The following is a 57,159-nucleotide window of genomic DNA, read 5'->3' on the forward strand; positions in this document are numbered from 1 at the left end:
CCGGCTCTCCGGGCGCACCCCGGCGCCGTGGCGGCGGGCCTCCCACCTGGGGGGAATACTTTAATAAAATTAATATATCCAGCCTGCGGAAATATGAAGGTCCGCGCCAGTATTGGAGTTTGGCATTCGGCCTGTTGGGACGTATTAAAAAAATTCAAGTATTGGGTGGCGCATTCCCGCTCGCTGCCGCCGCGCTTTGCCCCGCCGTTTGCGCCGAATCCGTGTTCGCGGGGGCGGTGCCCGATTGGCGAATATGGCGCTCCGCCTTTCCGCCCCGCTCGCGCCGCTGCCAAAGCAAACGGGGCGGGGCCACATGATGCACATGTGGCCCCGCCCCGTCGGCAGCGCCGGTGGGCGCTGCGGCGTCAGGAGACGTCGATCAGGCGAAGTTCTGCGCGGCGAAGTCCCAGTTGGCCAGGGAAGCCAGGAAGGTTTCCACGAACTTGGGACGGGCGTTGCGGTAGTCGATGTAGTAGGCGTGTTCCCACACGTCGATGGTCAGCAGGGGCTTACCCTCGCCGGTCTTGAGCGGGTTGCCGGCGGCGCCGGTGTTGGCGATGTCCACGGAACCGTCGTCCTTCTTCACCAGCCAGGTCCAGCCGGAGCCGAAGTTGCCCACGGCGGAGGCGGTGAAGGCCTTCTTGAACTCGTCGAAGGAACCCCACTTCTTGTTGATGGCGTCGGCCAGGGCGCCGGTGGGAGCGCCGCCGCCGGCGGGCTTCATGGAGTTCCAGAAGAAGGTGTGGTTCCACACCTGGGCGGCGTTGTTGTAGATGCCGCCGGCCGGGGCCTTCTTGAAGATTTCTTCCAGACCCAGGTTCTCGTACTCGGTGCCCTTGATCAGGTTGTTCAGGTTGGTCACGTAGGCCTGGTGGTGCTTGCCGTAGTGGTACTCGAAGGTTTCTTCGGAGATGTGCGGAGCCAGGGCGTTCTTGGCGTAGGGCAGGGGGGGCAGTTGATGTTCCATATTGTTCTCCGTTGCAGTGGGGGATGTTGGAGCGCCATACCAAGCCAGCAGACCAGCGAACCAGCCGGGAAGCGGCGCTCTGAACCTTTGGATTCTATGCGGGGGGCGTGGCGAGCACAACTTCGCGGTCAGCCGCGCTTGGGCGCGGCGGCCGGCACCAGGCTGGTGGATTCGACCCGGACCGCCGCCGATCCTTCGTGCAGGCGCAGGGACAGGCCGTCCCCCGGGCGCAGCGCCGCCGCCTGGCGGACGATACGGCCCTCGGCGTCGAAGGCCAGGGCGTAGCCCCGGGCCAGGACGCCTTCCGGCGACAGATGGGCGAGCGCCGCGCCCAGATGGGCGAGGCGCTGCCGGGTACTTTCCAGGCGCTGGCGCGCCGTGCCGTGCAGGCGTTGCTCCAGGGCCGCCAGCCGCGCCTGCTGGGGCGCCACGCTGGGGCGGCGGGCGCGCAGCCGGCCGTCCAGGCGGGAGAGGGCGGTGTGCTGCTCGGCCAGCCGGCGGCGGCCGGCCTGGGCCAGACGCTGGGCCAGGGCTTGCAGGGTTTCCCGGTGCCGGGCGATGCGCTGGGCCGGGTGGATCAGGCGCCGCGCCAGGTAGTCGAGGCGCTGGCCGTGGTCGTCGATCAGCCGGCCGGCGCGGCGCGCCAGGCGGCGGTGCAGCTCGTCGAGCCGGTCGAGCAGGGCCTCCCGGTCCGGGCTGGCCAGTTCGGCGGCGCCGGTGGGGGTGGGGGCGCGCAGGTCGGCAGCGAAGTCGGCGAGGGTGAAATCGGTCTCGTGGCCGATACCGCTCACCACCGGCAGGGGGGCGGCGGCCACGGCGCGCACCACCCGCTCGTCGTTGAAGGCCCACAGATCCTCGATGCTGCCGCCGCCGCGCACCACCAGCAGCACGTCCACCTCGGCCCGGGCGTAGGCGGCCTCCAGGGCGGCGACGATGCGCGGCGGTGCCTCGTCGCCCTGGACCGGGGTGGGGTAGAGAATCACCGGAATGTGCGGTGCGCGCCGTGCCAGGGTGGTGAGCACGTCGCGCAGGGCGGCGGCCTGGGGGCTGGTGACGATGCCGATGCGGCGCGGGTAGGCCGGGATCGGCAGGCGGTTTTCTGCGGCGAACAGCCCCTCGGCGTCGAGGCGGGCCTTGAGCCGCACGAACTGCTCGTAGAGATTGCCCAGGCCGGCGGGGCGCAGGGCTTCGACGTTGAGCTGGAAGTCGCCCCGGGGCTCGTAAAGGGACACCAGCACCCGGGCCTCGACCTTCTGGCCGTTCTCGGGGCGGAAGCCCAGGGTCTGCACCCGGCTGCGGAACATCACGCAGCGGGCCTGGGCCTGGTCGTCCTTCAAGGAGAAATAGGCGTGGCCGGAGGCGGCCAGGGTCAGGTTGGAGATTTCGCCGCTGACCCAGCACAGGGGGAAGTTGCCCTCCAGAATCTGGCGCACCCGGCGGTTGAGCGCCGAGATGGGCAAGGGCTTTTCTTCGCGCAGGGGCGGGGCGGACGAGGGGGAGGAATCCCCTGGAAACGATGAAAATTCGGGTGGAAATTCAGCCATGCCGGCATTGTAGCGGAGGCCGCCGCGGCCTGATTGATCCACAGGCCGGCGAACTGTCAAGGTGGGAGAGTGCTTGCTCACCCGCTATGCCGCTTGTCACCGTGAATAAAATTCAACGTGTTGATTTTTAACGATAAATATTCTTGCGTAAAAAATGTGCAAGGTAAGCCGTATTTCGCTGCCACGGCCCTTTGCGGCGTTCCTCGACAACCTATTCACAGAGTTATCCACAGACTTTGTGGATAAATCCGTACGGCATGGCGCCCTTGCCCGGGGACGGGGCGCCGGATAAAGTTCCGACTTTCGCGCCGTGACGTGCGTCACGGCGTTGCCCCGACCCCGGCGCCCCATCCCGGCGCCTTTTTTGGGGATCGCCGCCGGCGGTCCCGCCAGAATTCCGGAGAGTTCCGTGTTCGCCATCATTCAAGCCGCCGGCTGGCCCATCTGGTTCCTGCTGCTCGCCTCGATCATCGCCCTGGCCCTCATCATCGAGCGGCTCCAGGCCCTGCGCAGCACCAAGGTCGTGCCCGCCGGGCTGCTCCAGCAGGTGGTGCAGCAGTACCGCCAGGGCGGGGTCAACGAACAACTGGTGGCCGGGCTCGAAGCCGGCTCCCCCCTGGGCCGGGTACTGGCCGCCGGCCTGCGCAACGTGCGCGCCTCCCGGGAGGTGATGAAGGAATCCATCGAGGAAGCCGGCCGCGCCGTTACCCACGAACTGGAACGCTACCTGACCACCCTTGGCACCATCGCCTCGATCTCCCCCCTGATGGGCCTGTTCGGCACCATCGTCGGCATGATCGAAATCTTCGGCTCCCAAGGCCCCTCCGGCGGCAACCCGCAGCAACTCGCCCACGGCATCTCCATCGCCCTCTACAACACCGGCTTCGGCCTGATCATCGCCATTCCCAGCATGATCTTCTGGCGCCACTTCCGCGCCAAGGTCGATGCCCTGGTGATCGACATGGAGCAGCAGGCGGTGCGGCTGGTGGAAGTCGTCCACGGCGACCGCACGTAAGGAGCCGGCCATGGACTTTCGTCGCGGCCGCGGCCGGGAAGAGCCGGAGATCAACCTGATCCCGATGATCGACGTGCTGCTCGTCATCATCATCTTCCTCATGCTCACCACCACCTATTCCCGCTTCTCCGGGCTGGAGATCAACCTGCCCCAGGCCGATGCCGAGCAGAAGCAGGAAAAACCCAACGAGATCAACGTGGCGGTCACCGCCGCCGGCCAGGTGGTGGTGGACAAGCAGACCCTGGCCAACGGCGAGGTCGGCACCATCGCCGAGGGCCTGAAACGGGCCGCCGGCGACCGCCCCGACCCGCTGATCGTCATCAGCGCCGACGCCAAGGCCACCCACCAGTCGGTGGTGGACGTGATGCAGGCGGCCCAGGCGGCCGGCTACCCCCACATCTCCTTCGCCACCCAGCAGACCGGACACTGATGGATGCGGGGCGGCCGCCGCCGTCCCGCTCCATGCTCCGGGGCCTGGCGGCCGAGCTTTCGGCACACTGCCTGTAGGCCTGCCGCCGATTCTTCCCGACCGTTCCCCACGTGACCCTTCCCTCCGCCCCGGCGCCCCGCGACGGCCTGGCCGCGGCCCTGGCCCGGGCCTGGTTCCGTCCCCGCCTGGCCGCCGGCCTGTGGCCCCTGGCGCCCCTATCCGGCCTATTCGCCGCCGTCAGCGGCCTGCGCCGCCTGGCCTACGCCCGGGGCTGGGCGCGGACCGAGCGGCTGCCGGTGCCGGTGGTGGTGGTGGGCAACCTCACCGTGGGCGGCGCCGGCAAAACGCCCCTGACCCAGGCCCTGGCCCGGGAACTGGCGGCCCGGGGCAAGCGCCCGGGCATCGTCAGCCGGGGTTACGGCGGCAGCGGCGGTGCGGCGGGCGACGCCCCCCGGCCGGTGGCCCCGGGCGACGATCCGGCGGTGGTGGGGGACGAGCCCCTGCTGCTGGCCGCCACCGGCGTGCCGGTGTGGGTCGGCCGGGATCGGGCCGCCGCCGCCCGCACCCTGCTGGCCGCCCATCCGGATACCGACCTGATCCTGTGCGACGACGGCTTGCAGCACCTGCGCCTGGGCCGGGACTTGGAAATCGCGGTGTTCGACCGGCGCGGCCCCGGCAACGGCTGGCGCCTGCCCACTGGCCCCCTGCGCGATCCGCTCCCCCGCCTGGGCCGGCTGGCCGGGGGGGGCGCGGTGGTGGTCAATGGCGGCCGGACCGCCCTGGCCGGCCGGCTCGACGCCCACCTGGGGGCGGTGCCGGTGTTCGACATGACCCTGGCGCCGGAGGACTTCGTCGCCCTCGACGACCCCGGCCGCCGCATCGCCCCGGCCGAACTGGCGGCCCGGCTGGCCGCCGGCGGCCGGCGGGCGGTGGCCATCGCCGGCATCGGCGACCCGTCCCGTTTCTTCGCCACCTTGGGCGATCTCGGCCTGTCCTGCGAAAACCGGGCCTTTCCCGACCACCACGCCTACGGCCCGGAAGATTTCGCCGGGCTGGAGGATGCCGTGGTCCTGATGACCGAGAAGGATGGGGTAAAATGCCGCTCCCTGCCGCTGGCCGGCCGGGCGCAGGAGGCCTGGGTGCTGCCCGTGGCGGCCCGCCTCGCCCCGGACCTGGCGGCTTACGTTCTGGAGAAAATCGATGGATGCTCGCCTGCTCGACATCCTGGTCTGCCCGGTGTGCAAGGGCAACCTGGAATACCAAAAGACTAAGCAGGAACTGGTCTGCAAACCCTGCAAGCTGGCCTACCCGATCCGCGACGACATCCCGGTGATGCTCGAACAGGAAGCCCGCCCCCTGAGCGCCGACGAGGCCTGACCCGCCAGGGTTCAGCGCTTCCGGATTCCTTCCCGGCCGGGCTGCCGCGCCCCGCGCCGGATCATCCGCTCCCGGGCCTGTCGCCGGGACACCTTCCGCCTTCCTCGCCATGACCGTTCCCTTCCACGTCGTCATTCCGGCCCGCTTCGCCTCCACCCGCCTGCCGGGCAAGCCGCTCCTCGATCTGGCCGGCAAGCCCATGGTGGTGCGCGTCGCCGAGGCCGCCGCCCGTGCCGGCGCCCAGTCCGTGCTGGTGGCTACCGACCATGACGGCGTGGCCGCCGCGGTGCGCGAGCACGGCTTCGCCGCGGCCCTGACCCGACCCGACCACCCGAGCGGCACCGACCGTCTCGCCGAGGTGGCCGAACAGCAGGGCTGGGGCGGCGATACCCTGGTGGTGAACGTCCAGGGCGACGAGCCCCTGATCGATCCGGCCCTGGTGGCGCTGACCGCCGCGCGGCTGGCCGAGAGCGGCGCCGACATCGCCACGGTGGCCCACCCGATCGTCGCCGCCGAGGACTTCTTCAACCCCAACGTGGTCAAGGTGGTGTGCCGGGCCGACGGCGACGCCCTGTACTTCTCCCGAGCGCCGATCCCCTACGCCCGGGACGCCTTCGCCGCCAGCCGCGAAGCGCTGCCAGCCGGGCTGCCGGCCCTGCGCCACGTCGGGCTGTACGCCTACCGGGCGTCCTTCCTGCACGCCTACGCCGGGCTGGCCGCCTCGCCCCTGGAGCAGTTCGAGGCCCTGGAACAACTGCGCGCCCTGTGGCACGGCTACCGCATCACCGTGGCCACGGTGGACCATCCCCCCGCCGCCGGAGTGGATACGCCGGAAGACGCCGAGCGGGTGCGGGCCGCATTCGTGACATCGGCCGAACGCGCTGAATCCAAGGCCCCTGGCGGCCGGGCGGTTTGACCAACCCGGCCCATTGCGGGTAAGGTTCGCGCCGCCGGCGATCCCGCATAAAAACAGATGCCCGGAACCACCGGGCCGCGTTTTGAACAGCCCCAAAACCGACGTTTCCAGACGTTTTCAAGAAACCGTTTCGTCGATATCCACATTTCCGAGGACCACACCATGCGACTGATTCTTCTGGGCGCCCCGGGCGCCGGCAAAGGCACTCAAGCCCAATTCATCCGCGAGAAGTTCGGCATTCCCCAGATTTCCACCGGCGACATGCTGCGCGCCCACGTCAAGGCCGGCACCGCCCTGGGCCTGGAAGCCAAGAAGTTCATGGACGCCGGCGGTCTGGTGCCCGATGAGGTGATCATCGGCATGGTGAAAGAGCGCCTGACCCAGGACGACTGCAAGAACGGCTACCTGTTCGACGGCTTCCCCCGCACCATTCCCCAGGCCGAGGCCATGAAGGAGGCCGGCGTGGCCATCGACTTCGTTCTCGAAATCGACGTGCCCGACGCCGACATCATCGAGCGCATGGCCGGCCGCCGCGCCCACCTGCCCTCGGGCCGCACCTACCACGTCAAGTACAACCCGCCCAAGGTCGAAGGCAAGGACGACGTGACCGGCGAGGACCTGGTGCAGCGCGACGACGACAAGGAAGAGACCGTCAAGAAGCGCCTCGACGTCTACCACGCCCAGACCGAGCCCCTGGTGGCCTACTACTCCGAGTGGGCCGCCACCGGCGACGCCAAGGCTCCCAAGGTGCGCAAGATCGCCGGCGTGGGTGGCGTGGACGAGATCACCGCCCGCGCTTTCGCCGCCCTCAAGTAAGCCTCAGCACGTCCTTTCCTCCGGACCTGCCCGTTGATCGCTGCACGCTCCAGGAACGCGCTGTACTTCCAGTCCGGCGGCGTGACGGCGGTCATCAACGCCACGGCGGGGGGCGTCATCGACGCCGCCCGCAGCCTGGCCAAGGCCGGGGCGCCGATCGGCACCGTGCTGGCGGCGCGCAACGGCTTCTCCGGGGTGCTCAAGGAAGAGCTGATCGACACGGCCTCGTTATCCGACGAGGCCGTGCTGCGTTTACGCCAGCTGCCGGGCGGTGCTTTCGGCGCCAGCCGGCGGCTGCTGCCGCCCTACGACGAACGTCCCGACCAGTGGGACCGGGTGGCGGCGGTGCTGCGCGCCCACGACATCGGCCACGTGCTGGTCAACGGCGGCAACGGCTCCATGGAGACCGCCCGCCTGTTCGTCGAACTGGGCCGGCGCTATGGCCTGGACATCACCGCCGTCGGCCTGCCCAAGACGGTGGACAACGACCTGCTCGACACCGACGTCTCCCCCGGCTTCGGCTCGGCGGCCAAGTACCTGGCCACCTCGATGCGCGAAGCCAGCCTGGACCTGGCGGCCATGAGCGGCGGCGCCCGGGCCACCAAGGTGTTCATTCTCGAAGTGATGGGCCGCCACGCCGGCTGGATGGCCCTGTCCACCGCCCTGGCCCAGGACGCCCCCGGTGCGGCGCCCCACCTGATCCTGCTGCCCGAGGTGCCCTTCGACGAGGCCCGGGTGGCGGCGGCGGTGGAAGCCACCATCGCCCGGGGCGGCTACTGCGCCATCACCGTCGCCGAGGGGCTGTCCGGCCCCGACGGCAAGCCCCTGGCGGTGGAGCGGGACTCCACCACCTACGGCCACGAGCAACTGGGCGGTGTCGGCCCCTGGCTGGCGGACCGGCTCCAGGCCCGGCTCGGCGTCAAGTGCCACTGTGCCGTGGCCGACTACCTGCAACGCTCGGCGCGCCATCTGGCCTCCCGGGTCGATCTGGAGCAGGCCTGGGCCGTGGGGGCGGCGGGCCTGGAATGGAGCCTGTCGGGCACTACCGGGGTGATGGTGGCGATTCGCCGCCTGGCCGACGCGCCCTACCGCTGGGACCTGGTGCCGGCCGCCCTGGAGGGCCTGGCCGACCGGGAGCGCAAGGTGCCGGCCGATTTCCTCACCGCCGACGGCCTCCACGCCAGCCCCGCCGGGCGCCGCTACCTGGCGCCCCTGATCGCCGGCGAAGCCTATCCGCCCTTTAGCCACGACGGCCTGCCCGATTACCGTTGGGATTGCCCCCCGGTGCGGGCACCGCGCCTGCCGCCCTTCGCCCTGTAGCGGCGCCCTGCGCCGCTGGCCGCTGACCAACGGAGCTTCCCCTGCCCTCAGGCGGGGAAACGGGCCGCCAGGGCCTGGGATACGTCCGCGAGCACCCCATCCCAGTCCCCGAAGGACGACTGGTTGAAGATACGCAGGGAGGGATACCAGGGGCTATCGGCGCGGCGATGCAGCCAGCGCCACTCGCCGTCGAAGCGGTTGAGCATCCAGACGGGCCGGTTGAGGGCGCCGGCCAGGTGAACCACGGCGGAATCGATGGTGATCACCAGGTCCAGGTTGGCCGCCAGGGCGGCGCTGTCGGCAAAGTCGTTCAGCTCGTCCGTCCAGTCCAGCCAATCCACCCCGTCCGGAATGGCCGGACGCTCGTCTTCGGGGGCCCATTTCTGCAAGCTGACCCAGGTCACGTTCCGGTTTTCCAGCAGGGGCCGCAACCGCTCGAATTTCAGGCTGCGGCGGGCGTCGGCCTGGTGGGCCTTGCGTCCGGCCCAGGCGATGCCGATGCGCGGGCGCCCGGGGGCCGCCCGTTCCAGCCGTTCGCGCCAGTAATCCTGGGACGGTGGGAGAACGCGGAGGTACGGCACCGTCCGCGGCACCGTATCCGGCCGGGTGCCGAAGGCCCGGGGCAGCGAAAGCAGCGGGTATTGCCAATCCCAGGCGTCGTTGTCCGCCGGCAGGCGGGTGAAGAACGCGACGCGGTCGCCGAAGGACCATTCCAGAAGGCGCTGGAGCGGCGGGGCGCAGGCGAAGCCCACCTTGGCGAAGCGTTCGGTGGCCAGGGGCAGGTAGCGGGAAAATTGCATCACGTCGCCAAAGCCCTGCTCGGAGATCAGCAGCAGCCGCTTGCCGGCGGTTTCGCCCTGGCCCGTCCACTGGGGCAGGGGGCTGTTCGGGCAGTTCAGGGTGCTGTTCGCGGCCTCCGCCGAGCCCGTCCAGCGGGCCTCGTAGTTTTCCCAGCCGGCCGCCCAGTCCCCCCGCTTCAATTGCAGCATGCCCAGGTTCAGGCGCGGCATGGCCATGTCGGGGTCCAGGTTGACGGCCTGGGCAAAGCACGCCTGGGCTTCGTCCAGGAATCCCAGGTCCTGGAGCAGGAAACCCTTGCTGTTGAGCACGGCTGGTTGTTCCGCCTGGATCGCCAGGGCCCGCTCATAGCATTCCATGGCCGCCGCGAAACGGCCGGCCCGGTAGTGTTCGATGCCCTGCTGGTGGTATTCCCCGTTGGCTGCGGCGAGGGCCTGGTGTGCCGCGCCGGACTGCTTCTTTTCCAGGTAGAGGACGCCGAGGTTGTTGCGGGCGATGGCATGGCGCGGATCGAGGGCCGCGGCTTTTTCATAGGCGGCCAGGGCGGCGTCCTGGTCTCCCAGGCGTTCCAGGGTGGCGCCCAGGTTGTTCCAGGAGAGGGCGTGGTCCGGGGCGATCTCCAGGGCCTTGCGGTAGCTGGCGGCGGCCTGTTCGTGCGCCCCGGCGTCGCTGTAGGCCAGGCCCAGGTTGTAGTGGGCATCCCGCTGCCCGGGGGCCAGCCGCGTGGCCTCCAGGCCGGCTGCCACGGCCCGTTTCGGCTGGCCCTGGCGCCGGTACAGTTCGCCCAGGTTGCTGTGGTAAAGAGCCACCTGGCCATCGCCGGCAATGGCCGACTCCAGGCAGTTCACGGCCTCCGGCAGGTTGCCGGCCCTGAAGAGGAGCAGGCCCAGGGCATGCCAGGCGGGATGGAAGTGGGGCGCCTCGGCGACGATTTGGCGGCAGCACGTCTCGGCCTCCGCAAACCGGCCCTGGGATTCCAGGGCGGCGGCAGTGGCAAAGCGTTCCCGCAGGGCAGGAGAAATCATGGGATGGAAAAAAGCCGCGGAGAGTCCAGATCCGCGGCTTTGAGTCGGTGAGGTTGCAGGGAGGCCGGTCAGAAATTCCAGCGGAGTTTGACTGAAGCCGTCTGGTTGTTGAAGCCCTCGCGCAGTTCCAGGTCGTAGCGGGCGGTGACTTCCGGCCCGTTCTTGAGCGACTTGGAGATACCGAGGCCGGCCCGGGCCAGCCAGGGCTTGGGCGAGACGCCGTAGGTGACGAACGACTGGCCGGGTTCGCCGGCGAAGGCCGAAGTCATGGCGGCGCGCTTGCTCAGGGCGTCGTAGCCGACCCCCAGGTTGCCCATCACCGCCAGGCCGTCGGCCAGCTGATGGCTGACCTTGCCGTCGGCGGCCAGCAGCAGCTGGTCCGTGGTGCGGCCATCGACCTTGAGGTTGAGCGCGTCGGCGCCGTGCTCGGTATATCCCGCATCCCGGATCCAGGTGTAGTCGGCGCGGACCGACGGCAGCCAGCGGGTCTGCTCCCCCAGGGCGTAGGACCAGCCCAGGCCCACGCCGGCGTGGGCGGTGAGGCTGTTGTAGGTGGACCGGGCCGTCTCGCCCAGGAAGCGGATCTGCCGGCTTCCCTCGTTGCGGTTGTTGCCCACATCGACCTGCCAGTTGATTTCCCGGGTCGCATCCAGGCTGTAGCTGCCGTAGCTGATCAACTGGTACAGATCCACCTTGGCGCTGTTGGGCGCCACGTCCGACTGCCCGGTCACGCTGGCGTTGGCATAGGCCAGGGCAAAGCCGACCCGGGTGCGGGCGGTGACGGAGCGGTCGATGCCGAGGGCCAGGCCGGCGGTGGTGGCCTTGTAGCCGGCCACGCCGCCCGAATTGTCCTGGCGGGCCCAGGAGCCGAAGGGCTTGGCCCACACGTTGCCGTCGTTGAAGAACTCCTCGCCGGACGACAGGCCCCGGTTGGCCTCGATGCGGGCCTGGATCACCCGGTTGACGCCGGACAAGGCCGAGTTGGCGGCGGCGATGCTGCTGCCGGTGAGCAGGGGCAAGGTCTGGCTGACTGCCTGGGAAACCTGCTGGGTCGTGCTCAACTGGCCCAGGGCGGTGCGCACGCGGGCCCAGGCCGGGTCGTTGCCGACGACCACCTGGTCCAGCACCCGGGCGGCGCCGAGGCCGGGGGTGTTGTTGTGCTCCTGGGCGCTGCCCAACACGGTGGGGCCGCCGTTGTCGCCCGCCGCGACGATCTTCAGGCCGAAGTCGTTGGCGGCGTAGACTCCCTTGAAATCGTACAAGGCCGAATTGTCGCCGACACCGGCGAATTGGCCGCTGACCCCCCCGGTGGCGTGGATCACGCCGGTGAGGGTGGAGCCCACCGTGAGGGTGGGGGTGCCGATCACGTTGACGTACGCGACGCCGCCCAGAGTGGCGGAGCCGGACACGTTGATCTTGCCGTAGTTGGTCATGCTCGCCACTGCCGGGCTGAAGGTGCCGGTATTGACGAGGTTGCCGGTGATGGCGGCGGTGCTGCCCTCGCCGATCTTGAGGGTGCCGTTGTTGGTGAAGCTGGAGACGGTGAACTGGTTGCCGTTCTGCAGCGTGTAGACCGCCCCGGAATCGACGAAGGTGGGGGTGTTCGGTGCCACCACGTCGCCGACGAACAGGGCCGTGTCGTTGCCTCGGATGTGGATGCTGTCGAGGGAGGACGTGCCATCCACGTTGATGGCGTAATTGCCGCCGCTGATGGTGCCGCTGTTGGTCAGGCCGCCCGTGATGGCGCCGTTGTCCACGACGGCGATGCCCGTGTCGCTGCCGGCAATGGTGCCCGTGTTGGTGATGCCACCCGCCAGCAAGCTGGTGGGAAAGCCCGATGCGGAACCCACCTTGATGGCAACGTTGGCGCTTTCAATGCGGCCGTTGTTGACGAGCCCCCCGGTCAGCATGCTTCCCCAGTCCAGCCGGATCGCCCTGCTGTCGCCGTAGATATAACCATTGTTGACGATGCCGCCGTTTACCGCCGCGCCATTGCCCAGGCCGATACCGTAGTAGCCGCCGGTGATGGTGCCATAGTTGGTGATGCCCTGGCCGATCTCGCTGGCAGCATGTGCGCCGTCGTCAAAATAGCCGACGACGATACCCCCCTTGAGGTCCGTCCCCTGTCCGCGAATGAGCTGATAGTTAGCGATGCTGCCCGTAAGGGTGGCCCCTTCGATAAGGATGCCGGCTCCAGAGCTTGTGTTGTCGCCGGCAATCGTACCGCCGTTGATGATGTCACCATGGACCACGGTATTGCTGGTCAGCGCGATACCGCTGATTCCACCATTGAGAGGGCCAAAGTTCGTGATGTTGCCTCCCAGAGAGGCGTTTTCGAGGCGGATGCCTGTTCCGTCATCGAGGGTGCTGATGCGGCCGAAATTAATGATGCCGGCGACGGAACTGTTAAAGACACCGATGCCAAAGCCGCCATGGCCGACGTCGATGGTGCCGGTTTCGGCGTTGAGGATTTCGTCATGCACGAAGGCGCCGTTCCGAATGCTGATGCCACCGCTGAGGGAGGTGCCGCCATCGTTGATGACGCCATAATTTGCAACACCGCCACCACCGCTACCAATGGTGGCGCTATCGATTGCAATGCCCGTGCTGTTGTATCCGCCAAGCTGGATGGTGCCGTAGTTGTTGACGCCGTAGTTTACGGTGCTGCCGTCCTTGACATAGATGCCCACCATGCTGCCCATCGTGCCGTCGCTATCCGGCGCGGCAACGATGGTGCCATTGTTGGCGATACTGCCCTGGACGGTGCTCGTCCAATCGACGACGATACCGCCGCCATTGTCCCCCGTCATGGTGATCCGGCCGGTTGAGCTATTCTGGATGTTGCCAGAAACCGTGTTGTCCATCCGGATAAAAATACCGGTATTGGCAGTGATTTCGCCATTGTTGACGATATTCCCCTGCACGGAGGAGCCTTGCTCGATGCGAATGCCGGCGCTGTAAACGTCGTTGCCGGTGATGGTGCCCGAATTGGTGATGTCGCCGATGATGGTGGATTGGGCGCTGATATGAATCCCATCCCCATCCTGGCCGGAGATGGTTCCACCTGCCTCGTTGGTGATACCGCCGTTAATCACGGCCTGGAAAATGTCGATGCCGTTGTTCCAGGCAGAGATTTGGCCACCGGCCTGGTTGGTAATGCTGCCGAAGAGGCTTGGGGCGAACTGGCCGTAGGGGGTGCCGCCATGGATGCCGATGCCTGCTTGAGTGCCGCTCAGCGTCCCGCTGTTGGTGATGCCGCCAAAAATCTGGCCCTGGCTTTCCACCCGGATGCCGTATTTGCCGCCGCTGATTTCGCCGCTGTTGGTCACGCCATTGTTGATCGTGCCCCCTGCCTGGACTTGGATGCCTGCACCGTGGTCGCTGATGATGACGCTCGTAGCCGAGTTGACCACGCTGCCCACGGTGCCGGCATTGACCATGATGCCGTTGGTGCCAAGGGAAGACCCATCGAGAAACATGTGGGAAACAATCAGCCCGTTGTTTTGCAGGGTGCCGGTGAGGGCGTGCCCAGGTCCGATGTTTATACCGTTACCATTGAGGCCGCTGGTTTCGATGGCGCCTCCGTTGGTGATGTCGCTACCCGAGATCACCTCGACGCCGGGGCCATTGTTCGTACTGGGCGCAACCGTGCCGGAGATTTCGAGGCAATGGCCGTTATCCAGCACCTGGGTGGAGCTCGAGTAGCCCGTTGCATCACAAGCTGCCAGGGCCTCGCCCCCTGCCAGGGCCAACACTGCAGCCGCTACTGCTGCCGTCATGGTGCGGATGCTGGAGGGCCTCCCGCCGGTGGCGGCCTTTTCGTGGGCGACGACGTAAGCCCGGCGTGCCTGGCTCCAGACGGTACTGTGGATTTTATTCATGACGGCCTCCCCGCAGATGTGACGATTCAAGCGGGGGAGGGTAGCGGGATTTGCTTTTCTGAAACTGAGCAAATCTGAGCAAATCCGAGTGGAATATTGCGCTCGCAGCAATGCGCGCTGCGGCGGCCCAGGGCGGGCCGTTCGTCAGGGTGGCCGGAGCGTCGCGGCTCCGGTGTGGGGGGCGGGAATCGCGGGAGTTGCGGCCGGCAGGCGGCCCCGTCGGGGGGGATGGGCCGCGTCAATGCTCAGGCCGTTTTCGCCACCTATGGGTGGCGAAGGCAGCGCTCGCCTTTGGTTGGTAAGGGGGATGGCATGCTCCGGCGCATCGCAGCCTTCCAGGTCAGGGAAGGCACGATGCGCGCGGCGGGATTACAGCGCCACCGCTGGATTCAAGGTATAGCGCACGGTGAGGCTGGCCTGGGCCAGGACGTGGCCGGCCATGGCGTCCCGGGCCTGCTGGCCGGTGAAGCGGCCGCTCACCGCCAGGCTTGGCACGTCCAGGGCGAACAGGGTGAACACATAGCGGTGCGGCAGTTCGTCGTTCCACGGCGGGCAGGGGCCGTCGTAACCGAAGTAGTCGCCGCTCATGTCGGCGTCGCCGGCGAACCAGCCGGTGTAGTCGTTGAGGCCGTGCCGGGCGCCGTGCAGGGTGGCCGGGCCGGCCTTGCCCCGGGGGGTGACCGCGTGGCTGAACTCGCCCTCGCCGATCTGGGTCAGTCCCGCCGGCAGGTCCACCAGCACCCAGTGGAAGAAATCCACCCGGGGCAGGCTGGCGGGCACGGTGCGGCCGGGCTGGTTCACGTCGTCGCCCTGGGAGGGCACGTCCGGGTCGTGGCAGATCAGGGCCAGGGAACGGGTGCCGGCGGGCACGTCGCGCCAGGCCAGCTGGGGGTTGCGGTTGCGGCCCAGGCAGACGTGGTGCGCCGGGTCCGGCAGGCAGAAGGCGAAATCGCCCGGGATGGGGGCGCCATCCACGAGGCTGGTGCTGGTCAGTTCCATGGGCGGAATCCTCCGAATGGTGAACCGTGGGCCGGGGCCGGCGGGGGCGGGCCGTGGCTTAAGCCTCGCCCCTCACTCCGCGCCGCGGCGGCGGAAGTCCCTCATTCTAAAGCCCAGGGCGAACAAGGTGGCAAAGTAGGCCAGGACGCCGCCGCACACCAGCAGCACCAGGCGCACCAGGCGCTCGGTGACGCCCATGGTCAGCCAGGCGGCTTCCGGGCCGCTGCCGACCCACAGGGCGGCGGCGAGCACCGCCAGGGCGACGGCCAGCTTGGCGGTGAACGGGCGCCAGCCGGCCTGGGGGGTGAAGATGTCGTGGCGGCGCAGGCCGCGGTAGAGCAAGAAGGCGTTGAAGCAGGCGGCCAGGCCGATGGACAGGGCCAGGCCGGCATGTTTGAGGTGCCAGATGAAGGCCAGGTTCATCAACTGGGTGGCGGTCAGGGACACCAGGGCGATCTTCACCGGGGTCTTGACGTTCTGCCGGGCGTAGAAGCCCGGGGCCAGCACCTTGACCAGGATCAGGCCGGTCAGGCCGACGCTGTAGGCCACCAGGGCGGAGCGGGTGGCCAGCACGTCGTGGGCGCCGAAGGCGCCGTGCTGGAACAGGGTCGAGACGAGGGGCACGCCCAGCACCGCCAGGCCCACGGCGGCGGGCAGGGTGAGCAAGAGGCACAGGCGCAGGCCCCAGTCGAGCAGGCGGCTGTATTCGTCGTGGTTGCCGTCGGCGTGGTAGCGGGACAGGGAGGGCAGCAGGATGGTGCCCAGGGCCACGCCGAGCATGCCGGAGGGAAACTCCATCAGCCGGTCGGCGTAGTACAGCCAGGACACCGAGCCGTTCTCCAGGAACGAAGCGAAGATGGTGTTGATGAGCAGGCTGACCTGGGACACCGACACCCCCACCACCGCCGGGGCCATCAGCTTGAGCAGGCGGCGCACGCCCTCGTCGCGGAAGCACACCAGGGGGTTGATCCACAGCCGGGGCAGCAGGTCCAGTTTCTTCAGGGCCGGCACCTGGATCGCCAGTTGCAAAAAGCCGCCGATGAACACCGCCCAGGCCAGGGCCAGCACCGGCGGATCGAAGTGGGGTGCGGCGAACAGGGCCATGACGATGAACGAGACGTTCAGCATCACCGGGGTGAAGGCCGGCAGGGCGAAGCGGCTCCAGGTGTTGAGGATGCCGGCGGCCAGGGCCGTCAGGGACATGAAGAAGATGTAGGGGAAGGCGATCCGGGTCAGGGTCACCGTCAGTTGCATCTTCTGCGCGTCGTCGGCGAAGCCCGGGGCGGACACCCAGACCACGTAGAAGGAGCCGGCCATGCCGATCAGGGTGACCAGCAGCACCACCAGGGCCAGGGCGCTGGCGACCCGGTCCACCAGGAGCTTGGTGGCCTCGTGGCCGCGCCGGTTGCGGTATTCGCCCAGGAGCGGGACGAAGGCCTGGGAGAAGGCGCCCTCGGCGAACAGGCGGCGCAGCAGGTTGGGCAGCTTGAAGGCGACGAAGAAGGCGTCGGTGGCCAGCCCGGCGCCGAAGGCCCGGGCGATGGCGAAGTCCCGGGCGAAGCCGAGGACGCGGGAAAGCAGGGTCATGCCGCTGACCGTGGCCAGCGCTCGCAAAAGGTTCATGGGAAGCGGGGGGCGTTTTATGGGCGCCCGGGCCGGAGCGGCAGGGGTGCGGGGGGCCGGGCGCCGGCCCCGCTCCGGAGCGGGCAGCGCATCTTAGCAGCCCGCCGCCGTTCCCGCTGCCCGGCCGCCTGCCACTGCAGCGGCCGGGGCGCTCAGTCCGTCAGCCCCTGGCGGCCCACGTAATCCCGGGCGAACTGGTAGGCCACCCGGCCGCTGCGGGCGCCCCGCTCGGCGCTCCAGGCCAGGGCCTCGCGCCGGGCGGCGGCGGCCTTGGCGCCCTTGGGGCGGCTGCCCAGGTGTTCGATCCAGTGCAGGGCGATGGCCAGGTATTCGTCCTCGGAGAGGGGGTAGAACACCAGGCGCAGGCCGAAGCGCTCGGCCAGGGATATTTTTTCTTCCACCGCGTCGCCGGGGTGCAACTCGCCGCTGCCGTTGTCGGCGCTGTGGTAGCCCAGGTTGTCGCTGGCGTTCTCGGCCACCAGGTGGCGGCGGTTGGAGGTGGCGTAGATCAGCACGTTGTCGCCGGGGGCGCCCAGGGAACCGTCCAGGGCCACCTTGAGAGACTTGTAGCCGGTGTCGCCGGCGTCGAAGGACAGGTCGTCGAGAAAGAGGATGAAGCGCTCCGGCCGGTCGCGCAGCAGCTCGATCACGTCCGGCAGGTCGTCCAGATGCTGGCGGTCGATTTCCACCAGGCGCAGCCCCTGGCGGCGGTGGCGGGCGACCATGGCCTTGACCAGGGACGACTTGCCGGTGCCCCGGGCCCCGGCCAGCAGCACGTGGTTGGCCGGCAGCCCGGCGACGAACTGGGCGGTGTTGCGTTCCACCAGTTGCTGCTCCCGGGTCAGGCCCACCAGCTCCGGCGCGGCATCCAGGGCGTCGTCGCGCAGGGCCTCCAGGCTGCCCAGGCTGCGCCGCCGGCGCCAGGCGAAGGCGCAGGAGGCGCTCCAGTTCGGGGGCTGGGGGCGGCCGGTGAGGAAGGTTTCCGCCAGGTCCAGGATGCGGTCCAGGCGCAGCAGGGTGTCGTTTGCCATGCGCTCCACGTTGTGCTCCGTCGTTGCGTGGGAAGAAGAAAAAACCCCCGCCGGAGCGGGGGAAGGGGGGGTAGTTTAAGGGAACCGTCAGCCGCCGCCGCCGGGCAGGGTCGCCGGTCCCATGACGAGGTCGGGGAACCAGGTGGCGATGCCGGGGAAGAGGCAGAGCAGGGCGACGGCGACGAACATCAGGCCGACGAAGGGCATGACGCCCCAGATGACGTCCTTCAAGGGAATGTCCGGCGCCACGTTCTTGATGACGAAGATGTTGAGGCCCACCGGCGGGTGGATCAGGCCCATCTCCATGACCACGGTCATCACCACGCCGAACCAGATCAGGTCGAAGCCGGCGGCCTTGAGCGGCGGCAGGATGATCGGGGCGGTCATCAGGATGATCGACACCGGCGGCAGGAAGAAGCCCAGGCCGATCACCATGGTGAGGATGGTGGCGAGCAGCACCCACTTGGAGAGTTGCAATCCGACGATCCACTCCGCCGCCGACTGGCTGATGTGCAGGTAGCTCATCACGTAGGAGTAGAGGAGGGACATGCCGATGATGAACATCAGCATGGTCGATTCCTTGAGGGTGCTCGACAGGATCGGGGTCAGCTGGCGCGGGCGCCACAGGCCATAGACCAGGGCGATCAGGCCCAGGGCCAGCACCCCGCCCAGGCCGGCGGTCTCGGACGGCGTGGCGTAGCCGCCGTAGAGGGCCACCATCACGCCGATCAAGAGCACCACGAAGGGCAGCACCCGGGGCAGCATGCGGGTCTTGTCGGCCAGGGTCATGTTCAGCTCGTCCAGGTAGGCCGACTTCGGCCCCCCTGCCCGGTAGACGTCCAGGGCCTGGTTGTATTCCTTCTTGTAGCGCCAGGCCGCGTAGCCGGCGAACAGGCCCACCAGCAGCAGGCCCGGACCCACCCCGGCGAGGAACAGGCGCCCCAGGGACTGCTCGGCGGCCACCGCGAACAGGATCATGGTGATCGACGGCGGCAGCAGGATGCCCAGGGTGCCGCCGGCGGCGATGATCCCGGCGGCGAAGCCCGGCGAATAGCCCCGGGCGCGCATCTCGGGGATGCCGGCGCTGCCGATGGCCGAACAGGTGGCCGGGCTGGAGCCGGCCATGGCGGCGAACAGGGCGCAGGCGAACACGTTGGCGATGCCCAGGCCGCCGGGGATCTTGTGCATCCAGGCGTGGATCGCCGAGTACAGGTCGGCGCCGGCGCGGGACTTGCCGATGGCGGCCCCTTTGAGGATGAACAGGGGGATCGACAGCAGGGTGATGCTGGCCATTTCCTCATAGACGTTCTGGGTGACCGTATCCAGGGCGGAGCCGGGCATGAAGAAGAACATGAAGACGACGGCGATCAGCCCCAGGGCGAAGGCGATGGGCATGCCCGAGAACATCAGCAGCAAGGTGCCCAGGCCGTAGAGGGTTCCGACGAGGCTCTCGCTCATGCGACCTCCTTGGATGCGGCGACGTGGGAGAAATAGGACAGGGTCTGCACCAGCAGCTGGAGGGCCAACAGCGTCATGCCCGTGGCCATCAGGCCGTAGGGAATCCACAGGGGCGGCGCCCAGGCCGACGAGGTGGTCTGGCCCTCGACGAAGGCCTCGTGGAAGAGGGTCCAGGACTTCCAGGCGAAGAAGGTGCAGAAGAGGCAGGAGGCGGCATCGCAGAACAGGCGGCGCAGCCGGTCGGCCCAGGGGGGCAGCAGGCTGGCCAGGGACTCGATGCCGACGTGGCTGCGTTGTTCCTGCACGTAGGCGCCGCACAGGAAGGTGGCACCGACCAGGAGGAAGACGGCGGCCTCGTCCTGCCAGTCGGTGGGCACGTGCAGGTAGTAGCGCAGGAAGACGCTGCCGGTGAGGACGAGGGCGGCGGCCAGCAGGGCCAGCATGGAGACGGCCAGGATGGCCCGGTTGAGCCCGGCCAGCCCCCGGGCCGCCAGCCCGGTCAGGCCCCCGGCCGGCGGGGGCGTCGCCGGCTTGAGGCCTTCCAGTTCGAAACCGTGGCTCATCCGGTCACCTTTTCGGCCAGTTGCAGGAAGCGGGCGCAATTGGGCGATTTGGCGGCGTAGTCCTTCCAGGCGCTGTCCCGGGCGATGGCGCGCCACTTGTCGACGGTGGCGGCGTCCAGGTCGTAGGTCTTGGCACCGGCCTTCTGGTACACCGTGGCCACGTTGCGGTCGTCGGTCTTCACCGCGTCCAGGCCGTACTTCTCGATTTCGGCGCCGACCTGGAGGATCAGGGTCTGCTGGTCCTTGGGCAGCTTCTCGAACACGGCCCGGGACATCAGCAGCGGCACGGCCATGAACCAGAACGACTTGCTGCGGCCGGTGGTGAGGTGCTTGGAGACTTCTTCCAGACGGAACGACAGCAGGCTGGTGGAAGAGGTGATGACCGAATCCACGGCGCCGGTCTGCATGGCGGCGTACAGCTCGTTGGAAGGCAGGGTGACCACGGCGGAGCCGGCGGCCTTGAGCATCAGGTCCACTTCCCGGCTGCCGCCGCGGATCTTCATGCCCTTGACGTCGTCCGGGGTGATCACCGGCTTGGTCTTGCTGGCGATGCTGCCCGCTTCCCACACCCAGGTGATGGGTACGGCGCCCTTGTCGAACAGCAGGTCGTTGAGGGCCTTGCCGATCTCGCCGTTCTTCCAGGCGAAGCCTTGCTCGTAGGAGGTGACCAGGCCCGGCATCAGGGCGATGTTCAGCTCGGGCACCTCGCCGCCGGCGTAGGAAACGGGGAAGAAGCTCATGTCCAGGGCGCCGCGCCGCAGGGCGCTGAACTGGGCGTTGGTCTTCATCAGGGACGAGCCCGGATAGACGTTGAACTTGAGCGCCCCGCCGGAGCGCTTTTCCACCTCGGCGGCGAAGATGCGGCAGATGCGGTCGCGGAAGTCGCCGTCGTTGCCGGTGGAGCCGGGGAACTGGTGGGAGATCTTGAGGGCCGTGGAATTCTGGGCGAAGGCATTGCCGGAGAGCCCGGACAGGCCCACCAGGGGCAGGCTGGCCAGGGTGCCGCAGACCAGGCGGCGGGTGGGGTTGAAGGCTTGAGTCATGGTCTCCTCCATTGGGATGGATGTGATGGATCGGTTGGGGTTGGGGTGGGGTGGCCGGCTGTTAGGCAGCCGTGCCGGTTTTTCCGTAGGTGTCGCGCAGCACGTTCTTGAGCACTTTGCCCATGGCGTTGCGCGGCAGTTCGGTGACGAAGTGGACGTGCTTGGGCACCTTGTAATTGGCCAGCTGGCCTTTGAGGGGCGTGATGATGCCATCGCTGGCGAGGCTTTCGTCCTTGCGCACCACCACGGCGGTGACGGCCTCGCCGAAGTCCCGGTCGGGCACACCGATCACGGCGGATTCGACCACGCCGGGCAGGGCGTCGATGGCCATTTCCACTTCCTTGGGATAGACGTTGTAGCCGCCGGAGATCACCAGATCCTTGGCCCGGCCGACGATGGTCAGGTAGCCGTCGGCGCTCAGGGTGCCCAGGTCGCCGGTGCGGAACCAGCCGTCGGCGGTGAACTCCTCGGCGGTCTTCTCCGGCTTGCGCCAGTAGCCCTTCATCACGCCGCTGCCGCGGATCTGGATGCCGCCCACCTGGTCGGCGGCCAGGGGCCGGTCGTCGCTGTCGGCGATGCGCACCTCGACCCCGTCGATGGCCAGGCCCACCGAGCCGATGCGCCGTTCGCCGGCGAAGGGGTTGGAGGCGATGATGGCCGACTCGGTCATGCCGTAGCGTTCCAGCACGATCTGGCCGGTGCGCTGCTCGAATTCCCGGTTGGTTTCCGCCAGCAGGGGGGCCGAGCCGGAGATGAAAACGCGCATGTTGGCGGCGCTGGCGGCGGTGAAGCCGGGCTGGTCGAGCAGCCGGGTGTAGAAGGTGGGCACCCCCACCATCACCGTGGCCCGGGGCAGCAGGGCCAGCACCTGCTCGGCGTTGAACTTCTTGAGGAACAGGATGCGGCTCTTCGACAGCAGGGCGCAGTGGCTGGAGATGAACAGGCCGTGGGCGTGGAACAGGGGCAGGGCGTGGAGCAGCACGTCCTTCTCGGTGAAGCCCCACAGCTTGGTCAGGGCGCGGCCGTTGCTGAGCAGGTTGGCGTGGGTGAGCATGGCCCCCTTGGGCCGGCCGGTGGTGCCCGAGGTGTAGATGATGATGGCCACGTCGTCGGGCTGGGCGGTGGCGGTGGCGAAGACGTCCGATTCGCCGGCGGCCAGGGCGGTCAGGCTGCCGCTGCCGTCGTCGGCCAGGGTCAGGCAGTGGGCCACGCCGTGGCGGGCGGCCAGCTCGCTCTTCACGGCGTGGTCGGCCGGGGCGCAGACGAAGACGCGGGGTTCGGCGTCTTCCAGGAAGTATTGCAGCTCGCCCAGCTGGTAGGCGGTGTTGAGGGGCAGGTAAATGGCACCCAGGCGCAGGGTGGCCAGGTAGAGGCAGAAGTTCTGTGCCGACTTGTCCACCTGGACCGCCACCCGGTCGCCGGGCTGGACACCCAGGCGGGTCAGGGTGTTGGCGTAGCGGGCGGTCAGGCCGAGCATGTCGGCGTAGCTGATGACCTGGCCGTCGTCGGTTTCGAGGAAGGGCGCCTGGCCGGCGTCCCGGGCGATGGCTTCGAAAGTGGCGAAGATATTGGCGTTCATGGCGTTGGGGTTGGGTATGCGGGCGTTGCGGAGCTGGCCCTTGTTATGAAAATCAGGCCAGTGCGCTGACGGTGTCGGCCACGCCGAATTCGGCGTAGTGGGCGAAGTCGGCGCTGGCGTTGGTGCTGGCGGCATCCGGACGGGTGAGGATGCTGTCGAGGGAGGTCTGGGGCAGGGTGCGCACGCTGCCGCCGGGGGCGATGTCCACCGACGAGGCGGCGCCGGCGGCGGCGATGTAGATGCCGCCGGAAATCTCGCCGGCGATGCGCAGGCGCACTTCCTGCCCGTTGCGCACCCGGCGGCGCAGGGTGCGGGCGAGGTGGACCAGGTATTGGGTGAGGATCAGGGCCTCGTCGCCCAGGCGCACGCTGTGGCCGGCGCAATCGAGCAGCAGTTCCAGGGGGGCGGCGGCACTTTCGGCCAGGGTGGCGAGCTTGAGCACGTCGGCGGCGCCGACGAAGGCCCGGCCCCGGCAGGCCAGGGGGCCCGGCACCGCATCGAAGCCGGTGAGGGCGGCCGGCGGCGGCGCCGCTTCGTTCAGCCCATGGCCGAGGCGCTGGGCCAGGCGGCGGCGCTCGTCGTCCAGACCGTCGGGCGCTTGCCCCGAAGCGGGCAGAGCCGCCACCCACTCGCGCAGGGCGGCGGCGTAGGCCGGCAGGGTGTCGTCGAGCAGGCGTTCGGCGCCGCCGTGGCGGCTGCGCGAACGGCCGTCGATGGCGGCCAGTACCGTGGTCCGGTCGCCGCCGCCGGCGCTTTCCAGCACCCGGGGGCCGGACATGGCGAGCAGGGTGCCCGGGGCGTAGCAGCGCTGCCCGGCGGCGAAGGCCAGCATGCTGGCGCCACCGAAGACGTTGCGCCCGAGCAGGGAAATCATCGGCAGGCCGTCGAGCCCGGCGTCGAGCAGCTCGGTCATCAGTCCGCGCAGGGCGCCCTGGATGGGCAAGCCATCGTCGAGCCGGGCGCCGGCGGAATCGATCAGCAGCACCAGGGGCTGCCGGTTTTCCCGGGCGCGGCGGACGGCGCGGCGCAGGTCGGCGCATTCGGCAATGCCGAGCACGCCCTTGTCCCGGGCCGGATCGGTGGCGGCGGCCAGCACCGGGCGGCCCGCGACGCTGCCGTGGGCCAGGCGCAGGCCGGAGGTGGAGGGGAGGGGGGATTCGGTGCCGGCGTCGAACAGGGCGGTAAGCCGCGCTGCGACGCTGGCGCCGGTGAATCCGGAATGAGGCAAGACAGTTCCTCCTTGAGGTCGGGGTTGCGTGGCGTTGCCGCCGGGCACCGTTTGGTGCTTCTTATGGTTGTTCTGGTATGCCAGAATGGCGCCGTCAGTTGCCATTGCGCGATGCGCTCTTTCTCAATCGGCCCGGAATCGAGGCTGTAAGGCACGGTGATCATGCCGTTCGCGGCCTTCTTTCCGATAAGGGCTGCCAGATGATTCTGAGGGCGACGCTGCACCGGTTTGGGGCATTGTTGGGTTCAATATATACCAATAATTTTTTTTGGTATACCAAAAAATGTTTTTAGTTTTTCTTGTGGCGTCATGGCTGTGCCAGCAGGAAAAAACTGTATGATTTGCAGGTCATTTATCGGGGTTTGATGCAATGCCACAACAAGAAGGGGGCTCCCAGGCCGAGCGGATCAGTCGGGCCATCGAGGCCGACATCCTCAACGCCACCTATCCACCTGGGGAGCGGCTGGACGAGCGGCAGCTGGCCGCCCGCTTCGGCGTATCGCGCACGCCGGTGCGGGAAGCGCTCAACCGGCTGGTGTCCGACGGGCTGGCCGAACACCGGGCCCGCCAGGGAGTGTTCGTTTCGCGCATTTCCCTGGCCAGCGTGTTCGAGCTGTTCGAAATGCTGGCGGTGATGGAATCGGCCTCGGCGCGCCTCGCGGCGCGGCGCATGAAGCCGGCGGACGTGGCCAAGCTGCTGGCGGCGGCCCAGGAGACGCTCCAGGCGGCGGCCGACGACGAGGCGGCGGTCTATACCAGCGCCAACACCCGCTTCCATGAATTGATCTATGCCGGCAGCTGCAACCGCCTGCTGGAAGAATCGGTGAAACAGTTGCGCCGCCGCGCCGAGCCCTACCGGGGGCACATCCACCGGGTGGCCGGACGGCGCACCGCCACCGCCCAGGAGCACATGGCCATCGCCGAGGCCATCCGCGACGGCAAGGGCGAGCTGGCGGCGGATCTGATGTTCCAGCACCTGGACATCCACCGTCCCGAGTTTTCCGATTACGTCTTCATTCTTTCCCGCTCGGTGGAGGGCGCCCTGTCGTGAGGGGTGCCGCGGCACCGCTGCGAAAAGACGCTTGATCCATCGAGGAAAAGCCGGTATATTCCGGCCTCTTTAGCAAAACCACCCTATCTTTTTTAGGAACGAATTCCATGGCCAATAGCGCACAAGCTCGCAAACGCGCGCGTCAAGCCGAAAAGCAACGCGCCCACAACGCCAGCCTGCGCTCGACGCTGCGTACTGCGATCAAAAAGGTGCGCAAGGCGATCGACGCGGGTGACAAGGCAGCTGCTCAAGCGGTGTTTCAAGAGTCTGTGTCGGTGATCGACAGCATCGCCGACAAGCGGATTGTTCACAAGAACAAGGTCTCCCGCCACAAGAGCCGCCTGTCCGCCCAGATCAAGGCGATGGCTGCCGCTGCCTAACCGGCTCCGACAGCACGCTGCGCCAAGGCGCAGCCAAGAAAAACGGCACCCCAGGGTGCCGTTTTTTTATGCGCGTTTTTCCGGGAGGGTGGGCGCTGGCCGGGGCCCGCCGTGCTTCAGTTGGCCGGGCGCTCGCAGCCTTCCACCAGTTGCAGCTCGTTGTCGGCGGCGAAGTTGCGCAGGAAGCGGTAGGCTAGGGGTTCGATGTCGTAGAGCTGGCCGTCGACGAAGACGGCCTTTTCGCCGGAGCTGGAGCAGGGGCCGACGTAGGGGGAATACTTCATGCGCTTTTCGGCGCCGAAGGCGGACATGACGCCGCAGAGCCGCTCTGCCCAGTCGCTGGGGCGGAACCGCCGGCCTTCGTGGGTCAGGCCGACGATGATGAAGTTGCGTGCGGTGGTGTCCGCGTTGTGATCCGTCATGGTGCTCACTTGGTGGCGCGCGTGGGGCTGTCTCCGAAGCCCTGTCCTTCCGTGCCGATCCTGCGCGCCGGGAGGAGGTGTGGGCGCTTTTTTCGATGCGGATTCTAGCAGAGTCACGCCCCTCCGGGGAGGCGCCGTTTCATCTGCCGCGAACGGCTTTTGCCCAGCAAAATGCGTTGCGCATTTCGTGACGGCTGCCTATACTCGCCTATCGCCCTGAACCGGTTAAGGTTTTTCCGTGCAACCTCTGCTCGTGACCAAATACGGCTTTCGCATTCGCACCCGGCATGGCGGGGTAGTGGACAATCTGCTCATCTACGGCCGCGACGAGCAGGAGGCGGTGACCAAGCTGCGCCAGATCTACCACGATTGCGAGGTGCTGGAGACGCGCCGCCAGGTCGGCGGCGGCCGTCACGCCGCGGCCTGCCTGGATGCCCTGGCGGAAGCCGGCTGATCGTTTAAGCACCGAATTTGATGGAGTGCCGACCCCTCTGGGCCGGCAACGTTGGATGCAGGGCCGGGACATGTTCTCGGCCTTTGTCGTTTACCGGCCTGGCCCCATGCCGGCGGCGAGCGGGTAACGGTGGAAATCATGGTGTTTTGCACCATTTTGGTGCATTTTCGCGATTAAGGCGCCATCCTTGGCGCTTTCCCCACGCGCCATGCCGGGAAGATTGCGTCCGGAGCGGCACAAATGCCCGCGTCGGGCGCCTCCGGTTTGTGCCGGGGCGGTGATTTCGCTTAAACTCTGAGGTCTTACAAGCTGAGCGGCGGGATTCAGACCGGCCAGGGCGGCCAGCCCCGGAAGGTTCGACGGCCCCGCCGCTTATCCTTTTTTCCGCCCCGCCGGATGCGCTCGACGCGACACCGTTTCCGAGCCGCCGGGCAGGCCGGCGGCCGGCAGCGGGATTGCTCATGTCTCACCTGATGAATACCTACGCCCGGCTTCCCGTGGCGTTCTCCCACGGCGAAGGTTCCTGGCTCGTCGATACCGACGGCAAGCGCTATCTGGATGCCCTTTCCGGCATCGCCGTCTCCACCCTGGGCCACAACCATCCCGACCTGGTGGCCAGCATCGCCGCCCAGGCCGCTCGGGTGCTGCACACGTCCAACCTGTACCGCATTCCCCTTCAGGAACAGCTCTCCGATCGCCTGGCCGCCGTGTCCGGCATGGACGAGGTGTTCTTCTGCAACTCCGGCTGCGAGGCCAACGAGGCCGCCATCAAGCTGGCCCGCTTCTACGGCCACCAGCAGGGCGTGGACAATCCGGCCATCATCGTCATGGAAAAGGCCTTTCACGGCCGCACCCTGGCGACCCTGTCGGCCACCGGCAACCGCAAGGCCCAGGCCGGCTTCGAGCCCCTGGTGTCGGGCTTCGTGCGCGTTCCCTACAACGACCTGGAAGCGATCCGCAGCGTTGCCGGCCACAACCAGAACGTGGTGGCGGTGATGCTGGAGATGGTCCAGGGCGAGGGCGGCATCCACATCGCCGACCTGGAATTCCAGCGCCAACTGCGTGCCCTGTGCGACGAAAAGGGCTGGCTGCTGATCTGCGACGAGGTGCAGTGCGGCATCGGCCGGACCGGTACCTGGTTCGGCTACCAGCAGTCCGGCGTGCTGCCGGACGTGGCCACCCTGGCCAAGGGCCTGGGCTCCGGCGTGCCGATTGGTGCTTGCCTGGTCTCTGGCAAGGCGGCCGGCCTGTTCGGCCCGGGCAACCACGGTTCCACCTTCGGCGGCAATCCGCTGGCCTGCGCCGCAGCGCTGACCACCCTGGACTGCATCGACCGCGATGGCCTGCGCGACAACGCCATCAAGGTCGGCGAGCTGATCCGTACCGGCCTGGCCGAGGCCCTGGCCGGCGTGCCCGGCGTGGTCGAGATCCGCGGCCGCGGCCTGATGATCGGCGTCGAGCTCGACCGCCCCTGCGGCGAGTTGGTGACCCGGGGCCTGGAGGCCGGCCTGCTGATCAACGTCACCGCCGAGAAGGTAGTGCGCCTGCTGCCGGCCCTGGTCTTCACCGAGGACGAGGCCCGGGAACTGGTGGCCCGCCTCGCGCCCCTGATCCGGACCTTCCTCGGCGCCTGATCCGGACGCCGTCCATAACGATAAGGAGGGAGACCCATGTCGTCACTCAAGCATTATCTCCAGTTCAAGGATTTCACCCGGGACGAGTACGCCTACATCTTCGAGCGCGCCGCCTGGATCAAGCGCAAGTTCAAGGGGTACGAGCGCTACTGGCCCCTGGCCGACCGCACCCTGGTGATGATTTTCGAGAAGGCCTCCACCCGCACCCGCCTGTCCTTCGAGGCCGGCATGCACCAGCTGGGCGGCGCCGCCATCTACCTGAACACCCGGGATTCCCAGCTGGGCCGGGGCGAGCCGGTGGAAGACGCGGCCCAGGTGATCTCGCGCATGAGCGACCTGGTGATGATCCGCACCTTTGAGCAGGACATTGTCGAGCGCTTCGCCGCCAATTCCCGGGTGCCGGTGATCAACGGCCTGACCAACGAATACCACCCCTGCCAGATCCTGGCCGACATCTTCACCTGGATCGAGCACCGGGGGGACATCACGGGCAAGACCGTGGCCTGGATCGGCGACTCCAACAACGTTTGCAACACCTGGCTGCAAGCTGCCGAAATCTTCGACTTCAAGGTCAATGTGTCCACTCCGGAAGGCTATGAAGTCGAGCCGGAGCGGGCCGGCGTGGCCGGCACCCACTTCGAGGCCTTCGCCGACCCGATGGACGCCGCCCGCGGCGCCCACCTGGTGACCACCGACGTGTGGACCTCCATGGGCTTCGAGGCCGAGAACGAGGAGCGCCTCAAGGACTTCGCCGACTTCCAGGTCGACGGCGACATGATGCGGGTGGCCGATCCCTCCGCCGTGTTCATGCACTGCCTGCCGGCACACCGCGGCGAGGAAGTCTCCGCCGAGGTCATCGACGGACCCCAGTCGGTGGTCTGGGACGAGGCGGAAAACCGCCTGCACGCCCAGAAGGCCCTGATGGAATACCTGCTGCTCGGCCGGGTCGAGGCCAACTGACCCGGCCGGCCCAACCCCCATTCGTTTTCAATTTCCTGTTGTAAGGCACACATCATGAGCGACGTGAAAAAAGCGGTCCTCGCCTACTCCGGCGGCCTGGACACCTCGGTCATCCTGAAATGGCTGCAAGACACCTACCAGTGCGAAGTGGTGACCTTCACCGCCGACCTGGGCCAGGGCGAAGAGTTGGAGCCGGCCCGCCAGAAGGCGCTCAAGTTCGGCATCAAGCCCGAGAACATCTTCATCGACGACCTGCGCGAAGAGTTCGTGCGCGACTTCGTCTTCCCCATGTTCCGCGCCAACGCCCTGTACGAGGGCGAGTACCTGCTCGGCACCTCCATCGCCCGCCCGCTGATCGCCAAGCGCCAGATCGAGATCGCCCGCCAGACCGGCGCCGATGCCGTCTCCCACGGCGCCACCGGCAAGGGTAACGACCAGGTGCGTTTCGAGCTCGGCTACTACGCCCTGATGCCCAACGTGAAGGTGATAGCCCCGTGGCGCGAGTGGGATCTGCTCTCCCGCGAGAAGCTGCTCGCCTACGCCGAGAAGGCCGGCATCCCCATCGAGATGAAACACAAGCAGGGCGGCTCGCCGTACTCCATGGACGCCAACCTGCTGCACATCTCCTTCGAAGGCCGTCACCTGGAAAACCCGGCCGCCGAGGCCGAGGAAGACATGTGGCGTTGGACCGTGTCCCCTGAGAAGGCGCCGGATGCCGCCGAGTACGTGGATCTGGAATTCGAGAAGGGTGACCTGGTGGCCATCAACGGCACCCGCATGAAGGCCCACGAACTGCTGGCCAAGCTCAACGAGCTGGGCGGCAAGCACGGCATCGGACGCCTCGACCTGGTGGAAAACCGCTACGTCGGCATGAAGTCCCGCGGCTGCTACGAAACCCCGGGGGGCACCATCCTGCTCAAGGCCCACCGCGCCATCGAATCCATCACCCTGGACCGGGAAGTCGCCCACCTCAAGGACGACCTGATGCCCCGCTACGCCAGCCTGGTGTACACCGGCTACTGGTGGAGCCCGGAGCGCCGCGCCCTGCAAGCCTTGATCGACACCACCCAGGAAACGGTGAACGGCTGGGTGCGGGTCAAGCTGTACAAGGGCAACGTGATCGTCGTCAGCCGGGATTCCAAGACCGATTCCCTGTTCGACCCGACCATCGCCACCTTCGAGGACGACGCCGGCGCCTACGACCAGAAGGACGCCCACGGCTTCATCCGCCTCAACGCCCTGCGTCTGCGCATCGCCGCCAACGCCCGGGCCAAGCGCGGCTAACGGCGGAGAAGAGGTAGCCCGGTGGAAGGAACCCTGTTCGGCTTCACGGAAGAGCAGATTTCGGATTTCGGTTCGACCTTCGGGATCGGGCTGTTCATCCTCTTCATGCTGTTCATCATCGCCGAGATCGCCTGGAAGTCGAAGGCCGGCAAGACGGGCACCTTCGTGCTCTTCTTCGTCCTGGCCTTCGGCATGCTCGGCTTCATCGCCAAAACCATCATTCAGAAAATCTGGGGAATCTGACCCATGTCCCAAGCGACCCAATTCGACAACGTTTCCGTCGTCAAGCAGGCCAACGTCTACTTCGACGGCAAGTGCATCTCCCACACCGTGCTGTTCGCCGACGGCTCGAAGAAGACCGTGGGCGTGATCCTGCCCGCCTCCCTGACCTTCAACACCGGTGCCCCGGAAGTCATGGAAACCGTGGCCGGCTCCTGCCGCTATCGCCTCAAGGGCGAGACCGAATGGAAGACCTCCGGCCCGGGCCAGGCCTTCAACGTGCCGGGCGATTCCAGCTTCGACATCGAAGTGGTCGAGCCCTACCACTACGTCTGCTACTTCGGCTGAGCGGAGGGTCGAATGCCGTCTTTCGACTTTTCCTCCGAAGTGGACATGGTGGCGCTCAAGAACGCCATCGACGCCACCGGCAAGAAGATCGTCGGCCGCCACGACTTCAAGGGCACCAGCGCCAAGGTCGAGATGAACGAGAAGGACAAGATCGTCACGGTCTATGCCGACTCGGACTTTCAGCTCGACCAGGTCAAGGTCATCCTCTTCCCCGAAATGGAGAAGAAGGAGCCCGACTGCACCAAGCGCCTGGACGCCCAGGCGGTGCAGAAGGTGTCCGGCGACAAGGTGAAGCAGGAGCTCAAGATCAAGATCGGTATCGAGAGCGAGCTGGCCAAGAAGATCGTCAAGCTGATCAAGGACTCCAAGCTCAAGGTCCAGGCCGCCATCCAGGGCGACGCGGTGCGCGTCACTGGCGCCAAGCGCGACGTCTTGCAGGAAACCATTGCCCTGGTGAAGAAGTCGATCACCGACTTCCCCATCAAGTACGGCAACTTCCGCGACTGAGCCACGGCCTGGGTCTCGGCTGGCCGCGGCAACAAAAAAGCCCGTCATTGCGACGGGCTTTTTTGTTGCCCCCGGCTGGAAATCCAGGCGGGGCGCCGATCTCCGGGGCGTCTGCCTGGAAAGCCGCGCCAGGCGCAGCGATCCGAGGGGTAGGTCCGGAGAGGCCGATGGAATCAGGCGTCCCGGGGGGCGGTTTCCTGGAACGAGGGGCGCTGTTCCAGCTTCTCGTAGAGCCGGGCCAGGTTGGGATGGGCTTCGCGCCAGGCGATATCCGGGAAGCGGAAGTCCAGGTAGCCCAGGGCGCTGCCCACGGCGATGTCGGCCAGGCCGAAGTGGGTGCCCATGCAATAGGCCAGGTCGCCCAGTTCGTCGGCCATGAAGGTCAGGGTGCGGGTGATCGCCTGGTTGTGCAGGGCGATCCACTCGACGTTCTGTTCCTTGGCCTTGCGCAGGGATTCGTTGCGGATCGCCACGGCCGAATCGAGCAGGCCGTCGGCCAGGGCTTCCCAGCGCTTCACTTCCATTCGTTCCCGGTTGGGCTGGGGCATCAGCTTGTTGTTGGGGGTGACGTTGTCCAGGTATTCGACGATCACCGGCGAATCGAACACCGGGGTGCCGTCGTCCAGCACCAGCACGGGAATGCGACCCAAGGGGTTGTGCACGGGCACAGCGCTGTCGGGAGAGCGGGGGACGTCGATCACCAGGTCGTAATCGATCTTCTTTTCGGCCAGGACGATACGCACCTTGCGGGCGTAGGGGCTGGTATGGGTGCCGAACAGCTTCATGGTTCTCTTCTTGTCGGTTTCTCGGGCGAGAGGTCGAGCCGGATGAACAACAGGGGCAAAGTATAGCATTCGCCCCGTGCCGCACCGGCCGGACCCGCCTAGCTAACGGGATGTGCACAAAGGGTGCGTGATAAAATACAAAGCTTTGATGACCGGAGCGCGCACCAAAATGGTGCCAGCTTACCTGACTTGAAGCTGAATTTCTTCGCTTGTCTCTCCGATTGTCGCCACGATCCTTCCGTTTTCTTGGATGTTCCCTATGCCCGCCAGTTTCCTCACGGCCCTCTCGCCCCTCGATGGTCGCTATGCCGCCAAGGTTGACGCCCTGCGCTCCGCCTTCTCCGAATACGGCCTGATCCGCCACCGTCTCAAGGTCGAGATCGAGTGGCTCAAGGCCCTGGCGGCCGAACCCCACTTTGCCGAGATTCCGGCCTTCTCCGCTGCCACCGTGGCCGAGCTGGACGCCCTGGTGAACAACTTCTCCGAAGCCGACGCCCAGGCGGTGAAGGACATCGAGGCCACCACCAACCACGACGTGAAGGCCCTGGAGTACTGGATCAAGGACAAGACCAAGGCCAATGCCGAGGTCACCAAGGTCAGCGAGTTCATCCACTTCGCTTGCACCTCGGAGGACATCAACAACCTGTCCCACGCCCTGATGCTCAAACTGGCCCGGGAAGAGGCCCTGCTGCCGTCCCTGGACAAGGTCATCGCCCGCCTGCGCGAATTGGCCCACCAGCTGGCCGACGTGCCGATGATGAGCCGCACCCACGGCCAGCCCGCCACGCCGTCCACCATGGGCAAGGAACTGGCCAACACGGTGTACCGCCTGACCCGCGCCCGCAGCCGCATCGAGCAAGTCGGCCTGCTCGGCAAGATCAACGGTGCCGTGGGCAACTACAACGCCCACCTGGCCGCCTATCCCGGCTACGACTGGGAAGGCTTTGCCAAGCGCTTCGTCGAGGGCCTGGGGCTGGAATTCAACCCCTACACCATCCAGATCGAGCCCCATGACGCCATGGCCGAGCTGTTCGACGCCTTCGCCCGGGCCAACACCATCCTGATCGACCTGGACCGGGACGTGTGGGGCTACATCTCCCTGGGCTTCTTCAAGCAGAAGGTCAAGGCCGGCGAAGTGGGTTCTTCCACCATGCCGCACAAGGTCAACCCGATCGACTTCGAGAACTCCGAGGGCAACCTGGGCCTGGCCAACGCCGTGCTCAAGCACCTTTCCGAGAAGTTGCCGATCTCCCGCTGGCAACGCGACCTGACCGACTCCACCGTGCTGCGCAACATGGGCGTCGGTCTCGGCTACGCCCTGCTCGGCTACGATTCCCTGCTGCGTGGCCTGAACAAGCTGGAAGCCAACGCCCAGGCCATGCACGACGACCTCGACGCCAACTGGGAACTGCTTGCCGAGCCGATCCAGACCGTGATGCGCCGCTATGGCATCGCCAACCCCTACGAGAAGCTCAAGGAGCTGACCCGGGGCACCCGCGTTTCCCGCGAAGGCATGCAAGCCTTCGTCGCCACCCTGGAAATCCCGGAGGCCGCCAAGGCCGAGCTGCTCAAGCTCACCCCTTGGGACTACACCGGCAAGGCTGCCGAGCTGGCCAAGCGCATCTGACGCAACGTCCGCCAATCCCGCCATGCGCTGCCCCAAATGCGGTAACGACGTACCCGCCGACGCCCTCTACTGCCCCCACTGCGCGGGCAGCGAGGCGCCGGAGGAACGCTTGCGCCGCCTGCGGGCGGCGGGGCTGCGCGGTGCCCTGATCGGCGCCGCCGCCGGTGCTTTGGGCGGTGCCCTGGTGTGGTGGCTGATGGGCCACCAGCGCGGCGTGCCCGGTATCGCCCTGTCGCTGGTGTTTACCGGCGTGGCCACCGGCCTCGTCCTCGGGCTGGCCCGGCGGCGTTGACGCCGTCCGGCCCTGGCGCCGGCCTGTTCCCGTATCCCCGGACGGGGCCGTTCCGGCCCCGTCGTTTCTTCTTCGACTTTTTTCAACTTTTCTTGCCGCGAAACGATGTTTGCTGAAAACCTGAAAAAGCTCCCCGGCATTTCCCACCTGGCCGCCATCAACCTGCTCGACGCTGACGGCAACGCCGTGGCCCTGCTCGAAAACAAGCCGGGCAGCGCTGGCTCCGTGGCGGTGTACAACCACCTGGCCCAGACCTACGGCGCCATTACCCCCCAGGCCGCCCAGAAGGGCCTGGAGATCTACGCCGAGCATACCGAGGACGCCCGCGCCAATCCGGGCAAGCACCCCAACATCGACCGCCTGCTCCAGATCATCGAGACCGGCATCACCCTGCGCATCAAGCACGTCTTCGCCGAGTAAGGCCGGGCTGCGGGCTGGGGCAGCTCTGTAACCTCGGTTACATGCCGCCCGCTAGGATCATGGAATAATGACCCCGCTGCCCCGCCGGTCCTCCCGGCGGGCGCGGATCGATCGTCCATCGACCCCTTCGGGGCCCAACAGGAGTCATAAAACAATGAAGCTGCTCTCCCGCATCGCCTGCGCCGCCGTCTGCCTCGCCTGCACTGCCGGCGCCCACGCCCAGATGAAGACCGAGGATGCCATCAAGTTCCGCCAGTCCGCCTACGGTTTCCTGGCCTGGAACATGGGTAAGATCAAGGCCAACCTGGACGGCAATTTCAACAAGGAACAGGTGGCCAACGCCGCCCGCGCCATCGCCGCCGTGGCCAATTCGGGCATGGGCGCCCTGTACGTGCCGGGCAGCGACAAGGGAGCCGGCTGGAAGGAAACCCGCCTCAAGTCCGAGTTCTTCGCCCAGCAGGAAGAGGCCGGCAAGCTGGCCCGCGCCTTCGGTGCCGCCGCCAACGAACTGGAGAAGGTGGCCGCCACCGGCGACGTGGCCGCGATCAAAGCCCAGTTCGGTAAGACCGGCGAGACTTGCAAGGGCTGCCACGACAAGTTCCGCAAGGACTGATCCTGTTCCGGACGGCGGCCACCAGGCTGTCGCCGAAAACGAAAAAGCCGCCGGATATCCGATATCCGGCGGCTTTTTCGTTGCTGCCCGCTGCGGCGGGGCCTACCAGCTGGGCGTTTCCACCGCCGCAGGGGGCGGCGGGGGAGGAGCGAAGGTCTGGCTGGCCCAGCCGCTGCCCACCGCCCAGGCCACGCCGCCGGCGATAGCGGCGGCGGCCAGGAAGGCCACAGGACCGCCGCCCTGGGCCGAGCGGCTGTGGGCGGGCGCATCGTGCTTCCAGCCGGTGACCATGGGGGTGAGCAGGTCGTGCCGCTTCACCCGACGGTAGTAGGCCACCGCCAGCACGTGGACGACCACCAGGGCGATGAGCAGGTTGGACAGCAGCTTGTGCACGCCGGTGAGCCGGTTCGACAGCCCGGCATCAACCAGGGCGTAGAGATGGCCGGTGAAGGCGATGTCGTCGTTGGCGAACAGGCCAGTGCCCACCTGGACGCCCACCAGACCGAGCAGGGCCAGCACCGACAGAGCGCCCAGGGGATTGTGGCCGATGCCTTGCCACTGGCCGCGCAGGTAGCGAGCGATGGCGCCCGGGCCGGCGACGAACTGGCTGAAGCGGGCGTAGGTGGAGCCGATCACCCCCCAGATGAGGCGGAAGACCACCAGGCCGAGGATCAGCACGCCCAGGCGGCCGTGCCAGACGATCAGGTTGCCCCCGACCTGGCCGGTGATGAACGCCGCCGCGAAGGCGGCTAGCAGTAGCCAATGGAAAAGGCGGGTCGGCAGGTCCCATAGATAGATGCGTTGCGCACTCATCGGCCGGTTTCTCCCATGCAAAAGACGGTTCTGGGGGCTCAGTTTACCTCGAAGCCGGCGGTCGCCCCCGTGGAACATCCCGGGAACGCGGCTGCCCAATCACCTTGCACCACGCACCACATACAACGCGCAGCACGGCGATCCGACTGCCGGGCATGGCCAGGCATGGCGGACCAACCTCCACGCAGCTAATGAGGAACGTCATCATGAAAAGCATGCATTTGTACGGGCTGGCATTGGTCGGCCTACTGTCCCTGACCGCCTGCGCCACCCCCGGCGACACCATGGCGCCTGCCCGGATGCAGGGCCGCATGCTGGTCGGCGCCAACGGCATGACCCTCTATACCCTGGACAGGGACCCGGCGGACGGCTCGAAGAGCACCTGCATCGGCCCCTGCGCCACCAACTGGCCGCCGCTCTACGCCGAGGCCGGCGCCAAGCCCATGGGGGCCTGGACCCTGGTCACCCGCGACGACGGTCGCCAGCAATGGGCCTACAAGGGCAAGCCTCTGTACTACTGGAGCAAGGACAAGGCCCCCGGCGATGCCGGCGGCGAGGGCATGGCCAACGTCTGGCACGTGGCACGGTGACTTGCTGCCCAACGTGTGTCCAGGAGCAAGCTGCCTGAAGCGCGGCGCATGGCAATCATCACGGGGGTAGGGGAGCGGGGGGCCTGCTAGACTCCGGCTTTGCCTTCTGTTGGGAGAGGGCTTTTGCCCATAAGGGCCATTACCTTTCCTCCTTCGCCGCCGGATATGCCCGCCTCTTTTCGCCCCGCCGCTTCTTCCACTACTCCTCCGCTTGAAGCCTTGGCTCCCTTGGTCCGGGCTTTTTCTGCTGGACGCTACGATGAGGTGGTCGCCGGGGCACGGGGGCTGCTTGTCAGGGACGCCGGTAACGGTGTGCTCCACAAGCTGCTGGGTAGCGCCCTCCATGCCAAGGGAGAAGCTGCGGCAGCCGTGGATGCATTGCAGGCAGCTGCCCGCCTTCTTCCCGAAGATGCGCAGACGTTCAGCAACCTCGGCAATGCCCTGGCGGATTCCGGGCGTTTCGAAGAAGCGATGATGGCGCATCAACAGGCTATCGAACTGCAACCCCAAGCTTCTACTCACCGCTACAACCTCGGCTGTGCCTACCTGGCGTGGCAGCGCAAGACCGAGGCCCTGGAGCAGTTCTGGCTGGCGTTCGAGCGTGCCCCCGGGGACAGGAGCTTGGCCCAGCTTTGTCGTGAACTTGCGCTGGAATTGGGCGACACTGACCTGCAATTGGCATTCTGTCGTTTCAATGTCGCCTCCCTGCCGGATGACGATGCCGCCATGGGCATGCTGGGAGGCTTGCTGCTTCAGGCCGGCGAGGATGCTGAGGCGGAAAGCTGGTTGCAGAAGGCCGTCGATCTCAATCCAGGCAACGCATTGGCCTGGTCCAATCTGTCTGTCGCATTGCAGAACCGGACGGCTCTCAAAGAAGCCGTGGCTGCCGGCACCCGGGCCGTGGAACTGAAGCCGGAATGGGCCATGGTGCATAACAACCTGGGCACCGCCTTGCGTGAGGCCGGTGCGTTCGAGGAAGCGAAGGCGGTTTTCTTGCGTGCCCTGGAGCTCGATCCGGATTACGACCAGGCGTTCTATAACCTTGGCTGTGTCAGTGCGGATCTGGGCGACCAGGTTACGGCAAGAGGGGCCTTCATCGAGGCCGTGCAACGCACTCCCAGGGCTGACTGGCTGCTGCTGGCCGCCCATGCCTGCCGTCAGATGGTGGATTGGGAGGGGGCGGAGCTTCTCGAGGCGGCGATGGGCGAGCAGTTGGCCTCCGCCGATGCCCTGATGGCGCAGGGTGGGCTGCTTGTTTCTCCATTTGCATATCTCACGACTCCTGGAACCTCAGCCGGCGAACAGTTGCGGGTGGCACAGCATTTTGCTTCCTGTTGCGCACCGTCCACTACTTGTCCGCCGGTAGGGGGCGCGCACTTAACTTCCGGCAAGGCATTGCGCGTCGGCCTGCTTTCGTCGGATTTCCGCGATCATGCGACTGCACACCTGATGGTCGGCGTGCTGGAGGCACTCGATCCTGGTCGCTTCCAACTGGTTGCCTACGACTTCAGTCCGGACCAACCGGATGCCTATCGGCAGCGCCTCCGCCAGGTTATCCCGGAATGGGTCGATATCCGGGCCTTGTCCGATTCCCAGGTGGCGGACCGGATTCGTGCGGACCGGATCGATATCGCCATCGACCTCAAGGGATGGACGCAGGGGTATCGCGCCCCCGTCCTGGTGCAACGCCCGGCAGCGTTGCAGATGCAGTGGCTGGGCTTTCCGGGAACCATGGGAGCACCGTGGATCGATTACATCATTGCCGACCCGGTGGTCATTCCCGTCGGGGCCGAGGCTGGCTACTCCGAACGGATTCTCCGTCTGCCCCATTGCTACCAGCCCAACGATTGCCACCGAGAAATAGGCCAGAACCCTGGCCGCCGTGCGTTGGGATTGCCCGAGGATGCTTGGGTCCTGGCTGCGTTCCACCAGCCTTACAAGATTACCCGGGCGGTATTTTCACTGTGGATGCGCCTGCTGCAGCAGGTGCCTGACGCCGTGCTATGGCTGCTCGACCTGCCTTCTGTGGCCAAGTCTGCCCTGCTGCAGGCGGCGGCGGAGGCCGGTGTGGACGAAGGGCGTCTCATTTGGGCGGCGCGCATGCCACTGGCCGATCATCTGGGCAGGATGGCTTGCGCCGACCTTGCCCTGGATACCTCCCCGGTCAATGCCCACACCACGGCCAGCGACGCCCTGTGGGCTGGGGTTCCCCAAGCGGCCTGCTGCGGCGATACCTTCGTCTCCCGAGTATCCGCCAGCGTGGTACAAGCTGCCGGCCTGCCGGAACTGGTGGCCGAGGGGGAAGCGGCTTATGAGGCCATGTTGCTCGCCCTGGCCCGGAATAGGGCGCATCTTGCGCTCTTGAGGAACCGCCTGGCCAGCCAGCGTCTTACTTCTCCCTTGTTCGACAGCGCGGCATTTGCCAGCGCTTTTTCCCAAGGGCTCGAGCTAGCATGGCAGCGTTGCCAGCAAGGGCTACCGGCTGAACATCTGACTGTGTCGTGAGGTTGCGGGCGCCAGGAGGCTGACCGTCTCGAGCGGAGGTGTACCGCACCTTCCTATGCTGAACAGGCAAAGAAAAAGCCGCGCCATTGAGTGGCGCGGCTTTTTCTTTGGTGCAAGACCGGAAGGCTCAGACGCAGGCGCCGTCCTCGGTCATGTTGGGGTCCTTGGCCTTGGGGGGCTTGATGAACTGTTCGCGGGAGACGCCCAGCCACATCACCAGGGGGCTGGCCACCAGCACCGACGAGTAGATGCCGAAGCAGATGCCGATGGTCAGGGCCATGGCGAAGTAGTGCAGGGTCTCGCCGCCGAACACCAGCATCGACAGCACCATCATCTGGGTCGAACCGTGGGTGATGATGGTCCGGGAGATGGTGCTGGTGATGGCGTGGTCGAGCACCTGGGGAGTGGCCAGGCCGCGCACCTTCTTGAAGGTTTCGCGCACCCGGTCGAACACCACCACCGATTCGTTCACCGAGTAGCCCAGCACCGCCAGCACCGCCGCCAGCACCGAGAGGGAGAATTCCCACTGGAAGAAGGCGAAGAAGCCCAGGATGATCACCACGTCGTGCAGGTTGGCGATGATCGCCGAGACGGCAAAGCGCCACTCGAAGCGCACCGCCAGGTAGATGACGATGCCGACGATCACCAGCAGCAGGGCCAGGGCGCCGTTCTCGGCCAGTTCGCGGCCCACCTGGGGGCCGACGAACTCGACGCGGGAGAGGTTGGCGCCGGGCACGCCGGCGTTGAGCACGTCCATCACCTGCTGGCCGATCTGGGCGCTCTGCTGGTCGGACTTGAGCGGCAGGCGGATCAGCACGTCCTGGCTGGACCCGAAGTTCTGCACGGCGAAGTCCGAATAGCCGGCCTTGCCCAGGGCGCCACGGATGCCTTCCAGGTCGGCGGACTGCTCGTACTTGACCTCGATCAGGGTGCCGCCGGTGAATTCCACCGACAGGTGCAACCCGCGGTGGGCGAGAAAGAACACCGCCAGGGCGAAGGTGAGCAACGAGATGACGTTGAACACCAGCGCATGGCGCATGAAGGGGATGTCTTTCTTGATGCGGAAAAATTCCATGAGATCGTTCTCCCGGGCTTACTTGGCGACGGCGGTGGAGTTGCCGGGTTTCCACACCTGGCCGATATGCACCTTCTCCAGCTTCTTCTTGCGGCCGTACACCAGGTTGGTGATGGCGCGGGAGATGACCACGGAGCTGAAGATGGAGGTGAGGATGCCGAGGCAGTGCACCACGGCGAAGCCGCGCACCGGGCCGGAGCCGAAGATGAGCAGGGCCACGCCGGCGATCAGGGTGGTGACGTTGGAGTCGAGAATGGTCGCCCAGGCGCGCTCGTAGCCGGCGGCGATGGCCGACTGGGGCGGCAGCCCGGCGCGCAGTTCCTCGCGCACCCGCTCGTTGATCAGCACGTTGGCGTCGATGGCCATGCCCAGGGTCAGGGCGATGGCGGCGATGCCGGGCAGGGTCAGGGTGGCTTGCAGCAGCGACAGCAGGGCTACCAGCAGCAGCAGGTTGGAGGCCAGGGCGGTCACCGAGATCAGGCCGAACACCTGGTAGTACACGATCATGAATAGGGCGATGGCGGCGAAGCCCCACAGGGTGGAGTGGAAGCCCTTGCTGATGTTCTCGGCGCCCAGGGACGGGCCGATGGTCCGTTCCTCGACGATGTCCATCGGCGCGGCGAGGGAGCCGGCGCGCAGCAGCAGGGCGGTGTCGTTGGCTTCCTCGGTGCTCATGCGGCCGGAAATCTGCACCCGGCCGCCGCCGATTTCGGTGCGGATCACCGGGGCGGTGACCACTTCGCCCTTGCCCTTTTCAATGAGCAGGATGGCCATGCGCTTGCCCACGCTCTCCCGGGTGATGTCGCGGAAGATGCGGGCGCCGGCGGCGTCCAGGGTGAGGTGCACTGCGGGCTCGTGGGTCTGGCCGTCGAAGCCCGGCTGGGCGTCGGTGAGACGGTCGCCGGTCAGCACCACTTGCTTCTTCACCAGCAGCGGCAGGCCGCCGCGTTCCTTGTACAGCTCGGTGCCGAAAGGCACCTGGCCGGCCAGGGCGGCGTCCAGGGCGCCCGGGGTGTCGTCCACCATGCGGATTTCCAGGGTGGCGGTGCGGCCCAGGATGTCCTTGGCCTTGGCCGTGTCCTGCACGCCGGGCAGTTGCACGACGATGCGGTCGGCGCCCTGCTGCTGGATCACCGGTTCGGCCACGCCCAGCTCGTTGATCCGGTTGTGCAGGGTGGTGATGTTCTGCTTGAGGGCGAATTCCTGCAGGCGCTTGATGGCCTCGGGCTTGAGGGTAGCGGTCAGGGTCAGATCGCTGCCGCTGGTACCGTCGGCCAGGGTCAGATCCTGCTGGGCATCCTCGATGGCGCGGCGGCCGGCGGTGCGGGTGTCCTCGTCGCGGAAGCGGACGACCACCCGGTCGCCTTCCCGGTTGATGCCGGAATGGCGCACGTTCTTGTCGCGCAGCAGGGTGCGCAGGTCGGCGGCCAGGGAGTCCTGGCGCTTGGTCACGGCCCCCTTCATGTCCACCTGGAGCAGGAAGTGCACACCGCCGCGCAGGTCCAGGCCCAGGTACATGGGCAGGGCGTGCAGGCTGGTGAGCCACTGGGGCGAGGCGGAGAGCAGGTTCAGGGCCACCACGTACTGGGGGTCCTGGGGATCGGTGTTGAGGGCCTTCTCCAGGGCGTCCTTGGCCTTGAGCTGGGTATCGGTATCGGCCAGCCGGATCTTGACGCTGTTGGCGTCGAGCTGGATGCCGGTGGCGTTGAGACCCGCCGCCTTGACGATGTCCTGGACCTGGGCTTCGAGCCGGGCGTCGGGCTTGAGGGTGGCCTTGGCGGAGGACACCTGCACGGCGGGGGATTCGCCGAAGAAGTTGGGCAGGGTGTAAATGAGGCCCAGCAACAGGGCCACAGCCACCGTGATGTATTTCCAGAGCGGGTAGCGGTTCATGGTTTCAATGCGAGACAGGGAGCCGGCAGGAGGAGGGCGGGGAAGAAAGACGGGGGCGGCAAAAAAGCGAAAGGGGCGCTTGCGGCGCCCCCGGTTTCGTCCCGCTTACAGGGACTTCAGCGTGCCCTTGGGCAGCAGCACCTGCACGGCGCCTTTTTGCACCACCAGTTCGACGGGGCCGTCCTTGCCTTCGGACACTTCCAGGTGGATGTAGTTGTCGCCCACCTTGGCGATGCGACCGACGATGCCGCCCTGGGTCACCACTTCGTCACCCTTTTGCAGGGCTTCGACCATGGCCTTCTGTTCCTTGGCGCGCTTCATCTGGGGCCGGATCATCAGGAACCACAGCACGACGAACATCAGGATGATGGGCAGCAGCTGCATGAAGCTATCGGCGGGACCGGCCGGGGCGGCCGCGGTCTGGGCGTGGGCGAGGGAAATCAGCACTGGGGTTCTCCGATTCTGGTAATTGGCTAAAAGGTGGGGCCAGGCCGCGAAAATCGGGCCGGGCCGGCAAAAATTTAAGTCTGGAAGTGTATCACCGGCAGTGCCGGACCTTGATTAACCGTATGTAATTGGGGGCGGGCGGGCCGATTGCAAGGGGGCTGCGGCCGCGCGCCGCCAGCCGTCGTTTTACGCCGGTCCCCGGGACCGTTCCGCGGCGAAGCGGCGGCGGAAGTCGTCGTATTCACCGGCGGCGATGGCGGCGCGGATTTCCTCCATCAATACCTGGTAGTAGCGCAGGTTGTGGATGGTGTTGAGCATGGAACCGAGAATCTCGCCGGTGCGGAACAGGTGGTGCAGGTAGGCCCGGGAAAAATTGCGGCAGGCGTAGCAGTCGCAGGATTCGTCCAGGGGCCGGGTGTCCTCCCGGTAGCGGGCGTTCTTGATCTTGACGTCGCCGTAGCGGGTGAACAGGTGGCCGTTGCGGGCGTTGCGGGTGGGCATCACGCAGTCGAACATGTCGATGCCTTCGCCCACGGCGTACACGATGTCTTCCGGCGTGCCCACGCCCATCAGGTAGTGGGGCTTGTCCGCCGGTAGCTTCGGCGCCGTGTGGGCCAGGATGCGTTCCATGTCCTCCTTGGGTTCGCCCACCGACAGGCCGCCGATAGCGAAGCCGAAGAAGCCGATGTCTTGCAGGGCCGCCAGGGACTCGTCGCGCAGGTCCTCGTACATGCCGCCCTGGACGATGGCGAACAGGGTGTTGGGGTTCTCCTGGCGGTCGAATTCCTCCCGGGAACGCTTGGCCCAGCGCAGCGACAGGCGCATCGACTTGGCCGCCTCGTCGTGGCTGGCCGGGTAGGGGGTGCATTCGTCGAAGATCATGACGACGTCGGAGTTGAGCACCGTCTGGATGCGCATCGACTCCTCCGGAGTGAGGAACAGCTTGGCCCCGTCGATGGGCGAGGCGAACTTCACCCCTTCCTCGGTGATCTTGCGCAGGGCGCCCAGGGAGAACACCTGGAAGCCGCCGGAGTCGGTGAGGATCGGCTTTTCCCAGCCCATGAAGCCGTGCAGTCCGCCGTGGGCGCGCACCACCGCCAGCCCCGGGCGCAGCCACAGATGGAAGGTGTTGCCCAGGCAGATCTGGGCCTCGATGTCGCGCAGGGCCTGGGGCGTCATGGCCTTGACCGTGCCGTAGGTGCCCACCGGCATGAACACCGGGGTTTCCACCACCCCGTGGGGCAGGGTCAGGCGGCCCCGGCGGGCGCGGCCGTCGGTGGCGAGGAGTTCGAATTTCTTGTCGGACATGGGAGCGGAAAGACGGGGAAACTGGAAAAAATATCGGGCGAAGGCGGTGGTCTGCGCAGGGCGGGGCGAGTGGGCTGAACGGCTTACGCCCGGGGCGGGGCCGCCCGCTCCAGCAGCATGGCGTCGCCGTAGCTGAAGAAACGGTAGCGCTGCGCCACGGCGTGGGCGTAGGCGGCGCGGATGGTGTCGAACCCAGCCAGGGCCGCCACCAGCATCAGCAGGGTGGACTTGGGCAGGTGAAAGTTGGTGACCAGCCGGTCCACCACCCGGAACTTGTAGCCCGGGGTGATGAAAATGTCGGTTTCCGCGCCCCCGGCCGGCACCGTGCCGTCTTCCCGGCCGCCTTGCAGAGCGGCGGATTCCAGGGCGCGCAGGCTGGTGGTGCCCACCGCCACCACCCGGCCGCCCCGGGCGCGGGTCGCGGCGATGGCCTCGGCGGTGGCTGCGGGAATCTCGAAGCGCTCGCTGTGCATGTGATGGTCGGCGATGTTGCTTACCCGCACCGGCTGGAAGGTGCCGGCTCCCACGTGCAGGGTGAGGAAGGCCTGCTCCACCCCCATCGCCTTGAGCCGCCCCAGCAGGGCCTCGTCGAAGTGCAGCCCGGCGGTGGGGGCGGCCACCGCACCGGGGGCGCGGGCATAGACCGTCTGGTAGCGGGATTCGTCCTCGGCCTCGGCGCCGTGGGTGATGTAGGGGGGCAGGGGCAGGCGCCCGTGGGCCTCGGTCAGTTGCCAGAAATCCGGCCCGCCGTCGGGCAGTTCGAGGACGAAGAATTCCCCCTCCCGGCCGGTGACGGTGGCGCCGAAGCTGTTCTCCAGCAGCAGCCGGGTGCCCGGTTTGGGCGACTTGGAGGCGCGCACCTGGGCCAGGGCCCGGTGGGGCTCGGCGATGCGCTCCACCAGCACCTCCACCGCGCCGCCGCTGTCCTTGGCGCCGAAAAAGCGGGCCTTGATCACCCGGGTGTCGTTGAACACCAGCAGGTCGCCGGGGGCGAGGAGAGAGGGCAGGTCGGTAAAGCCCAGGTCGGTCAGGGCCGGCCCGGCCACGTGCAGCAGGCGGCTGGCGGTGCGCTCGGCGGCCGGGTGCTGGGCGATCAGCTCGGGCGGAAGGGGAAAATCGAAATCGTCGACGGTGAGGGACATACAAAAGTGCACGAAAAGGATGGGGTCGCGGCTTGCCGCCCGGGGCGGGATACTGGATAATCCGCCTCCTTGCCAGGCCCCGCGGGCCGTTGCCGGAACTCCGGCAGATGCGCCCCGCGTTGCAGGCCACCCATGCCGGGATGGCGGAATCGGTAGACGCAGCGGATTCAAAATCCGCCGCCGCAAGGTGTAAGGGTTCGAGTCCCTTTCCCGGCACCAAGCATCGAAACGTCGATGCAGAAAAACCGCGCACTATACCCCTAAATAGCTCATTAAATCAATGAGTTGTTTCGCTGCTTGGCTGCGTTGAGCACCTTCGGCGCATACCGTCCGGTGGCGCGCCCATTCCCTCCCGGTTCTGTCCATGGGCAGAGCAAATCGGCGGGGCTTTCCGCCCATTTCCCCTTCTCGTTAGTGCCGCTTTGCGCTGCCTTTAGCGCATGCGCAATGGTCAATGGTCTTCGCCAGACCGTTGTGGGCCGTTCACGTGCATCGAGCCCGCTGCGTCTGAGTACTGCCCCAAATACGGCGTTTGTCAGACGGATACGTCCATTGAGATAGGTCTGGCAATACCAATTGTATATGTCAAATAAATAAATTTGACTGTACCCTGGCCCGCAGGATTGGTATGTGCCTGCGAAAAGGGGACGTAGAGGACGTTTGATCGCCGGCACACGCCGATCCGACTGGAACATGCCTCCGGGCATTTCACTCACTCACATCAGTGGAGGTCGGAATGGACATCGATTTTCATTACTACGCAACCTACGCGGCGGCCCGCCTGGCGGGGCATGGGACGGATGAGGCGGTCGTGATCGCCCATGCCGCACAGTACGTGGATGATTCGACCATGGCGTATCTGGTCGATGGCAACGGCGCTTACTACATTTCGGATTTTCGGCCGGTTCCGACCGTCCATTCCACCGTCCCCGACCTGGCGGACTTCGAGGTGAATCCGCTGCGCTGGGGCGGGTCGTATCTGGACAATCTGCGCCAGGTCTGGTCGGCGTTTCATTTCCTGCCCGGTAACTACGGCGCAACGCCCGAGCAGAAGGTGTTCGAGGGGCCCCGCTCGACCTTGACGTGGCGCTTCGGCAAGGTCGAAGAGGACAGCTTCAAGATGCTGTGCCTCCCCAACAGCGGCTTGGCGGGCAAGATGGTCAACGACATCCGGGAACATCACCTGGGCCAGGACTATCTGCTTCATCTCACCGGCATCCGCATGCATGTCCTGGCCGACACCTGGGCCCACATGTTCTACACGGGATCGCCGGTCTGGTGCGTCAACGATGCCGCGGAGCAGGTGTTCAACATCGGGGCCGACGGCCGGGAAACCGAAGTCGTCTGGAAGCGTGCCTATTACAAGGACTGGAGCCAAAGCAACGCCGAACTCATCAACGACCTGATCCGAGGTGAGGAAGCGACGCCGCCGAGCCTGTTCGCCAATTCCGTCTGCTACCTGGGCCATGGCCGTATGGGCCATCTGCCCGACTATCCCTGGATGACCTACCGCTACAAGCCGATGTGGTCCAGCCAATGGATAGTCAAGAACAATCCGGATTGCTACGTGAAGGCGTTCAAGCAGATCACCTGGGCAATGCGCTGTATCCGGGCGAACACCATGTTCGATCCGCTGGATGCGGCCCAAGGCAGCGTGATCGACGCCGCCAAGGAAGCGGTCCTGCACGAGATACTGGTCATGCAGGGGGACGAGGCTGGCCGGGAGTCTGCCGAGCGGCGTTGCAAAATGTGGCAGAAGCGGCTTGCCGACCTGGGGCTCGACGTGCCTCCGGCCTACGATCCCGAGCGCTGGCTGGCGGGGTTCAAGAACGCTGGCGACAAGCGCAGCACCGACTATTACCGCTTCAATCGCTCGGCCCGGAGTCACCTCGATCTGGTGGCGTCCGTGGTGAAGCAGGACCTGGGGGTCACCATCGACACGGCGCAAGGCTGCGTTACCGTGCCCTTGCGTTTGCAGTCACCGACGGGTGCCTTCGTCGGCGTATTGCTGGCGACGGAACAGTACTATCCGCGCATGGATAGCAAGGGGGTAACGCTCGAATTCATCCTCGAGTCGGGGAGGACAGCGCTGGTTTCAGGCTGCAAGGTGCGAATCCGCACCACCGAAGCGGCGGCGGGCAAGTACTCCGAACTCGGCGCTTGGGCGACCCCGGCCCTTTACTATTACACCCCGGATTCCGATACCCAGAAACAGGGGTGGATCGTGCACAAGGTCGGCGGCAGCGATGGCGACATGATCGCCCCCGGCGATAGCATCCTGATCGAGAACATCAGTTACGGGCAGCAGAACATCCAGTGGTACGACTTCAATGATGGCTATCGCTATCTGACGACCGGAAAAGAGCAGCCGGAGCGGAGTCGCTGGATCGTGCGCCTGCCCGAGGCCGCCGAAGCCCAGGAGGATGCGCGCCACGGGCGGGAGCCGGCAGTCCTTGCCTTCGGCAACCGGTTCACCTTGCAGGCCAACAACGGTATCTACCTGGGAGCCATGAAGGAGGCCCCTTATGCCTTGACCACCCAGTACTACCCACGCCTTCTGGATTCGGCCATTTCCCTCATCTTCGAGAACCGCAGCGGAGCCAGCGACGGCACCCAGGCCGTCCGCGATGGCGGTGCTTTCTCCATCCGCACCACGGAATCGAGCACGGGAGACTACTGTTATCTCGGCGCCTGGGACACCACGGCCCTTTACTACTACAAGAAAAATTACGACCAAACCCGGCAGGGCTGGTCGATAGAGAAGCAGAGAGGCTCGCCGGGGGCCGAGTTGCGGGCGGGCGATGTGGTCCGCATTCGCAACCTGCACTACACGGACAAACCCTACCTGACGTATTACCAGCAGGAAGGCCAAGTCTGGTTGACCACCAAGGGCGTACAGAGCGGTGGTACCGATCCTCAGGTCGAATGGGTCATCCGCAAGGCGTGATGTCGAGCCCGCCGTTTCCCCCTGGAAAATCTCCAGGGGGAAATGGCCTGCATGAAGATTCGTGCCCCGCATGATCCGCGCGAGGTTCCCATCCAGTGAAACGATGGTGGGCGGAACCTGAAACAGAGGCTTACGAATTGGTTGCAAAACCGCCGTTGAAGCCGCACTGCCGCGCTCTTAACTTCTCACCGTGACGAAACGAAGGCGCGGCCTTGGCCGCGTGCTCCGCCCGATTCGGGCGTTTTGCGTGAAGGAGCGTGCGATGCGCAAGAACATTGTCGTAGGACTGCTGATGGCGCTGGCTGTCACCCTCGCCAGCGGCATGGCCCGGGCCGACGAGCCGAGCCTGCACCAGGTCTACCAGGCCGCCCAGTCGGGCAATCTGTCCCAGGCCCAGTCGATGATGCACGAGGTGCTGCAAGCCCACCCGGGCAGCGGCAAGGCCCATTACGTCGAGGCCGAACTGCTGGCCAAGCAGGGCCAGTTCGACAAGGCAAAGGCCGAACTGGCCACGGCGGAACGGCTGGCCCCGGGCCTGCCCTTCGCCAAGCCCGAAGCGGTGCAGAACCTCAAGGGATTGCTCGGTTCGTCGAACAAGGCCCGCACGGCATCGGCGGTGGTGCCGGTCCAGTCCATGGCATCACCGGCGGCGGGTGGCGCGTCCTTTCCCTGGGGGCTCGTGGCCGGCGGATTCGGCCTGATCGCCTTCATCGTCCTGGCGACCCGCCTGATGGCGAGCCGGGGCGGCCTGGCGCCGAACGGCGGCGGCTACGTTCCCTCCGGCGCCCCACAACCGGCGGGGACGGGCATGGGCTATGGCTACGGCCCGGGAGCCGCGCCTTACGGTGCGCCGGGGTATGGCCCGGTCGGCCCGGCCGAACCCGGCCTCGGCTCGCGGATGATGGGCGGCCTGGCTACCGGCGCGGCCCTGGGCGCCGGCGTGGTGGCGGGCGAAGCCCTGATGCACCGCTTCATCGACGGACGGGAGGGCGCCGCCCATGAAGGCGTGGTCCGCAATCCGGCCGACATCGGTTCCACCTTCCAGGACACCTATTTCAACGACCTGGGCGGCAACGACTTCGGCGTCAACGACACCTCGTCCTGGGACGATGGCGGGAGCGACGGCGGCAGCGACTGGAACTGACCGGGACTGATCTTTCGGCCTGGTGCAATGCCAGGCCGATTTCAGCGGTGCGAAGAGGCGGGCGCAAGTCCGCCTCTTCGTCATTGCGGTGCTTCCGCTCGCAATGGATGGCCCTTCGGTGGTGGCGGTGGGGCCGATACATGGCTTGCCACTGGTTGCCCGGCCTCCTGGGGCGTGCGATGCTCTTATCATCGCCGCGGCGATGCCTTGGGCATGTCCAAAATGCCGTGGAGCCGGATGCATATCCGGTGCCTGGTGGTTTCGGGGGCGGCATGCGCCGGGGACGACCGCCGCCGGCTCGACGCCGATTCCGCGACTCCTTCCCCTGTTTGCGCCGCCGACTGTCATGGACGCTTTCACCCCCAGCCAACTCAAGACCATCCTGCATTCCAAGCGGGCCAACATCTACTACCTCCAGCATTGCCGGGTGCTGGTGAATGGCGGGCGCGTCGAATACGTGACCGACGAAGGCAAACAGTCGCTGTACTGGAACATCCCCATCGCCAACACCACGACCGTTCTGCTCGGAACCGGCACGTCCATCACCCAGGCGGCCATGCGCGAGCTGGCCAAGGCCGGTGTGCTGGTGGGGTTTTGCGGTGGGGGCGGGACGCCGCTCTACAGCGCCAACGAGGTCGACTTCGACGTGGCCTGGTTCTCGCCGCAAAGCGAGTACCGGCCCACCGAATACCTGCAACACTGGGTGCGCTTCTGGTTCGACGATGCGCGCCGTCTCGATGCCGCCAAGTGCGTGCAGCGGGCGCGGCTTGAGCGCATTCGCGAGCACTGGGGCGGCAGCCGGGCGTTGGCCGACGCCGGGTTTGCCGTGCCCGCCGGGCGGCTCGAATCCGCGCTGGACGAATCGCGCCGCCAGATCGGCCTGGCGGCGGACAACACCGAACTGCTCACCGAAGAGGCCCGCCTGACGAAAAAGCTGTTCCGCTTCGCCTGCGATGCCACCGACTATGGCGATTTCGTCCGGACCCGCAACGGGGCGGGGGCCGATCCGGCCAACCGCTTCCTCGATCACGGCAATTACCTGGCCTACGGTCTCGGCGCCACGGCTGCCTGGGTCCTGGGGTTGCCCCATGGCTTGGCGGTGCTGCACGGCAAGACCCGGCGTGGCGGCCTGGTGTTCGACATCGCCGACCTGGTGAAGGATGCCCTGGTCTTACCTCAAGCCTTCATTTCCGCCATGCGCGGCGACGACGAGCAGGGCTTCCGCGAAGCTTGCATCGACACCCTGGTCCGCGCCGAGGCCCTCGACTTCATGATCGATACGGTCAAGGCCATTGCCCTGGAGGTGGGAGGGGCGGGCCAATGAACGTCCTGCTGGTTTCCCAATGCACCAAGAACGCCCTGGTCCAGACCCGTCGCATCATCGACCAGTTCGCCGAACGCTGCGGCGAGCGCACCTGGCAGACGGCCATCACCCAGCAAGGGCTGGATACCCTCTACCGCCTCCTGCGCCGGTCGGCGCGCAAGAATACGGCCGTTGCCTGCCACTGGATACGGGGCAAGGACCACAGCGAACTGCTGTGGATCGTCGGCGACGCCCGGCGCTTCAACCTGCGCGGCGCCACGCCCACCAACACCACCCGCCGCGACGTCCTGCGCAGCGGCGATGAAAACGACTGGCACACCGGCGAGGACATCGCCCTCCTGGCCCGCCTGGCGGCCTTGTTCCACGACCTGGGCAAGGCCAGTCTGGCGTTCCAGAAAAAGCTCGTCAGCGCCCAGCCGGTGGCCGACCCGTTTCGCCACGAATGGGTTTCGCTGCGCCTCTTTGCCGCCTTCGTCGGCGAAGACGGCAAGGACGACCGGGCCTGGCTGGAGCGCCTGGCCGATCCCGACATCGACGCCGAGCTGCTCGTCCGTGACTGCTTGAAGGTCGACGATGGGCGCACCCTCGGCCCGTTCCGCACCCTGCATACGCCACTGGCTCGGGCCATCGGTTGGCTGGTGGTGAGCCATCACCGGCTGCCGACGGCGACGAATCCCGCCTGGGCATTGTCCGCGCGCAATCTGGACAACATTCCCCTCGCCATCACTCACGACTGGTGCGGCAGCCGGGCGGCAAGCGACAAGGATGCGGAGGCGTGCTGGCGCTTCGACAGCCTGCCCCTGACCAGCCGCCACTGGCGCCAGCACGCCGCCATGGTCGCCCAGGCCATCCTGCGCCGGCCGGGGCTGACCGGCGAGCAAGCGGCGCGGCTGCTGTCCAGCCCTTACGTCCTGCACCTGTCGCGCCTCGCCCTGATGCTGGCCGACCACTACTATTCGTCCCAGCCCAGCCATGCCCGTTACGGCGATCCACTGAAAAAGGGCGCCAAGGCGCTCTATGCCAATTCTCGGCGTGACGAGGCGGGCAAACCCTACCTCAACCAACGCCTCGACGAGCACCTGATCGGTGTCGAGGTCAATGCCGGCCGCCTGATGCGCGCCCTGCCCCGGTTGGAGCACAGCGTTCCGCGCATCGCCCGCCATACGGGTCTGCGCGCCAGAAGCACGGGGGCCTACCGTTGGCAGAATGCCGCGGCGGACCTGGCCGGGGCCCTGCGCGAACGCAGTGCCACCCAGGGCTTCTTCGGCGTGAACATGGCCTCCACCGGTTGCGGCAAGACTCTGGCCAACGCCCGCATCCTCTATGGTCTGGCAGACCCGGCCCGGGGGACACGCTTCACCGTCGCCCTAGGGTTGCGCACCCTCACCCTGCAAACCGGCGATGCCTACCGGAAGCGGCTCGAACTGGCCGAGGAGGACATGGCCGTCCTGGTCGGGGGCGCCGCCGTGCGCGCGTTGCGCGAGCAGGGCAAGGCCGAATCCGGCCCGGCCGGCAGCGGCAGCGAATCGGCATTGGATCTTCTGCCGGAGCACAGCTACGTGCGCTACCAGAGCAGCCTGGAGGACGGCCCCCTCAAGGACTGGCTGTACCCGGAACGCAAGGGCAGCGCGGAAGAAGAGGCGGGGGAGGGCGAGGCCGAGGGCAGCGGGTATGGGGAAGAAGGGCGTGGCGCCAGCACCCGCCGCGCCGCCAGCCGGGGCCGCCAGGCTTCCGCCTTGCTCGATGCGCCGGTGCTGGTCTGCACGGTGGACCACCTCATGCCGGCCTGCGAGAGCACCCGGGGCGGGCACCAGATCCTGCCCATGCTGCGCCTGATGACCTCCGACCTGGTGCTGGACGAACCGGACGACTTTGGCCTCGACGACCTGCCCGCCCTGGCGCGGCTGGTCCATTGGGCCGGCATGCTCGGCAGCCGGGTGCTGTTGTCGTCGGCCACCCTGCCGCCCGCCCTGGTCCAGGGGCTGTTCCTCGCCTACTGTGCCGGCCGCAGGGAATTCCAGCGCAACCGGGGCGAGGCCGGCGAGCGGCTGGCGGTCTGCTGCGCCTGGTTCGACGAATTCGGTACCGACCAGGGCGACCATGGCGACGACGAAGCTGCTGGGGCTTTCCTGGCGCGCCACAACGCCTTCGTGGCCCGACGCATCGAACGTCTGGCCAGCGATGGCGAGCCACGGCGCCGGGCCGAACTGGTTCCCTTGAATCTTCCCGCACCGACCGCGAACGATGCGGCCCGGCGGCGTGGGGAACTGGGCGCCGGCCTGGCAGACGTGCTGCGCGACCGGGCGCTGATCATGCACCGCCGTCATCACGGCATCGATCCCGGTAGCGGTAAGCGGGTCAGCTTCGGCCTCATCCGTATGGCCAACATTGACCCTCTGTTCGACACGGCGTTGGCCCTCTTCAAACAGGGGGCCCCCGCCGGCTGCCGCATTCACCTGTGCACCTACCATTCGCGCCATCCCCTGCTGGTGCGCGCCGCCATCGAACGGGAGCTGGACGCCACACTGGACCGCCACGACGAGCAGGCCGTGTTCGGCCTGCCCTCGGTACGGCAGGCTCTGAATGGGGGCGAAGAGGGCGACCACCTCTTCATCGTCCTGGCGACCGCCGTCGCCGAAGTGGGGCGCGACCACGACTACGACTGGGCCATCGTCGAACCCTCGTCGATGCGCTCGATCATCCAACTGGCCGGCCGGGTCTGGCGCCACCGCAAGCACCCTTGCCCGGCCGACGCCCCCAACATCGCCCTGCTCGACAGCAACTTCCGCCACCACATGACGGGTGGAAAAGGGCTGGCCTTCATCCGCCCCGGCTTTGAAGGCGGGGACTTCGCCCTACGTAGCCACCGGCTGGGGGAGGTGCTCGTTGCCGAACAATGGGCGGTAGTGGATGCACGGCCCCGCATTCGCCCCCGGGATGAACTCGATCCCCACGGCAACCTGGCCGATCTGGAGCACGCCCGGCTCATCGACCTGATGCTGGGCGCCAGCCCGGGGAATGCCCAAGTGGCCGACCCGGTGCATTGGTGGTGGAACACCCCCGCCCATCTGAGCGGCGCGTTGCAACGCCAGCAGCCCTTTCGCCGGCAGATTCAGCAGCACTGTTGCTTCGCCCTGTTGCCGGACGAGGACGACGCCCAGGTTGGCTTCTGGCAACTGCACAAGCCCCCCGCCATGGAGCCGAGTCCGGAATCCAGCCGCCTACGCCAGCTGGACGAGGGGCTGGCCCAGGGGCCGGGCATCGCCTCCTGGGCCGTGCCCGCCTACCTGCCGGCCCTGCTCGACCTGGCCGACGCCATGGGCCTGGAACCCCTCGACTGCGCGCGCCGCTTCGGCACCCTCGACCTGCCTGAGGGCGAGGAGGCCCCGCAGCTCTGGCGCTACCACCCGATGCTGGGGGTCAGCCGGGCGTGGAAATGAAAACGCAGAAGCCTATGGCTTCTGCGTTTGCTGCCTGTCCGGCAGTGAAGGGATTTTCCTGAAAGGAATAACTACTTCTGAGCTGCTTGAATCCAGCAGTGGCCAGGATTGTCGCACCGGTATGCATGAATTGGGCTGTTCCTAAAAAAGACTTGCACTTTATGCAGTCATGCTAGTACTCTGGACGAACAATAAATACCTTTTTAGAATTTTCCTCATAGGAAAAACTAGGTTAGATTTTTTTGTGTAGAAAGACGACGAGGTGATCAGACCTCGTCGTCGGGTGAAGCCAACTACTCGTTGAGAACGAGGAGCCAAGCCGCAGGGCCAGATGCGGCAGAAAGGGAGGAACTGGTGTCTAGCACGTACCCAACCTTAATAGCCTGAAAACCGGCCCCGGAGCTTTTGCTCCGGGGCCGATTTTATCCCTACCGTCCCCCTACTAGGAAGGAGTACATAGTGGCTTCGACCGTAACGGTTATGGACGATGTGGCGCGCATTCAGCGAGCCATCATCGATTTTTTGCAGGATCGCCTCCAGCCTAAGCTGGACAAGCTCAAAGCCGGGGATGACGAGGCCCGGCAGCGGCTCATCGACGAGCATCGCCCGGCCGCGTGGCTGGCCGATGCGGTGCGCCGGGTGGGGCAGATTCAACTGGTGTCCCACGCCGTCAAGTTCACCCACCCCTCGGCGGATGGGTCGAGCCTGGCCAGCCGGGGCAATCCGGCGGCGCCGCCGCTGGAACTCGGCACCCATACTCTGGGCGACGATTGGGCGCCGGACGTGGTCGGCAACGCGGCGGCCCTCGACGTCTACAAGTTCCTGCGCCTGAAGGTGGATGGCCGCACATTGCTGGAGCGCGCCGAGGCCGGCGACCCGGCCCTGGCTGCGGCCCTCTCCGACGACCCGGCCCAGGCCGGTGAATGGCTGTCGGCCTTTGCCGGCCTGGGCCGTTCCCGCGGGCGGCCCGCCTCCCACAAGCTGGCCCGGCAGATCTACTGGCCGGTGGGGGAGGGGCAATACCACCTGCTGGCCCCGCTGTTCTCGTCGTCACTGGCCCATGCGGCCTACCGGCGCATCAACGACGACCTGTTCTCCGACGGCGCCAAGGCAGCCCGGGAGGCTCGGCGTGCCGGCAAGCACAGCGAGCGGGGGTTCCGGGACTATCCCCGGCTGGCCATCCAGAGCTTCGGCGGTTCCAAACCCCAGAACATCAGCCAGCTCAACAGCGAGCGCCGGGGCGAGAACTACCTGCTGCCGTCCCTGCCGCCCGTGTGGAAATCGGCAGAGGTGAAGCCGCCCCTGGGTTGCGACACCGTCTTCATGGCCCGGCGCCAGTTCGGCGCACGGCCCGAAGTCCGGCGGCTGGCCGTGGTTCTGCGCGATTTCCTGGTCAGCGTGCGCAATGCCCCCAGCAATGTCCGCATTCGCGCCACCCGGGAGCAACTTGTGGCGGACCTGGTCGATCAGGTTCTGCAAATGGCCGCCGAACTGCGCACCCTGGAGCCGGGCTGGAGCGTCCGCGAAGGCTGCCGGCTCAACCTGGACGAGCAATGCTGGCTCGATCCACTGCACCACCGCGATGACGAAGCCAGCCAGGCCCATTACCTCGGCGGGGCGTGGAAGGACGAGGTGTGCCGCCGCTTCTCCGCATGGCTGAACGGCCGGCTGCAAACCGACAAGACCGGCTTTGGCGACGACGAGGCCCTGGAATGGCGGCGGGTGCTGGACCGGGAGCTGAACCTGTTGAAGGAGAACCTGGGCGATGAATGACCGCAACCCTTTGCGCCCCTCCGGTCCGGCCGGCGTGCTGCTCCTGCCCCGGTTGCGGGTGCAGAACGCCAATGCCGTTTCCGGGCCCCTGACCTGGGGCTTTCCCGCGCTCAGCGCCTTTCTCGGCTTCGCCCATGCCCTCGAACGGCGGCTGGCGGCAAGTCACGGCGTGGCGTTCGAAGGCGTGGGCATCGTCTGCCACGGCTTCGATCCCCAGGTGTTCACCCCAAACCGCCGCCGGCATCTGGTGTTCACCCAGAGCCGCAATCCGGTGTACCTCAAGCGCGATGCGGCCAAGTTCGTCGCCGACGGCACGCCGCCGGCCATTGTCGAGGAGGGCAAGGCCCACCTGGAGGTGAGCCTGGTCCTCGGGGTGCGGCAGCACGGTTTCATCGAAGCCCTCGAAGGCCAGCTGTTTGCCGAAGCGGCGGGCCAGGCCGCCCTGGGCATGCGCCTGGCCGGGGGCAGCATCCTGCCCGCCAAGCCGAGGTGGCAGGCACACTGGCTGGATTGGCCCGAATCCCGGAACGAGCAGCGCCGCGCCTTTGCCAGGTTGCGCCGCCGGCTCTTGCCGGGCTTCGCCTTGGTCCATCGCCCCGACCTGCTGGCCGAACGGCTGGCGGCGTTGCAGGCCGAGGCGCACGGCGCCGGCCTGCTCGATGCTTTGCTCCACCTCAGCGGCCTCAACCATGTGCCCGTTCCGCCCGTGGAGACGGCCCCGCCGGTTCCGGTGGCCGAGGGTGAAGCTGGTGCCGGCCCAGGGCCGCAGGCGGTTAAAGAGGTCACCAAGGAAGCCACCAAAGAGGCCACCAAGGTCGCTTGGGACGTTGAGAGACGGCCCGGCTGGCTGGTGCCCCTGCCGGTCGGCTACGCGGGCCTGTCGCCGCTCCACGGGCCGGGCGAGGTCGGCGGCGCCCGGGACGATGCCACCCCGCTGCGCTTCGTCGAAAGCCTCTATTCGCTTGGGCAGTGGCTCGGGCCGCACCGCCTCGGCTGCCTGGAGCAATTGTTGTGGCACAGCACCGCCGATCCGCTCGCCGGGTTGTACCGCTGCACCAACCATTACGTTGATCACGTCGATACCCTCGCCGGCGCCGGCGAAACCACCATGCAAGGAGCCTGACCATGGCCAAGAACGAACTCACCACCGCCTCCGTCCTCGCCTTTGAACGCAAGCTCGACCCTTCCGACGCGCTGTTTGCCGCCGGCCGCTGGGCGGATCGCACCGCCGACGGGCAGTGGTCGGCCGTCGCCCTGCGCGAAAAATCCGTGCGCGGCACGATCTCGAACCGGCTCAAGACCAAGGGGGCCGACGCCGCCAAGCTCGACGCCGCCATCGAAAACCCCAACCTGCAAACGGTGGACGTGGCGGCCCTGCCCAACGACGCCGACACCCTGCGCGTGCGCTTCACCCTGCGCGTGCTGGGCGGCGCCGGCCAGCCGTCGGCCTGCAACAACGCCGCCTACCGCTCCAAGCTGCAAGCCACGGTGCAAAGCTATGTGGACGAGATCGGCTTTGCCGAGTTGGCGCGCCGCTACGCCATCAACCTGGCCAATGGCCGCTTCCTGTGGCGCAACCGGGTCGGTGCCGAACAGGTCGAGGTCGTGGTGCGCCATCTGGTGGGCGGCGAGGCCAGTCACACCTGGCGTTTCGACGCCATGGCCTTCAGCCTGCGCAACTTCGACGTGCCGGCTGCTTCGGCCAAGGATTTGGAGCAGCTGGCCGGCACCATCGCCCAGGGCCTGGCGGGCCGGGACCACGTTCTGCTCGAAGTGGTGGCCTACGCCCGGGTCGGCGACGGCCAGGAGGTCTATCCCTCCCAGGAGCTGGTGCTGGACAAGGGCGACAAGCGCGGCCAGAAGAGCAAGGTGCTGTACGCGGTGAACGAGGTGGCCGCCCTGCACAGCCAGAAGGTCGGCAACGCCCTGCGCACCGTCGACACCTGGTACCCGGACGAGGACGGCGATGGCCTGGGCCCCATCGCGGTCGAGCCCTACGGCTCCGTCACCAGCCAGGGCAAGGCCTACCGGCAGCCGCGCAAGGGTGACTTCTACACCCTGCTCGACGGCTGGGTGCTCAAGGACCAGGTGCCGGACGAAGGTGGCCGGCACTTCGTCATGGCCACCCTGATCCGGGGCGGCGTGTTCG

General features: G+C 66.9%; 49 protein-coding genes and 1 tRNA gene (1 of these 50 only partly in view). 30 read left to right on the top strand and 20 right to left on the bottom strand.

Features of this window, described 5'->3' with window-relative positions; all coding sequences use genetic code 11:
* Window positions 1–379: 379 nt before the first annotated feature.
* Together V7Z98_RS06790 and xseA are read right to left on the bottom strand one after the other, a co-directional pair.
* Window positions 380–967: a superoxide dismutase gene (locus V7Z98_RS06790; protein WP_334157439.1), complete on the bottom strand. Its 588-nt coding sequence runs from the start codon at window positions 965–967 to the stop codon at window positions 380–382.
* A 128-nt stretch (window positions 968–1,095) separates the two neighbouring features.
* Window positions 1,096–2,511, bottom strand: a complete 1,416-nt coding sequence (xseA, locus tag V7Z98_RS06795; protein WP_334157440.1) for an exodeoxyribonuclease VII large subunit — start codon at window positions 2,509–2,511, stop codon at window positions 1,096–1,098.
* Window positions 2,512–2,920: 409 nt separating this feature from the next.
* Between xseA and V7Z98_RS06800 the strand changes: the two genes are divergently transcribed.
* The 7 genes from V7Z98_RS06800 (at window position 2,921) to V7Z98_RS06830 (ending at window position 8,385) form a co-directional block, all read left to right on the top strand.
* Window positions 2,921–3,526 carry a MotA/TolQ/ExbB proton channel family protein gene (locus V7Z98_RS06800; RefSeq protein WP_293263700.1) on the top strand — a complete coding sequence of 202 codons (606 nt, stop codon included), beginning with the start codon at window positions 2,921–2,923 and terminating at the stop codon, window positions 3,524–3,526.
* 10 nt (window positions 3,527–3,536) lie between these two features.
* Entirely contained in the window at window positions 3,537–3,956 is a 420-nt protein-coding gene (locus V7Z98_RS06805; protein WP_293263701.1) for an ExbD/TolR family protein, read from the top strand.
* Between the two features lie 110 nt (window positions 3,957–4,066).
* The gene (lpxK, locus tag V7Z98_RS06810) at window positions 4,067–5,227 is read left to right on the top strand and encodes a tetraacyldisaccharide 4'-kinase (protein ID WP_334157441.1); all 1,161 of its coding nucleotides are present in this window, start codon (window positions 4,067–4,069) and stop codon (window positions 5,225–5,227) included.
* Window positions 5,157–5,333, top strand: coding sequence for a Trm112 family protein (locus V7Z98_RS06815; protein ID WP_293263703.1), 177 nt, complete (start codon window positions 5,157–5,159; stop codon window positions 5,331–5,333). Before lpxK ends, V7Z98_RS06815 begins: the two co-directional genes overlap by 71 nt.
* A 109-nt stretch (window positions 5,334–5,442) precedes the next feature.
* Window positions 5,443–6,249, top strand: coding sequence for a 3-deoxy-manno-octulosonate cytidylyltransferase (gene kdsB / locus V7Z98_RS06820; protein ID WP_293263704.1), 807 nt, complete (start codon window positions 5,443–5,445; stop codon window positions 6,247–6,249).
* Between the two features lie 162 nt (window positions 6,250–6,411).
* Window positions 6,412–7,065 (top strand): adenylate kinase, encoded by a 654-nt coding sequence (gene adk, locus V7Z98_RS06825; RefSeq protein WP_293263705.1) that lies wholly within the window; start codon window positions 6,412–6,414, stop codon window positions 7,063–7,065.
* Window positions 7,066–7,098: 33 nt separating this feature from the next.
* Window positions 7,099–8,385 carry a 6-phosphofructokinase gene (locus V7Z98_RS06830; protein ID WP_334157442.1) on the top strand — a complete coding sequence of 429 codons (1,287 nt, stop codon included), beginning with the start codon at window positions 7,099–7,101 and terminating at the stop codon, window positions 8,383–8,385.
* A gap of 47 nt (window positions 8,386–8,432) precedes the next feature.
* Here the strand turns inward: V7Z98_RS06830 and V7Z98_RS06835 are convergent, their stop codons facing one another.
* The 10 genes from V7Z98_RS06835 to V7Z98_RS06880 all read right to left on the bottom strand — a co-directional run bounded on the left by V7Z98_RS06835 (window position 8,433) and on the right by V7Z98_RS06880 (window position 23,613).
* Window positions 8,433–10,208, bottom strand: a complete 1,776-nt coding sequence (locus tag V7Z98_RS06835) for a tetratricopeptide repeat protein (RefSeq protein WP_334157443.1) — start codon at window positions 10,206–10,208, stop codon at window positions 8,433–8,435.
* A 68-nt stretch (window positions 10,209–10,276) separates the two neighbouring features.
* Window positions 10,277–14,089 carry an autotransporter domain-containing protein gene (locus V7Z98_RS06840; protein WP_334157444.1) on the bottom strand — a complete coding sequence of 1,271 codons (3,813 nt, stop codon included), beginning with the start codon at window positions 14,087–14,089 and terminating at the stop codon, window positions 10,277–10,279.
* A gap of 369 nt (window positions 14,090–14,458) precedes the next feature.
* Window positions 14,459–15,088, bottom strand: a complete 630-nt coding sequence (locus V7Z98_RS06845) for a YbhB/YbcL family Raf kinase inhibitor-like protein (RefSeq protein WP_334157445.1) — start codon at window positions 15,086–15,088, stop codon at window positions 14,459–14,461.
* Between the two features lie 72 nt (window positions 15,089–15,160).
* Window positions 15,161–16,711: a murein biosynthesis integral membrane protein MurJ gene (murJ, locus tag V7Z98_RS06850; protein ID WP_334157446.1), complete on the bottom strand. Its 1,551-nt coding sequence runs from the start codon at window positions 16,709–16,711 to the stop codon at window positions 15,161–15,163.
* A 152-nt stretch (window positions 16,712–16,863) separates the two neighbouring features.
* The gene (locus tag V7Z98_RS06855) at window positions 16,864–17,742 is read right to left on the bottom strand and encodes an ATP-binding protein (protein ID WP_334157447.1); all 879 of its coding nucleotides are present in this window, start codon (window positions 17,740–17,742) and stop codon (window positions 16,864–16,866) included.
* An 87-nt stretch (window positions 17,743–17,829) separates the two neighbouring features.
* Window positions 17,830–19,200: a TRAP transporter large permease gene (locus V7Z98_RS06860; RefSeq protein ID WP_334157448.1), complete on the bottom strand. Its 1,371-nt coding sequence runs from the start codon at window positions 19,198–19,200 to the stop codon at window positions 17,830–17,832.
* Window positions 19,197–19,763, bottom strand: coding sequence for a TRAP transporter small permease (locus V7Z98_RS06865; RefSeq protein ID WP_334157449.1), 567 nt, complete (start codon window positions 19,761–19,763; stop codon window positions 19,197–19,199). The genes V7Z98_RS06860 and V7Z98_RS06865 overlap by 4 nt, the downstream gene beginning before the upstream one ends.
* Entirely contained in the window at window positions 19,760–20,806 is a 1,047-nt protein-coding gene (gene dctP, locus V7Z98_RS06870) for a TRAP transporter substrate-binding protein DctP (protein ID WP_334157450.1), read from the bottom strand. The genes V7Z98_RS06865 and dctP overlap by 4 nt, the downstream gene beginning before the upstream one ends.
* A gap of 61 nt (window positions 20,807–20,867) precedes the next feature.
* Window positions 20,868–22,385, bottom strand: coding sequence for a malonate--CoA ligase (locus V7Z98_RS06875; protein ID WP_334157451.1), 1,518 nt, complete (start codon window positions 22,383–22,385; stop codon window positions 20,868–20,870).
* A 52-nt stretch (window positions 22,386–22,437) separates the two neighbouring features.
* On the bottom strand, window positions 22,438–23,613 hold the full coding sequence (locus V7Z98_RS06880; RefSeq protein WP_334157452.1) for a carboxyl transferase domain-containing protein: 1,176 nt from the start codon (window positions 23,611–23,613) through the stop codon (window positions 22,438–22,440).
* A 370-nt stretch (window positions 23,614–23,983) separates the two neighbouring features.
* On the opposite strand from V7Z98_RS06880, the gene V7Z98_RS06885 reads away from it, so the two are divergent.
* Window positions 23,984–24,664, top strand: coding sequence for a GntR family transcriptional regulator (locus V7Z98_RS06885; protein WP_293263717.1), 681 nt, complete (start codon window positions 23,984–23,986; stop codon window positions 24,662–24,664).
* A 107-nt stretch (window positions 24,665–24,771) separates the two neighbouring features.
* Window positions 24,772–25,044 carry a 30S ribosomal protein S20 gene (gene rpsT, locus V7Z98_RS06890; protein WP_293263718.1) on the top strand — a complete coding sequence of 91 codons (273 nt, stop codon included), beginning with the start codon at window positions 24,772–24,774 and terminating at the stop codon, window positions 25,042–25,044.
* A 116-nt stretch (window positions 25,045–25,160) separates the two neighbouring features.
* Here rpsT and V7Z98_RS06895 read toward each other — a convergent pair whose 3' ends face one another.
* Window positions 25,161–25,466 carry a DUF3579 domain-containing protein gene (locus V7Z98_RS06895; protein WP_293263719.1) on the bottom strand — a complete coding sequence of 102 codons (306 nt, stop codon included), beginning with the start codon at window positions 25,464–25,466 and terminating at the stop codon, window positions 25,161–25,163.
* 238 nt (window positions 25,467–25,704) lie between these two features.
* Between V7Z98_RS06895 and V7Z98_RS06900 the strand changes: the two genes are divergently transcribed.
* From V7Z98_RS06900 to V7Z98_RS06930, 7 genes are all read left to right on the top strand, one after another.
* Window positions 25,705–25,920: a hypothetical protein gene (locus V7Z98_RS06900; RefSeq protein WP_293263720.1), complete on the top strand. Its 216-nt coding sequence runs from the start codon at window positions 25,705–25,707 to the stop codon at window positions 25,918–25,920.
* Between the two features lie 461 nt (window positions 25,921–26,381).
* The gene (locus V7Z98_RS06905) at window positions 26,382–27,554 is read left to right on the top strand and encodes an aspartate aminotransferase family protein (RefSeq protein ID WP_334157453.1); all 1,173 of its coding nucleotides are present in this window, start codon (window positions 26,382–26,384) and stop codon (window positions 27,552–27,554) included.
* 36 nt (window positions 27,555–27,590) lie between these two features.
* Window positions 27,591–28,514 carry an ornithine carbamoyltransferase gene (gene argF / locus V7Z98_RS06910; RefSeq protein ID WP_334157454.1) on the top strand — a complete coding sequence of 308 codons (924 nt, stop codon included), beginning with the start codon at window positions 27,591–27,593 and terminating at the stop codon, window positions 28,512–28,514.
* A 54-nt stretch (window positions 28,515–28,568) separates the two neighbouring features.
* Window positions 28,569–29,798 (top strand): argininosuccinate synthase, encoded by a 1,230-nt coding sequence (locus V7Z98_RS06915; protein WP_054622110.1) that lies wholly within the window; start codon window positions 28,569–28,571, stop codon window positions 29,796–29,798.
* A gap of 21 nt (window positions 29,799–29,819) precedes the next feature.
* Window positions 29,820–30,041, top strand: coding sequence for a DUF2788 domain-containing protein (locus tag V7Z98_RS06920; protein WP_293263723.1), 222 nt, complete (start codon window positions 29,820–29,822; stop codon window positions 30,039–30,041).
* Between the two features lie 3 nt (window positions 30,042–30,044).
* The gene (ppnP, locus tag V7Z98_RS06925) at window positions 30,045–30,365 is read left to right on the top strand and encodes a pyrimidine/purine nucleoside phosphorylase (protein ID WP_293263724.1); all 321 of its coding nucleotides are present in this window, start codon (window positions 30,045–30,047) and stop codon (window positions 30,363–30,365) included.
* A 12-nt stretch (window positions 30,366–30,377) separates the two neighbouring features.
* Window positions 30,378–30,872 carry a YajQ family cyclic di-GMP-binding protein gene (locus V7Z98_RS06930; protein ID WP_334157455.1) on the top strand — a complete coding sequence of 165 codons (495 nt, stop codon included), beginning with the start codon at window positions 30,378–30,380 and terminating at the stop codon, window positions 30,870–30,872.
* Between the two features lie 173 nt (window positions 30,873–31,045).
* Here the strand turns inward: V7Z98_RS06930 and V7Z98_RS06935 are convergent, their stop codons facing one another.
* Window positions 31,046–31,657: a glutathione S-transferase family protein gene (locus V7Z98_RS06935; RefSeq protein ID WP_334157456.1), complete on the bottom strand. Its 612-nt coding sequence runs from the start codon at window positions 31,655–31,657 to the stop codon at window positions 31,046–31,048.
* 259 nt (window positions 31,658–31,916) lie between these two features.
* Between V7Z98_RS06935 and purB the strand changes: the two genes are divergently transcribed.
* From purB to V7Z98_RS06955, 4 genes are all read left to right on the top strand, one after another.
* Window positions 31,917–33,284, top strand: coding sequence for an adenylosuccinate lyase (gene purB, locus V7Z98_RS06940; RefSeq protein ID WP_334157457.1), 1,368 nt, complete (start codon window positions 31,917–31,919; stop codon window positions 33,282–33,284).
* Between the two features lie 22 nt (window positions 33,285–33,306).
* The gene (locus V7Z98_RS06945) at window positions 33,307–33,576 is read left to right on the top strand and encodes a zinc ribbon domain-containing protein (protein WP_334157458.1); all 270 of its coding nucleotides are present in this window, start codon (window positions 33,307–33,309) and stop codon (window positions 33,574–33,576) included.
* Window positions 33,577–33,681: 105 nt separating this feature from the next.
* Entirely contained in the window at window positions 33,682–33,996 is a 315-nt protein-coding gene (locus V7Z98_RS06950) for a DUF2322 family protein (RefSeq protein ID WP_334157459.1), read from the top strand.
* Window positions 33,997–34,150: 154 nt separating this feature from the next.
* Entirely contained in the window at window positions 34,151–34,609 is a 459-nt protein-coding gene (locus tag V7Z98_RS06955) for a c-type cytochrome (protein ID WP_334157460.1), read from the top strand.
* A 102-nt stretch (window positions 34,610–34,711) separates the two neighbouring features.
* Here the strand turns inward: V7Z98_RS06955 and V7Z98_RS06960 are convergent, their stop codons facing one another.
* On the bottom strand, window positions 34,712–35,422 hold the full coding sequence (locus V7Z98_RS06960; protein WP_334157461.1) for a cytochrome b/b6 domain-containing protein: 711 nt from the start codon (window positions 35,420–35,422) through the stop codon (window positions 34,712–34,714).
* A 206-nt stretch (window positions 35,423–35,628) separates the two neighbouring features.
* On the opposite strand from V7Z98_RS06960, the gene V7Z98_RS06965 reads away from it, so the two are divergent.
* On the top strand, window positions 35,629–36,012 hold the full coding sequence (locus V7Z98_RS06965) for a COG4315 family predicted lipoprotein (RefSeq protein ID WP_334157462.1): 384 nt from the start codon (window positions 35,629–35,631) through the stop codon (window positions 36,010–36,012).
* A 312-nt stretch (window positions 36,013–36,324) separates the two neighbouring features.
* The gene (locus V7Z98_RS06970; RefSeq protein WP_334157463.1) at window positions 36,325–38,517 is read left to right on the top strand and encodes a tetratricopeptide repeat protein; all 2,193 of its coding nucleotides are present in this window, start codon (window positions 36,325–36,327) and stop codon (window positions 38,515–38,517) included.
* Window positions 38,518–38,644: 127 nt separating this feature from the next.
* Here V7Z98_RS06970 and secF read toward each other — a convergent pair whose 3' ends face one another.
* From secF to queA, 5 genes are all read right to left on the bottom strand, one after another.
* Window positions 38,645–39,592 carry a protein translocase subunit SecF gene (gene secF / locus V7Z98_RS06975; RefSeq protein ID WP_293263733.1) on the bottom strand — a complete coding sequence of 316 codons (948 nt, stop codon included), beginning with the start codon at window positions 39,590–39,592 and terminating at the stop codon, window positions 38,645–38,647.
* 18 nt (window positions 39,593–39,610) lie between these two features.
* Window positions 39,611–41,485 (bottom strand): protein translocase subunit SecD, encoded by a 1,875-nt coding sequence (gene secD / locus V7Z98_RS06980; protein WP_293263734.1) that lies wholly within the window; start codon window positions 41,483–41,485, stop codon window positions 39,611–39,613.
* 105 nt (window positions 41,486–41,590) lie between these two features.
* Window positions 41,591–41,932 (bottom strand): preprotein translocase subunit YajC, encoded by a 342-nt coding sequence (gene yajC, locus V7Z98_RS06985; protein ID WP_293263735.1) that lies wholly within the window; start codon window positions 41,930–41,932, stop codon window positions 41,591–41,593.
* 186 nt (window positions 41,933–42,118) lie between these two features.
* Complete coding sequence (gene tgt / locus V7Z98_RS06990) at window positions 42,119–43,240, bottom strand: tRNA guanosine(34) transglycosylase Tgt (RefSeq protein ID WP_293263736.1); 1,122 nt, start codon at window positions 43,238–43,240, stop codon at window positions 42,119–42,121.
* Window positions 43,241–43,323: 83 nt separating this feature from the next.
* Window positions 43,324–44,382 carry a tRNA preQ1(34) S-adenosylmethionine ribosyltransferase-isomerase QueA gene (gene queA, locus V7Z98_RS06995; RefSeq protein WP_334157464.1) on the bottom strand — a complete coding sequence of 353 codons (1,059 nt, stop codon included), beginning with the start codon at window positions 44,380–44,382 and terminating at the stop codon, window positions 43,324–43,326.
* Window positions 44,383–44,516: 134 nt separating this feature from the next.
* On the opposite strand from queA, the gene V7Z98_RS07000 reads away from it, so the two are divergent.
* The 8 genes from V7Z98_RS07000 to csy3 all read left to right on the top strand — a co-directional run.
* Window positions 44,517–44,601, top strand: a tRNA-Leu gene (locus V7Z98_RS07000).
* A gap of 517 nt (window positions 44,602–45,118) precedes the next feature.
* Entirely contained in the window at window positions 45,119–47,329 is a 2,211-nt protein-coding gene (locus V7Z98_RS07005; RefSeq protein ID WP_334157465.1) for a DUF6765 family protein, read from the top strand.
* A 262-nt stretch (window positions 47,330–47,591) separates the two neighbouring features.
* On the top strand, window positions 47,592–48,473 hold the full coding sequence (locus tag V7Z98_RS07010; protein ID WP_334157466.1) for a tetratricopeptide repeat protein: 882 nt from the start codon (window positions 47,592–47,594) through the stop codon (window positions 48,471–48,473).
* Window positions 48,474–48,819: 346 nt separating this feature from the next.
* Complete coding sequence (gene cas1f / locus V7Z98_RS07015; RefSeq protein ID WP_334157467.1) at window positions 48,820–49,797, top strand: type I-F CRISPR-associated endonuclease Cas1f; 978 nt, start codon at window positions 48,820–48,822, stop codon at window positions 49,795–49,797.
* A complete protein-coding gene (gene cas3f / locus V7Z98_RS07020; RefSeq protein ID WP_334157468.1) occupies window positions 49,794–53,237 on the top strand; it encodes a type I-F CRISPR-associated helicase Cas3f in 3,444 nt (1,147 codons plus the stop codon). Before cas1f ends, cas3f begins: the two co-directional genes overlap by 4 nt.
* A gap of 459 nt (window positions 53,238–53,696) precedes the next feature.
* Window positions 53,697–55,010 (top strand): type I-F CRISPR-associated protein Csy1, encoded by a 1,314-nt coding sequence (gene csy1, locus V7Z98_RS07025; RefSeq protein ID WP_334157469.1) that lies wholly within the window; start codon window positions 53,697–53,699, stop codon window positions 55,008–55,010.
* Window positions 55,003–56,133 (top strand): type I-F CRISPR-associated protein Csy2, encoded by a 1,131-nt coding sequence (gene csy2, locus V7Z98_RS07030; protein WP_334157470.1) that lies wholly within the window; start codon window positions 55,003–55,005, stop codon window positions 56,131–56,133. Before csy1 ends, csy2 begins: the two co-directional genes overlap by 8 nt.
* Before the next feature lie 2 nt (window positions 56,134–56,135).
* On the top strand, window positions 56,136–57,159 hold the 5' portion of the coding sequence (csy3, locus tag V7Z98_RS07035) for a type I-F CRISPR-associated protein Csy3 (protein WP_334157471.1). The gene runs 20 nt beyond the window's last position; the window shows 1,024 of its 1,044 coding nt (coding positions 1–1,024); the start codon lies at window positions 56,136–56,138; the stop codon falls past the right edge of the window.

The organism is Oryzomicrobium sp., from assembly GCF_036820405.1.
Taxonomy (GTDB): domain Bacteria; phylum Pseudomonadota; class Gammaproteobacteria; order Burkholderiales; family Rhodocyclaceae; genus Oryzomicrobium.

Excerpts from the sequence above, each read along its gene's own strand:
- V7Z98_RS06790 (WP_334157439.1), bottom strand. The coding sequence starts at position 967 with ATGGAACATCAACTGCCCCCCCTGCCCTACGCCAAGAACGCCCTGGCT.
- xseA (WP_334157440.1), bottom strand. The coding sequence starts at position 2,511 with ATGGCTGAATTTCCACCCGAATTTTCATCGTTTCCAGGGGATTCCTCC.
- V7Z98_RS06805 (WP_293263701.1), top strand. The coding sequence starts at position 3,537 with ATGGACTTTCGTCGCGGCCGCGGCCGGGAAGAGCCGGAGATCAACCTG.
- V7Z98_RS06815 (WP_293263703.1), top strand. The coding sequence starts at position 5,157 with ATGGATGCTCGCCTGCTCGACATCCTGGTCTGCCCGGTGTGCAAGGGC.
- kdsB (WP_293263704.1), top strand. The coding sequence starts at position 5,443 with ATGACCGTTCCCTTCCACGTCGTCATTCCGGCCCGCTTCGCCTCCACC.
- adk (WP_293263705.1), top strand. The coding sequence starts at position 6,412 with ATGCGACTGATTCTTCTGGGCGCCCCGGGCGCCGGCAAAGGCACTCAA.
- V7Z98_RS06835 (WP_334157443.1), bottom strand. The coding sequence starts at position 10,208 with ATGATTTCTCCTGCCCTGCGGGAACGCTTTGCCACTGCCGCCGCCCTG.
- V7Z98_RS06840 (WP_334157444.1), bottom strand. The coding sequence starts at position 14,089 with ATGAATAAAATCCACAGTACCGTCTGGAGCCAGGCACGCCGGGCTTAC.
- V7Z98_RS06845 (WP_334157445.1), bottom strand. The coding sequence starts at position 15,088 with ATGGAACTGACCAGCACCAGCCTCGTGGATGGCGCCCCCATCCCGGGC.
- murJ (WP_334157446.1), bottom strand. The coding sequence starts at position 16,711 with ATGAACCTTTTGCGAGCGCTGGCCACGGTCAGCGGCATGACCCTGCTT.
- V7Z98_RS06855 (WP_334157447.1), bottom strand. The coding sequence starts at position 17,742 with ATGGCAAACGACACCCTGCTGCGCCTGGACCGCATCCTGGACCTGGCG.
- V7Z98_RS06860 (WP_334157448.1), bottom strand. The coding sequence starts at position 19,200 with ATGAGCGAGAGCCTCGTCGGAACCCTCTACGGCCTGGGCACCTTGCTG.
- V7Z98_RS06865 (WP_334157449.1), bottom strand. The coding sequence starts at position 19,763 with ATGAGCCACGGTTTCGAACTGGAAGGCCTCAAGCCGGCGACGCCCCCG.
- dctP (WP_334157450.1), bottom strand. The coding sequence starts at position 20,806 with ATGACTCAAGCCTTCAACCCCACCCGCCGCCTGGTCTGCGGCACCCTG.
- V7Z98_RS06875 (WP_334157451.1), bottom strand. The coding sequence starts at position 22,385 with ATGAACGCCAATATCTTCGCCACTTTCGAAGCCATCGCCCGGGACGCC.
- V7Z98_RS06885 (WP_293263717.1), top strand. The coding sequence starts at position 23,984 with ATGCCACAACAAGAAGGGGGCTCCCAGGCCGAGCGGATCAGTCGGGCC.
- rpsT (WP_293263718.1), top strand. The coding sequence starts at position 24,772 with ATGGCCAATAGCGCACAAGCTCGCAAACGCGCGCGTCAAGCCGAAAAG.
- V7Z98_RS06895 (WP_293263719.1), bottom strand. The coding sequence starts at position 25,466 with ATGACGGATCACAACGCGGACACCACCGCACGCAACTTCATCATCGTC.
- V7Z98_RS06905 (WP_334157453.1), top strand. The coding sequence starts at position 26,382 with ATGTCTCACCTGATGAATACCTACGCCCGGCTTCCCGTGGCGTTCTCC.
- argF (WP_334157454.1), top strand. The coding sequence starts at position 27,591 with ATGTCGTCACTCAAGCATTATCTCCAGTTCAAGGATTTCACCCGGGAC.
- V7Z98_RS06915 (WP_054622110.1), top strand. The coding sequence starts at position 28,569 with ATGAGCGACGTGAAAAAAGCGGTCCTCGCCTACTCCGGCGGCCTGGAC.
- ppnP (WP_293263724.1), top strand. The coding sequence starts at position 30,045 with ATGTCCCAAGCGACCCAATTCGACAACGTTTCCGTCGTCAAGCAGGCC.
- V7Z98_RS06930 (WP_334157455.1), top strand. The coding sequence starts at position 30,378 with ATGCCGTCTTTCGACTTTTCCTCCGAAGTGGACATGGTGGCGCTCAAG.
- V7Z98_RS06935 (WP_334157456.1), bottom strand. The coding sequence starts at position 31,657 with ATGAAGCTGTTCGGCACCCATACCAGCCCCTACGCCCGCAAGGTGCGT.
- purB (WP_334157457.1), top strand. The coding sequence starts at position 31,917 with ATGCCCGCCAGTTTCCTCACGGCCCTCTCGCCCCTCGATGGTCGCTAT.
- V7Z98_RS06945 (WP_334157458.1), top strand. The coding sequence starts at position 33,307 with ATGCGCTGCCCCAAATGCGGTAACGACGTACCCGCCGACGCCCTCTAC.
- V7Z98_RS06950 (WP_334157459.1), top strand. The coding sequence starts at position 33,682 with ATGTTTGCTGAAAACCTGAAAAAGCTCCCCGGCATTTCCCACCTGGCC.
- V7Z98_RS06955 (WP_334157460.1), top strand. The coding sequence starts at position 34,151 with ATGAAGCTGCTCTCCCGCATCGCCTGCGCCGCCGTCTGCCTCGCCTGC.
- V7Z98_RS06960 (WP_334157461.1), bottom strand. The coding sequence starts at position 35,422 with ATGAGTGCGCAACGCATCTATCTATGGGACCTGCCGACCCGCCTTTTC.
- V7Z98_RS06965 (WP_334157462.1), top strand. The coding sequence starts at position 35,629 with ATGAAAAGCATGCATTTGTACGGGCTGGCATTGGTCGGCCTACTGTCC.
- secF (WP_293263733.1), bottom strand. The coding sequence starts at position 39,592 with ATGGAATTTTTCCGCATCAAGAAAGACATCCCCTTCATGCGCCATGCG.
- secD (WP_293263734.1), bottom strand. The coding sequence starts at position 41,485 with ATGAACCGCTACCCGCTCTGGAAATACATCACGGTGGCTGTGGCCCTG.
- tgt (WP_293263736.1), bottom strand. The coding sequence starts at position 43,240 with ATGTCCGACAAGAAATTCGAACTCCTCGCCACCGACGGCCGCGCCCGC.
- queA (WP_334157464.1), bottom strand. The coding sequence starts at position 44,382 with ATGTCCCTCACCGTCGACGATTTCGATTTTCCCCTTCCGCCCGAGCTG.
- V7Z98_RS07005 (WP_334157465.1), top strand. The coding sequence starts at position 45,119 with ATGGACATCGATTTTCATTACTACGCAACCTACGCGGCGGCCCGCCTG.
- V7Z98_RS07010 (WP_334157466.1), top strand. The coding sequence starts at position 47,592 with ATGCGCAAGAACATTGTCGTAGGACTGCTGATGGCGCTGGCTGTCACC.
- cas1f (WP_334157467.1), top strand. The coding sequence starts at position 48,820 with ATGGACGCTTTCACCCCCAGCCAACTCAAGACCATCCTGCATTCCAAG.
- cas3f (WP_334157468.1), top strand. The coding sequence starts at position 49,794 with ATGAACGTCCTGCTGGTTTCCCAATGCACCAAGAACGCCCTGGTCCAG.
- csy2 (WP_334157470.1), top strand. The coding sequence starts at position 55,003 with ATGAATGACCGCAACCCTTTGCGCCCCTCCGGTCCGGCCGGCGTGCTG.